Annotated in this window: 49 protein-coding genes (2 of these 49 only partly in view); 26 read left to right on the top strand and 23 right to left on the bottom strand. The window is 70.4% G+C overall.

Going from position 1 to position 57,671, the window contains the following annotated elements:
* From ABZ552_RS00805 to ABZ552_RS00780, 6 genes are all read right to left on the bottom strand, one after another.
* Nucleotides 1-574: the 5' portion of an NRDE family protein gene (locus ABZ552_RS00805; RefSeq protein WP_357435086.1), read on the bottom strand. It extends 314 nt beyond the left edge of the window; 574 of the gene's 888 nt are visible here — the first part of the coding sequence; the start codon lies at nt 572-574; its stop codon lies beyond the left edge, outside the window.
* Between the two features lie 137 nt (nt 575-711).
* A complete protein-coding gene (locus tag ABZ552_RS00800; RefSeq protein ID WP_281876158.1) occupies nt 712-1,974 on the bottom strand; it encodes a S1 family peptidase in 1,263 nt (420 codons plus the stop codon).
* 175 nt (nt 1,975-2,149) lie between these two features.
* Complete coding sequence (locus ABZ552_RS00795) at nt 2,150-3,508, bottom strand: S1 family peptidase (protein ID WP_281876157.1); 1,359 nt, start codon at nt 3,506-3,508, stop codon at nt 2,150-2,152.
* A gap of 161 nt (nt 3,509-3,669) precedes the next feature.
* A complete protein-coding gene (locus tag ABZ552_RS00790; RefSeq protein WP_281876156.1) occupies nt 3,670-4,782 on the bottom strand; it encodes a hypothetical protein in 1,113 nt (370 codons plus the stop codon).
* Nucleotides 4,783-4,828: 46 nt separating this feature from the next.
* Nucleotides 4,829-7,411 carry a LuxR C-terminal-related transcriptional regulator gene (locus tag ABZ552_RS00785; RefSeq protein ID WP_281876155.1) on the bottom strand — a complete coding sequence of 861 codons (2,583 nt, stop codon included), beginning with the start codon at nt 7,409-7,411 and terminating at the stop codon, nt 4,829-4,831.
* Nucleotides 7,404-9,185: an Hsp70 family protein gene (locus ABZ552_RS00780; protein WP_281916361.1), complete on the bottom strand. Its 1,782-nt coding sequence runs from the start codon at nt 9,183-9,185 to the stop codon at nt 7,404-7,406. Before ABZ552_RS00780 ends, ABZ552_RS00785 begins: the two co-directional genes overlap by 8 nt.
* A 297-nt stretch (nt 9,186-9,482) precedes the next feature.
* On the opposite strand from ABZ552_RS00780, the gene ABZ552_RS00775 reads away from it, so the two are divergent.
* The 4 genes from ABZ552_RS00775 (at nt 9,483) to ABZ552_RS00760 (ending at nt 17,629) form a co-directional block, all read left to right on the top strand.
* A complete protein-coding gene (locus tag ABZ552_RS00775; protein WP_357435083.1) occupies nt 9,483-13,403 on the top strand; it encodes an IniB N-terminal domain-containing protein in 3,921 nt (1,306 codons plus the stop codon).
* Nucleotides 13,404-13,440: 37 nt separating this feature from the next.
* Entirely contained in the window at nt 13,441-15,303 is a 1,863-nt protein-coding gene (locus ABZ552_RS00770) for a dynamin family protein (RefSeq protein WP_281876152.1), read from the top strand.
* A gap of 44 nt (nt 15,304-15,347) precedes the next feature.
* On the top strand, nt 15,348-16,868 hold the full coding sequence (locus tag ABZ552_RS00765; RefSeq protein WP_281919438.1) for a dynamin family protein: 1,521 nt from the start codon (nt 15,348-15,350) through the stop codon (nt 16,866-16,868).
* A gap of 116 nt (nt 16,869-16,984) precedes the next feature.
* Entirely contained in the window at nt 16,985-17,629 is a 645-nt protein-coding gene (locus tag ABZ552_RS00760; protein ID WP_281876151.1) for an endonuclease, read from the top strand.
* A gap of 7 nt (nt 17,630-17,636) precedes the next feature.
* On the opposite strand, the gene ABZ552_RS00755 is transcribed toward ABZ552_RS00760, so the two are convergent.
* On the bottom strand, nt 17,637-18,800 hold the full coding sequence (locus ABZ552_RS00755) for a zinc-binding dehydrogenase (protein ID WP_357435081.1): 1,164 nt from the start codon (nt 18,798-18,800) through the stop codon (nt 17,637-17,639).
* 380 nt (nt 18,801-19,180) lie between these two features.
* On the opposite strand from ABZ552_RS00755, the gene dnaK reads away from it, so the two are divergent.
* From dnaK to ABZ552_RS00730, 5 genes are all read left to right on the top strand, one after another.
* Entirely contained in the window at nt 19,181-21,031 is a 1,851-nt protein-coding gene (gene dnaK / locus ABZ552_RS00750) for a molecular chaperone DnaK (protein WP_281876147.1), read from the top strand.
* Complete coding sequence (grpE, locus tag ABZ552_RS00745) at nt 21,028-21,687, top strand: nucleotide exchange factor GrpE (protein ID WP_159846058.1); 660 nt, start codon at nt 21,028-21,030, stop codon at nt 21,685-21,687. The genes dnaK and grpE overlap by 4 nt, the downstream gene beginning before the upstream one ends.
* A gap of 24 nt (nt 21,688-21,711) precedes the next feature.
* Nucleotides 21,712-22,872, top strand: coding sequence for a molecular chaperone DnaJ (gene dnaJ / locus ABZ552_RS00740; RefSeq protein WP_281876145.1), 1,161 nt, complete (start codon nt 21,712-21,714; stop codon nt 22,870-22,872).
* Complete coding sequence (locus ABZ552_RS00735) at nt 22,872-23,288, top strand: helix-turn-helix transcriptional regulator (protein WP_281876144.1); 417 nt, start codon at nt 22,872-22,874, stop codon at nt 23,286-23,288. Before dnaJ ends, ABZ552_RS00735 begins: the two co-directional genes overlap by 1 nt.
* Nucleotides 23,289-23,815: 527 nt before the next feature.
* Nucleotides 23,816-24,985 carry an FAD-binding oxidoreductase gene (locus tag ABZ552_RS00730; RefSeq protein ID WP_357435077.1) on the top strand — a complete coding sequence of 390 codons (1,170 nt, stop codon included), beginning with the start codon at nt 23,816-23,818 and terminating at the stop codon, nt 24,983-24,985.
* Nucleotides 24,986-25,129: 144 nt separating this feature from the next.
* Here ABZ552_RS00730 and ABZ552_RS00725 read toward each other — a convergent pair whose 3' ends face one another.
* From ABZ552_RS00725 to ABZ552_RS00710, 4 genes are all read right to left on the bottom strand, one after another.
* Nucleotides 25,130-25,891, bottom strand: a complete 762-nt coding sequence (locus ABZ552_RS00725; protein WP_357435522.1) for an FAD-binding oxidoreductase — start codon at nt 25,889-25,891, stop codon at nt 25,130-25,132.
* Between the two features lie 29 nt (nt 25,892-25,920).
* A complete protein-coding gene (locus tag ABZ552_RS00720) occupies nt 25,921-27,078 on the bottom strand; it encodes an FAD-binding oxidoreductase (protein ID WP_281876141.1) in 1,158 nt (385 codons plus the stop codon).
* Nucleotides 27,079-27,374: 296 nt separating this feature from the next.
* Complete coding sequence (locus ABZ552_RS00715) at nt 27,375-28,262, bottom strand: LLM class flavin-dependent oxidoreductase (protein WP_357435075.1); 888 nt, start codon at nt 28,260-28,262, stop codon at nt 27,375-27,377.
* A gap of 35 nt (nt 28,263-28,297) precedes the next feature.
* Nucleotides 28,298-29,233, bottom strand: a complete 936-nt coding sequence (locus tag ABZ552_RS00710; RefSeq protein ID WP_281876139.1) for an NADP-dependent oxidoreductase — start codon at nt 29,231-29,233, stop codon at nt 28,298-28,300.
* 327 nt (nt 29,234-29,560) lie between these two features.
* On the opposite strand from ABZ552_RS00710, the gene clpB reads away from it, so the two are divergent.
* The 7 genes from clpB (at nt 29,561) to ABZ552_RS00675 (ending at nt 37,601) form a co-directional block, all read left to right on the top strand.
* Nucleotides 29,561-32,116 (top strand): ATP-dependent chaperone ClpB, encoded by a 2,556-nt coding sequence (gene clpB / locus ABZ552_RS00705; protein WP_357435073.1) that lies wholly within the window; start codon nt 29,561-29,563, stop codon nt 32,114-32,116.
* 351 nt (nt 32,117-32,467) lie between these two features.
* Complete coding sequence (locus tag ABZ552_RS00700) at nt 32,468-33,271, top strand: DUF5666 domain-containing protein (RefSeq protein WP_281876137.1); 804 nt, start codon at nt 32,468-32,470, stop codon at nt 33,269-33,271.
* Between the two features lie 137 nt (nt 33,272-33,408).
* A complete protein-coding gene (locus tag ABZ552_RS00695; protein ID WP_281916366.1) occupies nt 33,409-34,368 on the top strand; it encodes a hypothetical protein in 960 nt (319 codons plus the stop codon).
* A gap of 55 nt (nt 34,369-34,423) precedes the next feature.
* Nucleotides 34,424-35,233 carry an SDR family oxidoreductase gene (locus tag ABZ552_RS00690; RefSeq protein ID WP_281876135.1) on the top strand — a complete coding sequence of 270 codons (810 nt, stop codon included), beginning with the start codon at nt 34,424-34,426 and terminating at the stop codon, nt 35,231-35,233.
* 1 nt (nt 35,234) lies between these two features.
* Nucleotides 35,235-35,783 carry an orotate phosphoribosyltransferase gene (pyrE, locus tag ABZ552_RS00685; protein WP_040870748.1) on the top strand — a complete coding sequence of 183 codons (549 nt, stop codon included), beginning with the start codon at nt 35,235-35,237 and terminating at the stop codon, nt 35,781-35,783.
* Between the two features lie 50 nt (nt 35,784-35,833).
* The gene (locus tag ABZ552_RS00680) at nt 35,834-36,892 is read left to right on the top strand and encodes a beta-ketoacyl-ACP synthase 3 (protein ID WP_281876134.1); all 1,059 of its coding nucleotides are present in this window, start codon (nt 35,834-35,836) and stop codon (nt 36,890-36,892) included.
* A gap of 1 nt (nt 36,893) precedes the next feature.
* On the top strand, nt 36,894-37,601 hold the full coding sequence (locus ABZ552_RS00675) for a lysoplasmalogenase (protein WP_281876133.1): 708 nt from the start codon (nt 36,894-36,896) through the stop codon (nt 37,599-37,601).
* Here ABZ552_RS00675 and ABZ552_RS00670 read toward each other — a convergent pair.
* The 4 genes from ABZ552_RS00670 to ABZ552_RS00655 all read right to left on the bottom strand — a co-directional run bounded on the left by ABZ552_RS00670 (nt 37,585) and on the right by ABZ552_RS00655 (nt 40,745).
* Entirely contained in the window at nt 37,585-38,031 is a 447-nt protein-coding gene (locus ABZ552_RS00670; protein WP_281876132.1) for a hypothetical protein, read from the bottom strand. The two genes, ABZ552_RS00675 and ABZ552_RS00670, sit on opposite strands and share 17 nt — an antisense overlap.
* Before the next feature lie 61 nt (nt 38,032-38,092).
* Nucleotides 38,093-38,662 (bottom strand): Uma2 family endonuclease, encoded by a 570-nt coding sequence (locus tag ABZ552_RS00665; protein ID WP_281876131.1) that lies wholly within the window; start codon nt 38,660-38,662, stop codon nt 38,093-38,095.
* 62 nt (nt 38,663-38,724) lie between these two features.
* Complete coding sequence (locus ABZ552_RS00660) at nt 38,725-39,378, bottom strand: response regulator transcription factor (RefSeq protein ID WP_281876130.1); 654 nt, start codon at nt 39,376-39,378, stop codon at nt 38,725-38,727.
* Nucleotides 39,375-40,745, bottom strand: a complete 1,371-nt coding sequence (locus ABZ552_RS00655; RefSeq protein ID WP_357435069.1) for a sensor domain-containing protein — start codon at nt 40,743-40,745, stop codon at nt 39,375-39,377. Before ABZ552_RS00655 ends, ABZ552_RS00660 begins: the two co-directional genes overlap by 4 nt.
* Nucleotides 40,746-40,837: 92 nt before the next feature.
* Between ABZ552_RS00655 and ABZ552_RS00650 the strand changes: the two genes are divergently transcribed.
* From ABZ552_RS00650 to ABZ552_RS00640, 3 genes are all read left to right on the top strand, one after another.
* Nucleotides 40,838-41,173 carry a DUF4190 domain-containing protein gene (locus ABZ552_RS00650; RefSeq protein WP_159849448.1) on the top strand — a complete coding sequence of 112 codons (336 nt, stop codon included), beginning with the start codon at nt 40,838-40,840 and terminating at the stop codon, nt 41,171-41,173.
* Nucleotides 41,174-41,216: 43 nt separating this feature from the next.
* The gene (locus ABZ552_RS00645) at nt 41,217-41,903 is read left to right on the top strand and encodes a TrmH family RNA methyltransferase (protein WP_281916370.1); all 687 of its coding nucleotides are present in this window, start codon (nt 41,217-41,219) and stop codon (nt 41,901-41,903) included.
* Nucleotides 41,904-42,174: 271 nt separating this feature from the next.
* Nucleotides 42,175-43,260 (top strand): glycoside hydrolase family 76 protein, encoded by a 1,086-nt coding sequence (locus ABZ552_RS00640; protein WP_281881190.1) that lies wholly within the window; start codon nt 42,175-42,177, stop codon nt 43,258-43,260.
* A gap of 3 nt (nt 43,261-43,263) precedes the next feature.
* Here ABZ552_RS00640 and ABZ552_RS00635 read toward each other — a convergent pair whose 3' ends face one another.
* Nucleotides 43,264-43,962, bottom strand: a complete 699-nt coding sequence (locus ABZ552_RS00635; RefSeq protein ID WP_281876125.1) for a DedA family protein — start codon at nt 43,960-43,962, stop codon at nt 43,264-43,266.
* A 5-nt stretch (nt 43,963-43,967) separates the two neighbouring features.
* Nucleotides 43,968-44,624 (bottom strand): VTT domain-containing protein, encoded by a 657-nt coding sequence (locus ABZ552_RS00630; protein ID WP_281881189.1) that lies wholly within the window; start codon nt 44,622-44,624, stop codon nt 43,968-43,970.
* A gap of 300 nt (nt 44,625-44,924) precedes the next feature.
* Between ABZ552_RS00630 and fbaA the strand changes: the two genes are divergently transcribed.
* Nucleotides 44,925-45,959 carry a class II fructose-bisphosphate aldolase gene (gene fbaA, locus ABZ552_RS00625; protein WP_281876123.1) on the top strand — a complete coding sequence of 345 codons (1,035 nt, stop codon included), beginning with the start codon at nt 44,925-44,927 and terminating at the stop codon, nt 45,957-45,959.
* A 31-nt stretch (nt 45,960-45,990) separates the two neighbouring features.
* The gene (locus ABZ552_RS00620; RefSeq protein ID WP_357435066.1) at nt 45,991-47,109 is read left to right on the top strand and encodes a BTAD domain-containing putative transcriptional regulator; all 1,119 of its coding nucleotides are present in this window, start codon (nt 45,991-45,993) and stop codon (nt 47,107-47,109) included.
* On the opposite strand, the gene ABZ552_RS00615 is transcribed toward ABZ552_RS00620, so the two are convergent.
* Both ABZ552_RS00615 and ABZ552_RS00610 read right to left on the bottom strand, forming a co-directional pair.
* Nucleotides 47,106-47,432 (bottom strand): excalibur calcium-binding domain-containing protein, encoded by a 327-nt coding sequence (locus ABZ552_RS00615; RefSeq protein ID WP_357435064.1) that lies wholly within the window; start codon nt 47,430-47,432, stop codon nt 47,106-47,108. The genes ABZ552_RS00620 and ABZ552_RS00615 overlap by 4 nt on opposite strands.
* A 43-nt stretch (nt 47,433-47,475) precedes the next feature.
* A complete protein-coding gene (locus ABZ552_RS00610) occupies nt 47,476-47,727 on the bottom strand; it encodes an excalibur calcium-binding domain-containing protein (RefSeq protein WP_350356355.1) in 252 nt (83 codons plus the stop codon).
* Here ABZ552_RS00610 and ABZ552_RS00605 point away from each other — a divergent pair.
* Nucleotides 47,653-49,119 (top strand): DUF4185 domain-containing protein, encoded by a 1,467-nt coding sequence (locus tag ABZ552_RS00605; protein ID WP_281876120.1) that lies wholly within the window; start codon nt 47,653-47,655, stop codon nt 49,117-49,119. The two genes, ABZ552_RS00610 and ABZ552_RS00605, sit on opposite strands and share 75 nt — an antisense overlap.
* A 10-nt stretch (nt 49,120-49,129) precedes the next feature.
* On the opposite strand, the gene ABZ552_RS00600 is transcribed toward ABZ552_RS00605, so the two are convergent.
* Both ABZ552_RS00600 and ABZ552_RS00595 read right to left on the bottom strand, forming a co-directional pair.
* On the bottom strand, nt 49,130-50,194 hold the full coding sequence (locus ABZ552_RS00600; RefSeq protein ID WP_357435062.1) for a fused (3R)-hydroxyacyl-ACP dehydratase subunits HadA/HadB: 1,065 nt from the start codon (nt 50,192-50,194) through the stop codon (nt 49,130-49,132).
* Nucleotides 50,195-50,292: 98 nt separating this feature from the next.
* Nucleotides 50,293-51,537: a hypothetical protein gene (locus tag ABZ552_RS00595; RefSeq protein ID WP_281876118.1), complete on the bottom strand. Its 1,245-nt coding sequence runs from the start codon at nt 51,535-51,537 to the stop codon at nt 50,293-50,295.
* Between the two features lies 1 nt (nt 51,538).
* Here ABZ552_RS00595 and ABZ552_RS00590 point away from each other — a divergent pair, with 1 nt between their 5' ends.
* The 3 genes from ABZ552_RS00590 (at nt 51,539) to ABZ552_RS00580 (ending at nt 54,626) form a co-directional block, all read left to right on the top strand.
* Complete coding sequence (locus tag ABZ552_RS00590; RefSeq protein WP_357435059.1) at nt 51,539-52,813, top strand: hypothetical protein; 1,275 nt, start codon at nt 51,539-51,541, stop codon at nt 52,811-52,813.
* Nucleotides 52,814-52,973: 160 nt separating this feature from the next.
* Nucleotides 52,974-53,417: a DUF3151 domain-containing protein gene (locus ABZ552_RS00585; protein WP_281876115.1), complete on the top strand. Its 444-nt coding sequence runs from the start codon at nt 52,974-52,976 to the stop codon at nt 53,415-53,417.
* Between the two features lie 72 nt (nt 53,418-53,489).
* Nucleotides 53,490-54,626 (top strand): FUSC family protein, encoded by a 1,137-nt coding sequence (locus ABZ552_RS00580; protein ID WP_281876114.1) that lies wholly within the window; start codon nt 53,490-53,492, stop codon nt 54,624-54,626.
* A gap of 315 nt (nt 54,627-54,941) precedes the next feature.
* Here the strand turns inward: ABZ552_RS00580 and ABZ552_RS00575 are convergent, their stop codons facing one another.
* Both ABZ552_RS00575 and ABZ552_RS00570 read right to left on the bottom strand, forming a co-directional pair.
* Nucleotides 54,942-55,718, bottom strand: a complete 777-nt coding sequence (locus tag ABZ552_RS00575) for a site-2 protease family protein (protein ID WP_281876113.1) — start codon at nt 55,716-55,718, stop codon at nt 54,942-54,944.
* On the bottom strand, nt 55,715-56,374 hold the full coding sequence (locus ABZ552_RS00570; protein WP_281876112.1) for a hypothetical protein: 660 nt from the start codon (nt 56,372-56,374) through the stop codon (nt 55,715-55,717). The genes ABZ552_RS00575 and ABZ552_RS00570 overlap by 4 nt, the downstream gene beginning before the upstream one ends.
* A gap of 281 nt (nt 56,375-56,655) precedes the next feature.
* Between ABZ552_RS00570 and ABZ552_RS00565 the strand changes: the two genes are divergently transcribed.
* Nucleotides 56,656-57,671, top strand: partial view of an adenylosuccinate synthase gene (locus ABZ552_RS00565; RefSeq protein ID WP_159849425.1) — the 5' portion only. It continues 274 nt past the right edge of the window; only the first 1,016 of its 1,290 coding nucleotides appear in the window; it begins with the start codon at nt 56,656-56,658; its stop codon lies off the right edge, out of view.

Here is a 57,671-nt window from a genome sequence, read left to right as displayed (position 1 = left end):
TGGGCCAGACGGGCTGTGACGCCGTCAGATCCGGTTCGACCGGGTTCGGACCCGCGGAGGCGACGAACGTGCCGTTGGAGAGCCCGTGGAAGCCCGGAGCGAGTTCGCGCGGTTCGGCGGCGCTGCGATTGGAATGCCACCACAGCGTGCGCAGGTCGGAGACCACCAGGTTGTAGCCGTTGTAGTCGTCCGGAGCGGCGGCGACGTCGAGGACGTACTTCTCCGGCCCGGGGAATTCGCCCGCCGCACCGCGGTCGGAGGCGCCGCGCAGGAAGTCCATCAGCAGCGCGCCCCGGGACCGGGCGTCGAGGCGTAGATCGGCGGGATTGCGCACGTTCGTGACGGCGGCGAAGCGATTGTCGCCGTGGGGCTGGGCGCTGAGCCCCAGCCAGGTCCCGGGAGGCTCACCGTGGGCCCGGCCCGGGGCTCCGGTGTCGCGTCCGGCGAGCAGGCCGGGCGCCTCGGGCCACCAGCGCATGGACTCGGTCGGCCGAGTGTAGAACTCGTCTCGGTTGGCGGCCACGATCAACCGGTATTCCGGGTGCGCGCGCCAGCCGATCAACACCAAACACATGCGGTCCAGGATGCCGGACCGCCGCCGTACCCCATGCGTGGTTTCCGGCGCGGGGGGCCGCGTAAGGGCAGTGGAAAGCCCCTGAGACGGCGAAAGGCCGACAGCTCGACGCTGTCGGCCTTTCGTGGTTCCTGCTGTCAGTTGGTGCGCACGCGCAGCCCCGGGTTGTCGGAGAGCACCACGTGCACCGGCTGCGCGAACAGCTGCGGCACGTTACCGGTGAGGGCCCCGATGAGATTCGGGATCTCGCAGATCGGGTAGTCCGCCACCGACGACGCGCTGGAGATGCCGAGCGCCAGGCGGCCGGTCACGATCGGACCACCGCTGTCGCCGGGCAGCGCGCAGATGTTGGCCGAGAAGCTCTGGGTGAGTTCCCGGTCGCCGACCTGCACGGTCTGGTCGACGGCGTTGACCACACCGCAGCTGAAGCCGGTGCGCGCACCGGACTTGCAGACCGGGGCGCCGACGACCGGGGTCGCCACGCCATCGACCGGGATCGGAGCCGCGCCGGGCGCGCGGACGCCGTTGTTCGCGAAACGGTCCTTGGCCTGGTCGTTGACCCGGATGATCGAGTAGTCCTGCTCGCCGAGCACCGACTTCTGGAAGACACCGAGCTGCGCGCCGAGGCGGTCGCCGTTCATCTCGTACACGCCCGCGGCGTTGCCGCTGCCCGCGGAGGGGATGTCGGGGTTGCAGTGGCCCGCGGTGATGTTCACCGTGTTGCCGTTGCGGTCGGTGCCGTTGAAGCCGAGCGAGCAGCGCAGCGAACTGCGTCCGGCGACCGAGGCGTAGCCGTCGCCGCCCGCGAGCGCGCCGCGCGCGTCTCCGGCGATCTCACCGGCCTGGATGGGGCCCTGCTCGCCCGCTACCGGCGGGGCCATCACGATGACGCGCGCCGGGTCGATGAAGTTCGGCATCGGCAGGCCCGCCTGGTCGACGCGCACCGCGATCGTGTTGTTCACGGTGTCCACCACCGCGCCGCGCACCAGGGACCGCACCGCCTCCGGCTGGCCCTCCAGCCAGCGCTCGAACGCGCTCTTCTCGCCACGCAGGGCCGCTTCGCTCTTGGCGACGTTGCGGACCTCGAAACCGGCCGATTCGGCGGCCTTCTTCGCCTCGTCGGCGCCAGGACCCTGCGCCAGCGCCACGACTGCCTTGCCCGCGTCGTCCAGCCAGGAGCCGGCGAACACGGCCGGGTACTGCCGCTGGGCGGTGGTGGCGAACGCGGCCACCTGCTGCGCCACCTCCGCGCGGTGCAGGTACTCGTCGGGCGAGATCTTCAGATCGCGAGTCACCGCGGCGACCAGTTCGGCCGGCAGGCCGGGACCCTGGTCGGGCTGGGCCGTCGCTACTGCCGCCGTGGGCCCGAACAGCAGTATCGCCGCCGAGGCGGCGATCACTGTCTTTCGGATTACGGTCTGTCGCGCAGTCGAGCGGGGAGGTCCTATACGTGGCAGGAGCATGAGCAGACTATATGGGGTTTGGCGCGGTATGCCTACTCATCTCGTGGTTCTCGATTCCCTCATAGCCACTCGACCGGGGATATGTGGATTGCCACAGATTTCGGGCTCGCGCTCAGCTCGCGTTCGGCCGCGTGCGCACGGCGATTCCGCTGCCGATTCCGCCGCCGGAGGAGGCGTCGATGTCGGCCAGGATGGCCCGGATCGGGATGCCGAGCGAAGCGGTGCCGCCGTACTGCGCGAGGGCGATGTTGGCCTCGTTGCAGTTCGGCGCGTCCGCGGCGTTGGAACCGCTGGTGATGCCCAGCGCCAGGGTGCCGGACACGATCGCGCCGCCGCTGTCGCCGCCCAGGGTGCAGGCCGAGCTGGCGAACCCGCGCACGGTCTTGCTCTCGCCATCGGCCGTGTAGAGCTGCGTCTCCACCCGATCGGCCACGACGAAGCCGCAGGTGAAGGTGGAGGACTGGCCGGATTTGCAGACCGGGGCGCCGGTGATCGGGTCGGCGGTGCCGGTGATGGCGAGCGTGGTGCCGTTGGCGCCGCGCACCGAGGGCTGGTCCATGCCCGCCCGCACCGCGCGCTCGTTCAGCTTGATCACCGAGTAGTCCAGCGCGGACTGTCCGCCCAGCGAGGCGCGCACGAACGTGCCGAGTTCCGGGCTGGCCGGGATGTCGCGGACGTTCGGCAGGTAGACACCGGCTTCCTGGTTGCCCTTGCCCAGGTTCGGATCGCAATGGCCCGCACTGATATTCAGCGCGTTGCCGGACGCGTCGATGCTGTTGAACCCGAACGAGCACACGTCCACCGCGCGCAGCGACGAGTCGGCGAGCGAACCGGGAGCGCTGATGTAGGTGTCACCGCCCATCGGCCTGCGCTCGACCGGGCCGCCGTTGTTCGGCGACAGGATGACCTTGATGTTCGCCAGCAGGGTGGGCAGGTTGAGCATGTGACCCGCGGGCGTGTTGGCGACGCTGAGCACCAGCTGGCTGTTCAGGAAGTCGATGGCCACGGAGTTGATCGCCTGCGAGATCTCCCGCGGCAGTCCGGTGATCCACTGGTTGAGCTGCACCAGCGAGCTCTCCAGGCTGTCCGCGGACACCGGGGCCAGCCGGGTCTGATAGCCGTCGGCCGCGACGATCTTGGCGGCGTCCAGAGACGTCACCGCCATGACGGGCTTGCCGTCGGCGCCGATCCAGGCGCCCGCGAAGGAATCCGGTCGCTCCGAACGGAAATCGCGCGCGTAGTCGCGCAGCTGCTGGGCGCGCGCGGCACGGTCCAGGTACTCCGTCGGGGTCATCTTCAGATCACGCGCGATGGCCTGCACGAGTTCCGGGGGGAGATTGTCCGCGGCGAGCTGCGCCGGGGCTTCGGGAACCGCCGAGGCGGTGGTCGTGCCGAACAAGGGAGCCAGGAGAACGGTCGATGCGATGGCGACAGCTTTGACCGCGGCGCGACGCGCCACCAACTTGCGCATGAAGTCCCTTCGTCGGCACGCACGTGCCAGCTAAATCCGTGGCCACGGGCAGAATCCGTTGGCGCACAGCCTTCGTCCAGCAACCGACCGGTGTGGAAATTCATCCGACAACACGGTCAGCGCAACACTCTAAGCCACAAACCCGGATAGGACGCTACTAATCACCGACTACCCGGTATTCCCATGCCGGGGATGGTGGGGATCTGCGGTAGCTGCTGCCCGAACGGGTTGGTCGTGGGCGTGGGGGTCCGCGTGGTCGAGGTACGAGTGGTGGTGGTCGGCGTCGTCGTCGGCGGCTCGGTGGTGGTGGGCGGCGTCGTGGTCGTCGGCTCCGGCGTCGTCGTCTCGGTGATCACCACCGGTGGCTCGGGCGGCTCGGTGGTGGCGGGCGTCGTCGAGGTGACGAGCGGCGGGGGCGGGGCGGGACTGACCGACGTCGGCTCGGACTTGGCGTCGGGCAACGGCGGCACCGGTGTCTCGGCGCCGTCGCGGAACAGCAAGGCCACCACGATGCCGCCGAGCACCAGCCCGATCGCCGCGGCGCCGGCGATCAGCAGCGGGATGCGTTTCGATTCCTTCGCGGGAACGGGTGCCTGCGCGGGTTTCTCGGCTTCCGGCTCGGCTTCGGCCACCAAGGTCGGCTCGGAGATCGGGATGGCGGCGGAATACGCCTGCGGTAGCGCGTCGGCGGCGGGCACGGCCGGGATGACGACGGTGTCCACCGTCGAGTTCTCCGCGGTGGACGGGTCCGGCGGGGTGGCCCCGGCCGGGGTGGCGAGCACGGCGGCCAGCGCCCCTCGGGCCGCGTCGTGGGCGAAGGACCTACCGTCGGCTCCGGTCTCGGCGCTGGGCAGCTCGCCCTCGCTGACCAGCTGCACCGAGCGCAGACCCAGGTAGTCCAAGGCGTCCCGAAGCGAACGCACATACTCGGCGGGCCAGTGCGCCGGATGCGTCGCATAGAACTCGGCCGGGCCGCTGAGATGTTCGGCGGCCAGGTTGATCAGGCAGAACAGGGCGGTCGCGACGAGGTCCTCGGCGCGATACGCCTCCCCGTCGTCGACCGGGATTCCCGCCGGGTCGCCCACCGCGGACACGAAGCCGCTGATCGAGTGGGCGTCGCCTGGGGGCGGGGGACCGCCCAGCTCGGCATCACCGTCGTCGGACATGTGCAGCACCGACGCACGGACGATGTACCGCGGCTCCTCGTCACCGTCGGTGACGATGACCGCCGTGCACTCGTCGTCGGCGACGCGCAGGCCAACCCCAGTGGCCATCTCACCTACCTCGCTTCGGCGTTCCCGCTGACGGAACCGCACCCGGTCACACCAGAAGCGAACCGTGTCCCATGGCGCGGAGCATCGACAATAACTCCGAACGGGAACGGGCACCGACCCGGCGTCGGATGCGCGCGACGTGGTGCTCGACCGTCTTCGCCGAAATGTACAGGCGCGCACCGATCTCGCGGTAGGTGAGCCCGAGCAGAACCAGCTCGGCCACTTCGCGCTCCCGTTCGCTGAGGATCGCGGCCTGCGGCGGCGTGGGCGGCGGCGGAGCGTCGCCGTTGTGCGCGGCCGGTGCGGGGGGCCGAGCCTGCGCCTCCTGGGGACGTGCGTCGGCGCGGACCGTGCGGGCCAGTTTCAGCAGTGCGGTGGCCGTCGCGGAGTCGGCCGCCGCGAGCGCCGCCTCACTGGCCAGCCGGGCGCCGTCCCAGGTCATGCCGATCTCGGTGAGCGCCGCGACGGCCGCGTGCACCGGTGCGGTGGCCACCTGGCCGCGCAGCACCAGCACCCAGGTGCGGCCCGCGTCGGCGAGCACCGCGGCGTGCCGGTCGCCCGCCTCGGCCGCGGTTTTCAACGCGTGCGCGTGCGGCAACAGGTCCTCGGGGCTCTCGTGTGCGATCGCGGCCTGCACGCCGTACCAGTGGAAGGCGTTGGACCAGGCGGGCGGATCGTTCAAGCGGCGCAGCAGCGCGAGTGCGGCGTCCACCAAGGGCGCGATCCGGCGTTCGTCACGCATCCGGATGGCCGCCAACCACAGCTCGCCGATCGGCAGCAGCGCCAGCAGGTCGGCCTGCACGTCGTCGAACAGCGGATACGCGGCCTGCCACGCGCGGGCGAGCGCGGTGTGGTCGCCGCTGCGCCGCGCGAGACCGACCGCGACGCCGTGCGCCAGCAGCCGGTCGCGCACATCGAGTCGGTCGTGGTCGAGCGCGGCCACCGTGGCCGCGGCGGCGCGCTCGTCGCCGCCGAGCATCGCCGTCCAGGCCGCGAGCACGTCGAGCTGATGGCAGCGCAGCCCGCTGGCGGTGGCGCGCCGCAACGCGTCCTGGGCGCGGCGGGGCTCGCCGGTGCCGAGCGAGAGCAGAGTGGCGATCGAGGCCGCCGTGCAGGGCAGGAAGCGGTCCACGCCCGCGTCCGCGTGGGCGGCCTGGACCAGCGCCGACACCGCCGCCGCGGTGTTGTTGCCCGGTTCGATGGTGTCCGCGAGCGCGGTCGCGATCAGCCGGGCATGCGCGCCCGCTTCGGTGGGCGGCCACTTCGTGGCCGAGGAAGACATCTCCCTGGCGCCCGGCACGTCACCGGCCAGGCACAACACCGTCGCGCCGACCGCCCAATCGGGGCCGACCCGATGTCCGCCCAGCCAGGTGTACAGCTGCGCGGCGCGGCCGACCAGGCCCCGGCGGGTGAGGACCGCCGCGCAGATCCGCACAGCCGTCGCGAGCTCCGTGCCGGTGCTGCCCGACCGCGCCAGCATAGGCTCGGCCAGCCGCATGGCCGTGTCGCCGTCGCCGGTCCGCGCGGCCGCCTCGGCCCAGCGCAGCGCGATCAGATCGAGTTCCGCCCCCGCGGCCGCCGCGGCGGCGTAGTAGCGGACCGCCTCGCGGCCCGCCTGGCCCGCGGCGTCGACGAGGAAGTCGGCCAGACGCGGATCGCGGACGCCGGATTCGGCCAGTTGCAGCGCGGTGCGGTCGCGCAGCAGCCCCGCCTCCAGGCGGGCGCCGAGCAAACGGCGTTCGACCGCGAGAAACCTGCGGTCGCCCAGCAGCGTGCGCAGGGGGGCGACGGCGGGTTCCAGCAGCAGGTCGGCATCGGTCACCAGGGCGCTGGCCCTGGCGCGGTCGATGAGATCCTGCGCGACGGACTGCTCCACGCCGAGTACTTCGGTGAGTTCGCTGGAATCCAGGCCCGTGCCCGTGGTGGCGACCACCAAGGTCTCCAGCAGGTCGGGTTCGAGGTTGTCCAGCAACCCGCGAGCCCACGCGGCGACGGCCGTGTCGACGGCGGTGATGCCCGCGTCCAGACGCGCCGAGCAGGCGGCCGTGAGCGCCGCCACCACGCCGCCGCGGATCCCCGCGGTCTGCAGGTGGATGTGCTGAGCGACCTGGCGCGGCACCATCATGCCCAGCTCCCGGGCGAACGGCGCCATGTCGGCGACGCCGAGCGGGCGCAGCTCCACGATGCGCCCGCGCCGGGCGATCGCGTCGGCGAGCATCCGCAGCCGCGGATCGTGCGGGCGCGGCTGGGTGGCGATCACCATCGTGCGATGGCCGGATTCCACTGCCGCGCAGAGGTATTCGAGATCGATGTGACCGAGCGTGTGGGCGTTGTCGATGATCAGGGCCGGGCGGGCGGTGTCGGTGGTGACGCCCGCCGTGCCGCCGCCCTGCGCTCTGGTCACCGGGTGCGAGCCGTTGCGCGCGTGGGCGTGCTGGAGCGTGGCCAAGTCGTCCTGCAGCGGGACGCCGCGGGCGCGCAGACGAGCGCGGATCTCGGCGAGCAGCGTCGATTTGCCGGTCTGTGAGCGGCCGCGGATCAGGTAGACCACCGGCTGGTCGTCGGCGGAATCCAGATCGCGGAAGATGTCGCGAGCGCAGGGCAGCGTGTCGAAGGCGGTATCAGCCACCGGAGCCTCCCAGGATTTCTCCGGGAGCGCGCAGCACCGTGCCGAGGGTATCGCCCAGTACGCCCGTCGGCAGACTCGGCGCGGTCGGCGACGTCGGCCGGGGCTGCTGCTGGGTGGGGGCGGGCGGGTTGGCCGGCGCCGGCGCGGGAGCGGGGGCCGGGGCAGGCTGCGGAGATTGCGGCTGAGGCGCGGGCTGCTGCGCCGGGGGGTCCGCGGGCGCCGGAGCGGGTTGATCGGGGTTCTGTTCGCTGTTCACCACGGCCACGGTGGTGTTCTGGGCGGCGGACGAAGGCGTACCGGCTCGCGGCGCCTCCGTTTTCGGCCGGCCGGTGGCGGACGCGGAATCCGTGGCGGCGACACCGGACGGTGCGGCCGGGTCGCCTGCCTGCGTCCCCGTCGTCCCGGCGACCTGCACGGCGCCGGTGCTGGACTGGTCGGTCGAGGCGGGCGGGTTCGAACCGGACTGGATGCCGGTGCCGATGGCGAGCGTGCCGGTGGCCAGCACGCCGATGGCGGCCGCGACACCCGCCACCACCGCGAGGCGCTGCCTGCCGGTCAGTGCCCGCCTGCGCGGAGCGGGCTCCTCGGGCAACGCCGCGAGTCCCGCCGAGGGTAGCGCCCGAGGCTGCGGGACGGTCTCGTCCTCGGCCACCGGATCGACCACCAAGGGGAGCTGGTCGGTCTCGGCGGCGAGCAGATCGGCGGCCAGCAGCGCCGCCCCGCGTGCCGTGGTGTGCTCGGGGTCGGGAGCCGCCACCACGGGCAATCCGAACTCGGAGGAGATGAGTTCGGCGACCAGGGGAATGGCGCCGCCACCTCCGGTGAGCAGGACGCGGCCGACGTCGCCGATGTCCAGCCCGGCCCGGTGCACCGCGTCGTGGATAAGGTTCATCGCACTCGACAGCGGTCCGCGCAGCAGGTCTTCCAGCTCGCCGCGCACCAGCCGCACCGTGCTGCCGTGCGGATCCGCGGGGTCCACCCGGACCGGAACGACCGTCGCGGTATTTATGGAAAGCTCTTCTTTCGCTTTTCTGCAGCGTTCTCGCAAAGCCGATAATTCGCGTTCCACCACCGGATCGAACGGATCGAAATCCGCGGCGAGCACCGCATTTGCCAGGACATAGCGCATGGTCAGCAGATCGAATTCCGCGCCGGCCACGTCGGTGCTGCGCAGCGGCGCGCCGAGCAGGCTGGCGTGCTCGCCGGTGCGGACCACCGAGACGGTCGACCCGGACGCGCCGAGATCGAGGACGATCACCGCCCCGTCGTCGGTCCGGCCGTGCGCGGCGTCGAGCCAGCGGATCGCCGCGGTCGGCTCCGGAACCAGCGTCACCTCGCCGAGTCCGGCCCGCTCCAAGGCGTCGCGCTGGATATCGACGGTGTGCCGCGACCACCAGGCCGGATGGCAGGCGACCATCGCCTGGACGCCGCTTCGCCCCGTCTCGGCTGCGATCTCGTCGACCAGGCATCCGATCGCGGTGGCCACCAGGTCGGGCGCCGAATACGAGGAACCGTCCTCGGCGAGCATGCCGACCGGATCGCCGACCCTGGCGAGGAAGCCCTCCAGCAGCACGTCGCTGGAATGGCGGCCGGTGGAGCGAGCGCCCGCGCCGAGCGTGGGCGCCATGTCCGGCGAGAGCCGTAGCACGCTCGGATGCGAGCGTAGAAATCCGCCGCCGGAGGGGCCGAGGCCGTCGTCGCCCTCTTCCGTTGCCGCCACGGCGACCGAATTCGACGCCCCGACAGTGATGCCGAGCGCCAGGCGCTGTGTCATTCGAGAACCCCGTTCGAGATAACTGTCTGGTCCGGTGTCGCTGCTGTGTCCGAGCTGGTGCGCTGGGCGGTGTAGTTGCCGACGCAACCGTTCTGTCGGTTGCTGGCCATCAGCCGTTACCTCGTTAGGGGATCGTTTAGGGAAATTCCCCTAATTCCGCTCCCACCCCTATCGGGTGCCCTCGGACGGTCGTAGGGGTTCGCCCCGTTTCGGCGTAACGCCGTGCGCTCCTAGCGTGATTTGCATTCCAACGACTGCGGATCAGCGAGGTCCGCCGGGACTCAGGAGAAGATTCTCATGACACCCAACGCGATTCTGGAGTTCATCCTCGATCTGCTGCGGAACCACGAGGCCGCGGTCGCTTACTGCGCCAACCCGACCCAGGCGCTGGCCGCTGCGGGCCTGAGCGCGGTGACGCCGGAGGACATCGCCCTCTGCGCCCCGATGGTCGCGGAGTCGGCGCTGGTGACCGGCGGCTCCCAGTTGCAGTCCATCGTCGCGGCGGGCGCGCAGACCGGCGCTGCCGCCGTGGTCGGCGCGGCGGGCACCGTGGGCGCGGCGGCGGTGGCGGACGCCGGCGTCGACTTGGGCGCGGATCTGGGCGTCGACCTGGGCGCGGGCGGCGGGGTCGACCTGGGCGCTGGTGGCGGGGTCGACCTGGGTGTCGGTACTGGCGTCGACCTGGGCGCGGGCCTGAACACCGCGATCGAAACCGGGCTGGAGATCGGCGCAGGTCTTGGCGCTGGGCTGGCCACCGGCCTCGACACCGTGGTGAACGCGGGCGCCGACCTGTCCGCCGCCGTGGGCGGCCTGCTCGGCGCTGGCGCCCAGGTGATCAGCGGCATCGGCGCGGGCCTCGATCTCGATGCCGAAGGCGTGGGGGACATCGCCGCCGGACTCGAGACCGGCCTCTCCACGGGTATCGGCGCGGGCGCGGGTATCGGCGCGGGCTTGGAAGGCGCGGTGGACGCGGCGGCCGGCCTGGGTGCCGGGCTGGAAGGCGCGGTGAATGGGACGGCGGACCTGGGCGCCGGGGTCGGCGCGGGACTGCAGGGCGCGGTCGACGCCGCGACCGGACTGGCCACGGGACTCGACGCGGCGTTGGGTGCCGGTGCGCAGGCGGGCGCTGGTCTCGGCGCGGGCCTCGGGGGCGCGGTGGACGCGACGACCGGCCTCGGCGCGGGCCTCGGGGGCGCGGTGGACGCGACGACCGGCCTCGGCGCGGGCCTGGAAACCGCCATCGGCGGCGCGGCGGACATCACCACGGGCCTCGGCGCGGGTTTGGAAGGGGCCGTGCAGGGTGCCACGGACATCTCCGCGGGATTGAACGCAGGTCTGGGCGCGGCGACGGATGTCACCGCGGGCTTGGGCGGCGGGGTCGGCGCGGGGCTGGAAGGCGCTGTTGATGCGACGACCGGGTTGGGCGCGGGGCTCGGTGCGGGTCTCGAGGGCGCTGTTGATGCGACGACCGGATTGGGCGCGGGTCTGGAGGGCGCCGTTGGTGGCGCGGCGGATGCCACCGCTGGCCTCGGTGCCGGGCTCGGTGGAGCCGCAGGTGCGACGACCGATCTGGGTGCGGGTCTTGATGCGGGTCTCGATGGGGCAGTGGATGCGGCGGCCGGTCTCGGCGCGGGTCTGGAGGGTGCGGTGGATGCCACCACGGGCCTGGGCGCTGGTCTGGACGGTGCTGTTGATGCGACGATCGGTTTGACGACCGGGCTCGGCGCAGGACTGGGTGGTGCTGTGGATGCCTCGGCCGGTCTGGGTGCCGGTTTCGAGAGTGCGATCGGCGGGGCAGCGGAGCTCGGCACCGGTGCGGGTCTGGAGGGTGCGGTGGATGCCACCACGGGCCTGGGCGCTGGTCTGGACGGTGCTGTCGATGCGACCACCGGTTTGGGCGCCAACCTGGGAGGTGCTGTGGAGGGCGCTTCGGGTGCGGCGACCGATTTGGGCGCGGGGCTCGGTGCCGGTGTGGGTGCGGGTCTAGGCGGCGCTGTCGATGCGACGACCGGTTTGGGTGCGAACCTGGGAGGTGCTGTGGAGGGCGCTTCGGGTGCGGCGGCCGATTTGGGCGCGGGGCTCGGTGCCGGTGTCGGCGCTGGCCTCGAGGGTGCTGTTGATGCGTCGACCGGGCTGGGGGCCGGTCTGGAGGGCGCCATTGGTGGGGCGGCGGATGTCGGGACCGGCCTTGGTGCAGGACTCGGTCGTGCCGCGGGTGCGGCGACCGATCTGAGCGCCGGTTTCGAGAGTGCGATCGGCGGGGCGGCGGATCTCGGCACCGGTGCGGGTCTGGACGGTGCGGTCGACGCCACTGCGGGCCTGGGTGCCGGTCTAGGCGGCGCTGTCGATGCGACTACCGGCTTGGGCGCGAACCTGGGAGGCGCTGTGGAGGGCGCTTCGGGTGCGGCGACCGATCTGACGGCTGGTGTCGGTGCGGGTGTTGGCGGCGGCCTGCAGGGCGCTGTCGATGCGGTCGGCGGTTCGAACGCGGGGCTCGACGTGGCGCTCGGCGCGGGCGGCGCGGCTGGTGCCGGGCTCGGCGCGGGCCTGGAAGGCGCGGTGGACGCCGCGAGTGGTTCGACTGCCGGTATCGGCGCTGGTCTCGGGGGCGCTGTCGATGCGACCACCGGTTTGGGCGCGAACCTCGGAGGCGCTGTGGACGGCGCCGCGGGTGCCGCGACGGACTTGACCGCGGGTGTGGGCGCTGGTCTGGAAGGCGCTGCGGGTGCGGGTCTCGGCGCGGGTGCGCAGGCTGGTCTCGGCGCAGGATTCGAAAGCGCGGTGGACGCGACGACCGGACTGGGTGCGGGTCTCGGCGGTGCGGCGGGTGCGGCGGCCGATCTCGGGGCTGGTGCCGGCGCGGGTCTGGAGGGCGCGCTGAACGGAGCCGGTGAGATGACCACCGGACTGGGTGGGCAGGCGGGCGCAGGCCTCGGCGCGGGAGTGTCCACCGGACTGCACGGAGCGGGCGACGCGGGCGCGCAGATCGGCTCCGGTCTGGAGACCGGGCTGGGCGGAGCGCTCGACGCCACGGGCCAGGCGACGACCGGCCTCACCGGCGGAATCGACACCGCCGCACAAGGTTCCGGCAACCTGGCCGCCGGGCTCGGAGGCAACTTCTCTTCGGCCGTCGGCGGAGCCGGCAACCTCGGAACGCAAGCGACGGCGGGCCTGGAGACCGGGCTCGCCACGGGTCTCGGCGCGGCCGTGAGCACCGGAGCGGAACTCGGCGGCGGTCTGGACAGCTCGCTGAACACCGGCGGGCAGGCCGGCGCGGGTCTGGAGTCCGGGCTCGGCGGCGCATTCGAGGCCGGGGTCCAGGGCGCGACCGGCTTGGAGACCGGCTTGTCCACCGGTCTCGGCGGTGGTCTGGACGGTGCGGCACAAGCCGGAGCCGGGCTCACCGGCGCACTCGACGCGGGTACGCAGGCTGGCGCGGGTCTGTCGGGCGGGCTCGACGCGGGTGCGCAGGCGGGCGCCGGATTTGCCTCCGGATTGTCGTCCGGACTCGATGCCGCGGCTCAGGCGGGCGCCGGTCTCGGTGCGGGTCTGTCGGGCGGGCTCAACGCCGGTGCGCAGTCGGGCGCCGGACTCGGCTCCGGCCTTTCCACCGGAATCGACAGCGCGGGCCATGCCGGTGCGGGTCTGGAGTCCGGTCTGTCGACGGGTCTTGGTGCTGCGGGCAGCGCGGGGGCGGGTTTGGAGTCGGGTCTGTCGACGGGTCTTGGTGCTGCGGGCAGCGCGGGGGCGGGTTTGGAGTCGGGTCTGTCGACGGGTCTCGGTGCTGCGGGCAGCGCGGGCGCGGGCCTGTCGAGCGGCCTGGAAGGCGCGTCGAGCGCGGGAGCGCACCTCGGTTCCAGCCTGGACAGCGGCATCGGCTCGCACGCGACCTCCGGCCTGTCCTCGGGTCTCGACGCGACCACCGGCCTCGGTGGCGCGGCGCAGTCGACCGTCGGCGGCGCGGCGGACGCGGGCGCCGGACTGGCGGGCTCGGCGAGCGGGGCGGCGCACGGCGCGGTGGACACCGGCGCGGGCCTCGGCGGAAGCGTCGGCTCCACCGCGCACACCTGGTCCTCGCTGGACGTGTCGAGCGCCTTCGGCTCGGGCCTGGACAGCAGCGGCCAGACCGATGCGGGCCTGTTCGGCGAGAGCCACGCGAGCACGGAGTTCAGCGGTTCCGCGGGCGCCGATCTGGGTGGCGATACATTCCTGCACTGACAGTTGCCCGGTAATACGGAAAGAGGTCCATACCGCGATGGGGACGCCCGCGCCGAACGCCACTCCACCGGCGGTACCGCTGCTCTCGGTACTCGGTGAAACCATCGCGGCGGCCCGTGCCGCGGGCCGCAACGATCTGGTCGGCCGCCTGGAAGTGGCGGCCGACCGGGTCCGCGACCCGCGCCGGCGCATCGTCGTCGCCGGACAGCTGGACCAGGGCAAGAGCAGTTTCGTCAACGCGCTGCTGAACCTGGACATCTGCCCGGTCGGCGACGACGCCACCACCACGGTGCCGATGCTGCTCGCACACGGTCCGGAGCCGCGCGCCGAGCTGGTGCTCGCAGCGCACGGTGACTCCAGCGGCGCGGAGAGCAGGGTGGCCGTGCCGGTCGCGGAGATCGGTGCGATCGACCAGCGCTCCCCGCTCGCGCAGGGGAAGCGGATCGTGCGCCTGGAGGTGCAGATACCCAACGCCCTGCTGGCCGACGGCATCGTGCTGATCGACACTCCCGGTGTCGGCGGGCACGGCAACGCCCACGCGGCGGGCGTGCTCGGACTGGTGCCCGCCGCGGACGCGGTATTCGTGCTGTCGGACGCGTCGACCGAGCTCACCGAGCCCGAGCTGGCGTTCCTGCGGCAGGTGCGGGAACTGTGCCCGACGGTCGCGCTGCTGCTCACCAAAACCGACCTGTACCCGCACTGGCGGCAGGTGCACGAGGCCGACCTGGGCCATCTCGCGCGCGCCCGCCTCGACGTGCCGATGATCCCGGTGTCGTCGCTGCTGCGCACCCACGCGATGCGGTTGCAGGACAAGCAATTGGGTGTGGAATCCGGCTTCGGCGTGCTCTACACCTTCCTGCGCGACCAGGTCGTGGCGCGCGATCAGCAGGCCACCCGCACCGCCGTGGCCCGCGATATCCGCTCGGCAGCCGAGCATCTCGCGCTCGCCCTGGGCAGTGAGCTGGTCGCGGTCCGCGATCCCGCCCAGGGCGCGGCGGCGGTGCGGGAACTGCAATCCGCCCGTTCCGCGGCCGAGGAACTGCACCGCAGGACCGCCGCCTGGCAGCAGACGCTCGCCGACGGCATCACCGACCTGGCCGGGGACGTGGACCACGATCTTCGCGACCGCCTGCGCACTATCGCGCGCACCACCGAGGAATGGATCGACGAGCACGATCCGGGCCGCCACTGGGATCGCATCGCCGAACACCTCACCGGCACCGTCGACACCGCGCTCGGCGATAATCTGCTGTGGACCCACTCCCGGGCGATTCAGCTCGCCGAGCGCGTCGCCGAGCATTTCTCCGAGCTCGGCGCCGTCGACCTGCCGGACGTGCGTCCCGGCGCGAGAGCCGACACCGGCCGCGCCATCTCCGGCACGCTCGCCGACCTGGAACCCGATATCGGTTTCGGCAGCAAGCTGCTCGTCGGCATGCGCGGCTCCTACGGCGGCGTGCTCATGGTGGGGCTGGCCAGCACCTTCGCCGGGCTCGCGCTGCTCAATCCGATCTCGATCGGCGCGGGATTGATCGTGGGCGGCAAGGCCTTCCGCGACGACAAGCAGGCCCGGCTGGCCAAGCGGCGCAACGAGGCGAAGGCGGCGGTGCGCCGGTTCGTCGACGACGTGGCGTTCCAGGCGGGCAAGGAGTCGAAGGACCGGCTGCACCGCATCCACCGCGCGCTGCGCGACCACTACGCGGGCGTCGCCGAACGCAGCCTGCGCTCCATCGACGAGTCGCTGCGGGCCGCGCAGGAAGCGGCGTCCATGGTCGCCACCCGCCGCGCCGAACGTGGGGCGCAACTCGAACAGCAGCTGCGTGTGGTCGCCGAACTGCGCCGCTACGCCGATGCCATGCAGACCGCACTACCGATGGGACCCGCCGGTACGGTAGCCCCGTGAGACGTGATGGTGGCCCGGTACGTGATGGTGGCCCGGTACCGGGAATCGTCGCCGAGGCGCATCGGCTGGTCGGCGCGGCGCAGGCGGCGCTGTCGGGCGAGCCGCGCCCGCGTGCCCTGCTGGCCGACTGCGCCCGCCGCTTGGATCAGCCGCTGCGGGTCGCGCTCGCCGGTTCGATCAAGGCGGGCAAATCCACCCTGCTGAACTCCCTTGTCGGACAGGACATCGCACCCACCGACGCGACCGAGTGCACCAGGGTGGTCACCTGGTACCGCTACGGTTCGACACCCAGCGTGACCGCCTACGCCCCCGACGGCGCCCGTGCGCACGTCGTGGTCCGGCGTGGCAGCGGGACCCATGGGCTGTCATTCGACCTGGACGGGCTCAACTGGAACGCCCCGGCGGCGCGGGAGGTCGACCATCTCGAGGTCGAATGGCCCGCCGCGGCACTCGCGCACACCACCATCATCGACACGCCGGGCACGTCTTCGCTGTCGCGCGAGGTGTCGCGGCGCACCGCGCGCCTGCTGACGCCGGGAGCGGACGACGAGCGGGCCGAGCAGGGGATCGCCATCCCGGGCGCCGACGCGGTCGTCTATCTGCTGCGCCGGTTGGACGCTACCGACGTGCAGTTCCTCGAGCGCGTGGGCGCCGGAACCGCGACCAACGGCGGGCCGGGAGCGCCCGGTCCGCTCGGCATCGTCGGCGTGGTGTCGCGGGCCGACGAGATCGGGGCGGGCCGGATCGATGCGCTGCACTCGGCGCGCGATGTCGCCACCCGCTTCGCCGGGGAATTGGAACGGACGGGTCTGTGCCAGGCCGTGATCCCGGTCGCCGGGCTGCTCGCGTTCGCTGCGGCGACGCTGCGTCAGCAGGAGTTCGCCGCGTTCGAGACGCTGGCGCGGGTCCCGGTCGACGAGCTGAGCGCCGCTTTGCTCTCGGCCGACCGTTTCGCGCGCGCGGACGTGCCGCTGCCGGTGCCGCCGAAACTGCGAGCGCAGCTCGCCGAGCGGTTCGGGCTGTTCGGCATCCGGATGGCCGTCACGCTGATCCGGCTCGGGGTGCGCGATTCAGCCACGCTGGCCGCCGAATTGACCAGCCGCAGCGGCGTGGACGAACTGCGGTCGGTGCTCGACGTCCAGTTCGGGCAGCGCGCCGACCAGCTCAAAGCGCATTCCGCGCTGACCGCCCTGGCCCGGGTGCTGACCGCCTACCGCGGCACCCCGGCCGACCGCCTGCTGCCCAGGGTGCGCACCTTGCTCGCGGACGTGCACGGTTTCGCCGAGCTACGCCTGCTCGGCCGCCTGCGCACCGACGAATTGGCGCTGCCCGCCGACGATCTCGCCGAGCTGCACCGGCTCATCGGCGGCTCTGGCATCGCACCCCACCTGCGTCTGGGTCTTCCATTCGACGCGCCGCTGCCCGCGCAGCGCGCGCAAGCGGTGGCCGCGGTCCGGAAGTGGCGCGCCCGGGCGCGCCACCCCCTCGCCGACCAGTTCACCGCGACGGCCTGCCTGACCGCCGCCCGCAGCGCCGAAGGCACCTTGAGCGTGCTGCCGGAATGATCGGCCGCTGAGCCTCCGAGGTCCCGTGACCTGCGGTGACTGTCGCACTCCGCCGCCACGGGCGGTGTAGTCGAGGTGCGCCCGGGTATGCGCCCTGGTAGCGAGAGGAGGTAACGATGAGCCAAAAGGACGTCGTACACGAATTGCTCGTCCGCGCCGGCACGGGATACGCCGAGGAAGCGGGCATCACGCTCGACGACAAACCGGCCGCGCTTTTCCAGTTGCTCATGCTTTCCCAGCTGCTCAGCGCCCGGATCTCCGCCGATATCGCCATCGGGGCCACACGAGAGCTGATCGGCAGCGGCTACCGGACGCCGCACCGGGTCGCGGACGCGGAGTGGCAGGAACTGGTCGACGCGCTGGGGCGGGGGAACTACCGCCGCTACGACGAGAGCACCGCGACGCGGCTGGGCCACAACGCCTCGCGCGTGCTCGACCGCTACCACGGTGACCTTCGGGAACTGGCGAAGAAGGCGGACAACGACCCGCAGCGCGCCGCGGAACTGCTGCAAGAGTTCGACGGCATCGGCCCGACCGGGGCCCACATCTTCCTGCGCGAGATCCAGGACATCTGGACCTGGGTCCGGCCGCACTTCGACGAACGGGCCTTGCGCGGCGCCAAGCGGGTGCAGTTGCCGGAAGACCCCGACCGGCTGGCGAGCCTGGCCCCGGATCACCACACCGCGGAGCTCGCCGCGGCCCTGGTGCGGGTGACGCTGGACGAGAAGATCGCCGACGACGTCCTCGCCGCCGCGCCCTGAGCGGTCCTCAATTCAGGGCGGCGCCGGAGCCGCGCGGGTCGATGAGGATCTTCGCGTGCCGCTCCGGGTTGCCGAGTGCGGCGAAGGCGTCCGCCACGCCGTCCAGTCCGACGGTCCCGGTGATCAGCGGGCTCGGATCGACTTCGCCCTCGGCGAGCATGTGCAAGGTGTCGCGGAACTCGCCGGGGTCGTAGCCGAACGCGAACCGCAGCTCGATCTCCTTGTTGATCGCCACCGCCGGGTGGAAGCGGTCGGTCTCCATGCACACCCCGACCACGACCACGCGCGACAGCGGCGGTGCGGCCGTGATGATCTGGTCGATGACGCCGGGCACGCCGACGCATTCGAAGATCACCGGCCCGGCTGGACCCGCGTTCACCGTGTGAGCCAGCCGGAAGACATACCACCAGGGCAGGTTCGGTATCCGCCGCAGGCGTTCCATGGTGTCGAACCCGAGCCCGAGTATGTCGGTGACGCCGTCGATCCGGCCCTTCTTCGGGGCGGCCGTCCAGGGCGACTCCGTGGCGGGGTCGACCACGACGTCCGCGCCGCAGGCGGTGGCGAGTTCGCGCCTGCGCGGCGAGAAATCGCTGCCGATCACGGTGCGCACGCCCGCCGCCTTGAGCATGCTGATCACCGCCAGGCCGATCGGCCCGCAGCCGATGACGAACGCGGTCTGTCCCTTGCCGACCCGGCCCTTGCGCACCGCGTGCCAGGCCACTGCCATGGGCTCGGTCAACGCGGCGTGTTCGGGGGACAGGCCGTTGGGCACCGGCATGGTCATCGATTCCTGCACCACCACCTGCTCGGCATAGGCGCCGGGCGCCGCGGTGGACAGCCCGACCAGATGCGGTTGGCGGCCGTGCCGGACGATCGGGAGCGCCACCACCGGCGTGCCCGTCTTCCACCTTCTGCGGCAGTCCGGCCCGTACTCGACGACCGTGCCGCTGAATTCGTGGCCGAGCACCACGCTCTGGTCCGAGCGCATGAAGTGCTCGTAGCCCGTGGCGACGGCGAGGTCGGCCAGTTCGTCGGCGTGGGTGCGGGCATGCAGGTCCGATCCGCAGATGCCGCAGCGCGACACATCGATCAGCAGTTGACCCGCGCCTGGCCGGGGCGTGGGCAGCTCCGCGACCTCGAATTCGGCGGCGGTGACGACGGCGGCCCTCATGGCGACTCCTCGGATCGACGGCGCACGGGCGGGTGCCCCGCGGTCACCCTACTGCGCGAGCACGCCCGTCGCGGCTTCCTCGGCCGCCTGGTTGTGCGGGCTGCGCTGTGCGGCGGATCACACGGTTGTGCCGCCCGCCGGGAATTAATCGCGCGAGTCGGCCGTTGAGCTTTTCGACAAGATTGAGTGCGATCGACTCAAGTTTCGGTTGACTCCGAGACTCCTGCGGGGCAGGATTGAGCCGACCACGCTCAGTGTTGCTGGGGCTGTGCTCCGTGAGGTGCTAGGGGCGAGGTCTCGCGGCGTCCGTCATCGGGCGTCGCAGGGCGGTTTTCGCCCGGCACCGACACACATTGGTACGTCACTTAGGAGGAACCACAATGGCTCGTGCGGTCGGAATCGACCTCGGGACCACGAACTCGGTCGTCGCCGTTCTCGAAGGCGGCGAGCCGGTCGTCGTCGCCAACTCGGAAGGATCGCGCACCACCCCGTCGATCGTCGCGTTCGCGAAGAACGGCGAGGTACTGGTCGGCCAGCCGGCCAAGAACCAGGCCGTCACCAACGTCGACCGCACCATTCGCTCCGTCAAGCGGCACATCGGCACGGACTGGACCGTCGAGATCGATGGCAAGAAGTACACGCCGCAGGAGATCAGCGCACGCACGCTGATGAAGTTGAAGCGCGACGCGGAGTCCTACCTCGGTGAGGAGATCACCGACGCGGTCATCACCGTGCCCGCCTACTTCGAGGACGCCCAGCGGCAGGCCACGAAGGAAGCAGGCCAGATCGCGGGCCTGAACGTCCTGCGCATCGTCAACGAGCCCACCGCGGCGGCGCTGGCCTACGGCCTGGACAAGGGCGACAAGGAGCAGACCATCCTGGTCTTCGACCTCGGTGGCGGCACCTTCGACGTCTCGCTGCTGGAGATCGGCGAGGGCGTCGTCGAGGTCCGCGCCACCTCCGGCGACAACCACCTCGGTGGCGACGACTGGGACGAGCGGGTCGTGCAGTGGCTGGTCGACAAGTTCAAGGCCAGCTCGGGCATCGACCTGACCAAGGACAAGATGGCCATGCAGCGGCTGCGTGAGGCCGCCGAGAAGGCCAAGATCGAGCTGAGCTCCTCGCAGAGCACCTCGATCAACCTGCCCTACATCACCGTCGACGCGGACAAGAACCCGCTGTTCCTCGACGAGCAGCTGACCCGCGCTGAATTCCAGAAGATCACCTCGGACCTGCTCGACCGCACCCGCGCGCCGTTCCAGTCCGTGATCAAGGACGCGGGCATCAAGGTGTCCGACATCGACCACGTGGTGCTCGTCGGCGGTTCCACCCGGATGCCCGCCGTCTCCGATCTGGTCAAGGAACTGACCGGCGGCAAGGAGCCCAACAAGGGCGTGAACCCGGACGAGGTCGTCGCCGTCGGCGCCGCCCTGCAGGCCGGTGTGCTCAAGGGTGAGGTCAAGGACGTCCTGCTGCTCGACGTGACCCCGCTGTCGCTGGGCATCGAGACCAAGGGCGGGGTGATGACCAAGCTCATCGAGCGCAACACCACCATCCCGACCAAGCGCTCGGAGACCTTCACCACGGCCGACGACAACCAGCCGTCGGTGCAGATCCAGGTGTTCCAGGGTGAGCGCGAGATCGCCTCGCACAACAAGCTGCTCGGTTCCTTCGAGCTGACCGGCATCCCGCCGGCCCCGCGTGGCGTGCCGCAGATCGAGGTCACCTTCGACATCGACGCCAACGGCATCGTGCACGTCACCGCGAAGGACAAGGGCACCGGCAAGGAGAACACGATCAAGATCCAGGACGGCTCCGGTCTGTCCAAGGAAGAGATCGATCGGATGATCAAGGACGCCGAGGCGCACGCGGCCGAGGACAAGGCCCGCCGCGAGGAGGCCGAGACCCGCAACCAGGCCGAGTCGCTGGTGCACCAGACCGAGAAGTTCATCAAGGAGAACGAGGAGAAGGTCCCCGCGGACGTCAAGACCAAGGTCGAGGCGGCCATCGCCGAGGCGAACGAGGCTCTGAAGGGCACCGACATCGCCGCGGTCAAGGCGGCGGTCGAGAAGCTGGCGACCGAGTCGCAGGCCCTCGGCCAGGCCATCTACGAGGCCTCCGCCGCGGACGCCGCGGCGCAGGGCAACGGCGCGTCGAGCAGCGCGCAGGACGATGACCAGGTCGTGGACGCCGAGGTCGTGGACGAGCCGGTCGACACGGAGAAGAAGTGAGCGAGGGCAACGCTGAGAAGGAGCCGGTCACCTTCGTCGACAACCGGAAGATAGATCCGGAGACCGGTGAGATCAGGCAGCCGGCCGCGGACAACGGCGCCGCGGCCGCGCAGGCCCCGGAGCCGGGCGACGGTGCGGACTTCGGTAACGGCGACGCGCTCGCCGACACCATCAGCGGCGAGCTCGCCGAGCGCACCGCCGACCTGCAGCGACTGACCGCGGAGTACGCCAACTATCGGCGCCGGGTCGAGCGCGACCGCAAGGCCGCGATCGATTCCGCCAAGGCGTCGGTGGTCACCGAATTGCTCGGCGTGCTCGACGATCTCGACCGGGCGCGGGCGCACGGCGACCTGGAGTCCGGTCCGCTGAAGTCGGTGGCCGACAAGCTGTCGGCCGCGCTGCTCAAGCAGGGCCTCGAGGAGTTCGGTTCGGAGGGCGAGCCTTTCGACCCGACCCTGCACGAGGCCGTGCAGCACGAGGGCTCCGGCCACGATCCGGTGATCGGCATTGTGATGCGCAAAGGCTATCGCTTCGGCGATAGGGTGCTTCGGCACGCGCTCGTCGGGGTAACCGACGGCGTGGCCGATCTGACGGAGAACGAGAACCAGCCGACCGAAGAGGCATCGGATGTTGATGCCGGCGCGAACGAACAATAAGGACGCGAGAGGAGGAGATGCTCGGTGAGCCAACGGGAGTGGATCGAAAAGGACTTCTACAAGGAACTGGGTGTTTCCTCCAGCGCCTCGCAGGACGAGATCAAGAAGGCCTACCGCAAGCTCGCGCGCGACTTGCACCCGGATGCCAACCCCGGTGACACCAAAGCCGAGGAGAAGTTCAAGGCCGTCAGCGAGGCGCACGCCGTGCTGTCGGATCCGGCCAAGCGCAAGGAGTACGACGACACCCGCAAGCTCTTCGCGGGTGGCGGCTACAGCCGCGGTGGGTTCGGGTCCGGCGCGGGGGGCGGCTTCTCGCAGGAGTTCAATCTCGGGGACATCTTCGGCGGTGCGAGCACCGGCGACGGTGGCCTCGGCGACCTGCTCGGCGGTCTGTTCAACCGGGGTGGCGGCGCGCGGACGTCGAGCCGCCCCCGGCGCGGCGCCGACGTGGAGACCGAGACCACTCTCGGTTTCCGGGAGGCGGCCCAGGGCGTCACGGTTCCGCTGCGAATGACCAGTCCGTCGCCGTGCACCACGTGTCACGGCAGCGGCGCCAAGCCGGGCACGAGTCCGCGAGTCTGCCCGATCTGCAACGGGACCGGCATCGTCAGCCGTAACCAGGGCGCGTTCGGCTTCAGCGAGCCGTGCGACGAGTGCCGGGGCAGCGGATCGATCATCGACGACCCGTGCCTGGACTGCCAGGGCAGCGGTATCCAGAACCGCACGCGCACCATCACGGTGCGTATTCCCCCGGGAGTCGGTGACGGGCAACGGATCCGGCTGGCCGGACAGGGCGAGGCGGGACTGCGCGGGGCGCCCTCGGGCGACCTCTATGTCACCGTCCACGTCAGCCAGGACAAGGTCTTCGGCCGCAACGGCGACGACCTGACCCTGGTGCTGCCGGTCAGTTACAGTGAACTGGTTCTCGGCACCACGGTTTCGGTGCCCACGCTGGACGGCCGGGTCGGCGTCAAGGTGCCTCCGGGCACCGCGGACGGCCGCACCCTGCGGGTACGCGGCCGCGGCGTGCCCAAGCGCGGCGGCGGCGCGGGCGACCTGCTGGTGACGGTGAAAGTCGCGGTGCCGCAGAAGCTCGACGGCGACGCCGTCGAGGCACTCAAGCGCTACCAGGAGGCCGAGCGGGCGAGTGGCTTCGATCCACGTGCGGGATGGGCAGGTGCGTGATGTCCTCGGAACCGAAGAACGCGTCCGGCGGGTCGCGGGCCGAGTTCTTCATGATCTCGGTGGCGGCCCAGCTGGCCGGCATGCACGCGCAGACGCTGCGCACGTATGACCGTCTGGGACTGGTCACGCCGCAACGGACTTCGGGTGGCGGGCGGCGCTATTCGGCCCGGGACGTCGAGCTGCTGCGCGAGGTGCAGCGGCTGTCCCAGGACGAAGGCGTCAACCTGGCGGGCATCAAGCGCATCATCGAACTGACCAATCAGGTGGAGGAGCTGCGCCAGCAGGTCGCGGAACTGTCGGCCGAGCTGGAGCGGGCCCGGGCCGGATACCGTCCCGATCTCGCCCCGCAGCGCAGTACCGCGTTGGTCGTCTGGCAGCCGCGGCACCGCCGCGAGGACGGCCAGCGCAGGCGATAACCGGCACGACGACGGCCCCGGCCTCGGTCGCACAGCGCGACCCGAGGCCGGGGCCGTCGTCGTTGAGACACCGCCGATGATTTGCTGAAAATAAGCCATATTATGCTCTGTACAAGTGCTGCGGCGGAGTTCATTTCGTTGTCGAATCAACTGGCGCTTTTCACCATAGATTTGTTTACGGATCGAGATCGGTTTGCCCGGTTCGTACTCCGTGTGCTGTTCTGCGTGTTGCCCTGAAGTCGCTAGAACAGACCAATCGGGACGTATTTAACCAAGAGGCACTTACCTTTTCGGTGTGCGGACGACTGATTTAGCGGCAGATCTACGGTCTTTCAGTCGGTTTCTCTGGCGTGTCTCCCTGGATATCCTCGTTTCGAGGAAATTGCACGCGTGATGTTCCTTCGAAAGATTCCGTTGCTGGCAAACCTCGCCTACACTCCTTGCCATCGGCTGCTGTCGAGTGGCCCCGCAGCACCTCACTCGCCGGCATGGTTCGTGAACGAGTGCGAAATGGGGTTGTGAGACCAATGGATTCACGCACTGTCGCTTTGATCAGAACTACGTTCAAGGCGGTTGCTGCGGAGGATGGGGGGCCGGAGAAACTGGCCAGATCGTTCTATGCGATCTTGTTCACCGACTACCCGCACGTCCGCGATTTCTTTCCCGCCGCGATGGACTCGCAGCGCGATCGCCTGGTCAAGGCGATCTCCTATGCGCTGGACCGGTTGGAGGAGCCCGACAAGCTGCTGCCCTTCCTCGCCCAGCTCGGTAGGGACCACCGCAAGTACGGCGTGCAGCCCGCGCACTACATCGCTGTCGCCACCGCGCTGAAGACCGCCGTGAAGGTGTTCGCGGGCACCGAGATGTGGACCGACGAGGTCGACCGCGCCTGGGACGAGGGCCTGAAGATCATCGCCGACACCATGATCGGCGCGGCGGAGAAGGAGACCACGCCGTCGGCGTGGACCGGCACGGTGATCGAACGCCGGGAGGTCCTGCGCAACCTGGTCATCGTCCGGCTGCAATTGGATCAGCCGATGCGGTACGCCGCGGGTCAGTATCTGAGTGTGCAGATCCCGTCGCGGCCGCGCATGTGGCGCTATCTCTCGCCCGCCGTGCCCGCGACTGCCAACGGCGAGATCGAGTTCCACGTCCGGAGCGTGCTGGGCGGCTGGGTCAGCTCGGCCATCGTCGGCCAGACCGTCGTCGGCGACCAGTGGCTGCTCGGCTCACCGCTGGGCGGTCTCGGAGTCCCGCGCAACGCCAAACGCAAGATGCTGATGATCGGCTGCGGCACCGGGATCGCGCCGCTGCGCGCCCAGCTCATGTCGATGGCGATGCGGCGCACCAATCCGAAGGTGCACCTGTTCGTCGGCGGGCACCACCCGTGCGACCTCTACGACCTGGAGACGCTGAGCAAGCTCGCGATGGCCAACCGCTGGCTCACCGTCACACCGGTGAGCGAGCACGAGGAAAACCCGTGGTGGTACGCCGAACCCGACGAACCGCGCACCACCTGGCCCGGCCTGGAACCGCGCGTGACCGGCCAGATCGGCAAGGTCGTCGCGAGCTTCGGCGCCTGGTCCGACCGCGACGTCCAGATCGCCGGGTCGCCCTCGATGGTGCAGACCACCAAGTTCCGCCTCATGGCAGCGGGGACGCTGGCGAAGAACATCCGCCACGACCCGTTGTATTGAGGTTGTGTTGGTTTCCCAGCGCCCGCGAACGGCGGATGCTCGGTCTCGCTTCGCTCGAAGCCCGTGATCGAGCTGGTGTGGTTGCGTCGGTTGCGATCACCGAACTCACGGAGGGCCGTTCGGATGAGCGATCGGTTGGATCGGTTACAGCCCCTCGAACTGAATCCGTTCCGGTGGGGTTCCGGTTTCGAGGAGGCGGTCGACGGTGGTCTGGACCATGGCCGGGGAGCCGCAGACCAGCACTTGGTGTTCGAGGAACGCGCCGTGCGAGCCGAGGACGTCGGCGAGCGTGCCGTAGAGGAGATCGTCGGGTGCGAAACCGATGTCGACGCGGGACTGTTCGTACCACTCGTCGACCCAGTTCGGGTCCTGCGGGCTCTCCACCACCGGAATCACGGTGAGCCAAGGCAATTCGGCGGCCAGCAGAAACAGCATGTCGGACGCGTAGAGGTCGCGCGGGTAGCGGCCGCCGACGAAGAGGTAGGTGGGCGGCGGCGAAGGCTTGCGCGCCAGCTCGAGGATCTGCGCGCGCATCGGCGCCAAACCCGTGCCGCCGGCGATCATCACCACCTCGCCGCCGTCCGGGTCGACCCAGAACCCGCCGGCCGGAGCGCCGATCCGCCACTCGTCGCCCGGCTGGGTGTCGGCGACGATCGCGCCGCTGCACCAGCCGCCCGGCACCGTGCGCACGTGGAACTCCAGCTTCCCGTCCAGCGAGGGCGGCAGCGCCGGGGAGAACCTGCGGCGCACCCCAGGGTGCTGGGGCACCCGCACCTCGACCGACTGTCCGGCGGCGAACGGCACGAACTCGCCGATCAGGCGGATCACCGCGAGGTCGTGCCGCAGCCGATGGTGACCGACGACGGTCGAGGTCCATTCCGGCGCCTGATTACCGTTACCGAGCATGCTCGGATCCCCCAACGGGGCCTCCTTCGTTACACAGGGTCGCAGCTGATGTTCTGCTCCGGCGTGCCGACCGCGAGCAGCGCTCGCCGGGTGTCGGCGATCATCCGGGCCGAACCGGCGATCTGGATCTGCCGGTCCGCCCACGCGCCGAAGCTCGCGACCACGGCGCCAAGGTTACCGATCAGGCGCCGGTGCATGCCGTACGGTGCGTCCTGCGGCGGATGCGGGTACCACCAGGGGTTGGTCTTCTGCTCGCACACCGGGACGATCGTCAGCCACGGGTTGCTCTGCGAGAGTTGCCACATGTTCTCCACGTCGTACAGGTCGCAGGGATAGCGACCGCCGATGAAGAAGTGCACACGTGGGTTGATGCCCCGCTGGCCCATCTCGATCAGTTGCGCGCGCAGCGGGGCGATGCCGGTGCCCGAGCCGATCATGAGCACGTCGCGGCCGCTGTCCCGGTCGACGTGCAGTCCGCCGAGCGGGCCCGCGATCCGCCATCGGTCGCCCACCCTGGTCTCGTTGACGATCGCCGGGCTGACCCAGCCGCCGCGGATCTTGCGCACGTGGAACTCGATCTCGCCGTACGGGTTGGAGGGGATCGCCGGGGAGAAATAACGCCACATCTTGGGCCGCTGCGGAATCGTCACCGGCACGTACTGCCCCGCCTGGTAGGGCACCGGCCCGTCGGACTGTAGGCGCACGATGGCCAGGTCCTCCAGCACACGGCGATGGCCGACCACGGTGGCCTCCCATACCGGCTGCGACTTGTCGGAGTTGGCGCCGATGGCCATGGAGGCGGAGATCAGGATGGTGATGTCGCGCCAGCCCTCTTCCAGGCCCCGATTCCAGCCCGCGCCGTTGTAGACCCGGAACGCCGCGAGCAGCGCGCGGCCCGCCATGTCGTAGTGCGCCGCCTCGACGCCGTACTTGCGATGGTCGCGGGCGAGTTGCTCCAGGAATTTCTGTGCCCGGTCCCAGTCCTCCAGGTGGTCGAGCACGTACTGGATGGCCGTGGCGATCCGTTTGGCCTGCATCTCCATGGCGGGCGGGAACAATTCGCGCAGCCGTGGGTTCTCGGCGAACAAATGTCCGTAGAACGCACTGACCAACCGCTCGGGTCCGTTCGGCGACTCGATCACCGAACGAAAATTGGCGCGGACCAGCGCAGCCGAACGCGCATCCACGACGTGGAGCTTCCTTTCCCTCAGTTCTGCCCGGGGACATACCCGTTACCGGTGGTCTCCCGCCGACAAGTATCCCCGAAAATGCCGTGGTCGTGTGGGTATAGGCGTACCTCGCCTTCCCTCCGGCCGTGGGCGGGCCGGAGACGGACTACGTCCGACGGCGCCGTGCGACCCGCGCAAACGGTAATCGGTGGGCAAACGGCGGATGCCGCTGCCCCGCACGAACCCGCGCCGGGGGCGAGCTGTGCCGGAATCCCGCGGTCCGTCCTGGACGCGCGGAGGCCGTTCCCAGCCGGTCAGGTCCCGGCGCCGGTGCGGACCGCGGGCACGACCTGCTCGGTATAACGACGGATCTGCTCCACCGGTTCCCCCTCGGTCGGCCAGAAGACGAAACCATCGATCCGCTGGTCACGGTGCAGGGCGAGCAGATCGTCGACCCAGCGCTCGGCGGGGCCCTCCAGGAAGCCGCGGTCGGCCCCGTCCGCGGTGATGGTCCCCGACACGTTCAACACCCGCCGCACCGTCAGCGGGTCCCGGTCCGCCGCGACGGCCGCGTCATCGATCCGCCTGCCGGCTTCGGCGAGGAACTCCGGCGGGGCCCACGCGGCCGACGGCACCCAGCCGTCGGCGACGCGACCGGTGAGTTCGAGCATGCGCGGCCCCCGCGCGCCGAGCCAGATGCCCGGGTCGTGCTGCGGACGGGGACCGGGATGCGCACCCGCCAGGGCGTAGAAGGCGCCCGGCACCCGGACCGACCGCGCGTCGCTCCACAGGGCGCGGATGACCGCGATCGCCTCGGCCAGGGCGTGTACCGCCTCGCCGCCGGTTCGCCGTGGTCCGCCCATGCCGGCGACGGCGTCCCAGAACGCGCCCGCGCCGAGGCCGAGCTGGATCCGGCCGTCGCTGATGATGTCGAGCGAGGCCACCGCCTTCGCGAGCAGCGCTGGATGGCGCAGCGGCAGGTTCGCGACGTCGGGGAAGAAGGTGATCCGCTCGGTCCGTGTGGCGAGCGCGGTGATCAGCGTCCAGGTGTCCAGGAAGCGGCGCTGGTAGGGGTGGTCCTGGATGCCGATCAGGTCGAGTCCGGACACGTCCGCGTAGACGCTCAGCTCGGCGAGCCTGCGGAAGTCGTCGGCCTCGGGGATCAGGAACAAGCCGAACTGGGGTGGTCGGGTGCTCAGCACGCACCTCCGGGGTGGTGTCGCGGGGGCGGGACGGCTCAGATGGCGAGCACGGTCTTGCCGCGCGCGCCGGGCGCTCCGATGACCGCGGGTCCCTCCGCGAGCGGGACGGTGGCATCGATCGGCACGACCACGTCACCCGCCGCGACGCGCTGGATCAGCCGGGCCAGTTCCGCCGCGCTGCCCTTGGATTCGATGTTGCCGCCCGCGAGCGACCGTGCGCGCAACGCGTCCTCGTCGGCGGCGAAGATGGTGGAGTACACCGTGCCGCCGTCGCGGACCAGCGTGGTCAGCTCCGCCAGCGCCTCGGGCGGGCTCACCAGGTCGAACAGCACGTCGATCCCGTCCGGATGCGCGGCGGCGACCTGGTCGCGCACCGGGCCCGCGGTGTAGTCCACCGTCTCGGCCGCGCCCAGCCGGGTCATCTGATCGGCGGAGCCGCCGCGCGCCGTCGCGATGACGTGCGCGCCCGCGATATTGGCCAGTTGCACCAAAAAGGAGCCGACGCCGCCGGTCGCGCCGACGATCAGTACCGTTTGGCCGGGCTGGATGTGCGTGGCGTCCACGAGGTCCTGCGCGGTCACCCCGGCGGTGGGCAGCGCGGCGGCCGCGACGGTCGGCACGCCCGGCGGGATCGGCACGAGCGTGCCGCCCTCCGGCAACACCGCGTACTCGGCGAAGCTGCCGTGGCCAACCGGTGGGGTGAGGAACTTGCCGACCACCCGGTCGCCGACGGCGAAGCGGCTGACGCCCGCGCCGATCGTGGCGACCGTCCCCGCACCGTCCACGCCGAGGATCATCGGAAAGTCGTGCGGCAGTTTGCCGTCCAGGATCCCGTCGGCCAGCTTCGCGTCGAAGGGATTCACTCCGGCCGCCTGGAGCTGGACCCGCACGGCTCCCGGGCCGGGCTCGGGCATCGGCATCTCGGCCAGTTCCGGCGTCGCTCCGAACTTCCGTACCACGATCGCGCGCATCCATACGCTCCTTGATTCGGGGTGAAGAGCTCACGGCCGAGGTCATCGTAGGCACCCGAACCCCCTCGACGTGCGGAATCATCGCATCGGCGGTGTCGCGCGGCGTCGCATTCGCCGGTGTCGCGGCGTAGCGTTCGACACGATCCGGCGGTATCGGACCGGCGCGGTGAAGAATTTCAAACTTGAGCGGAACAGACTCAACCTTTCGGACGTTGGACGGTAAGGAACGGCGCCGAGCCGAAGCGGGAGCGGGCGCGTCGGAGCGTGAGCTCCGGCCGGATGACCGCGCTCGGCCGCCGTGTGCATCGACTAGTAGGAAGGTGACCCGTGGACTCGTTCAATCCCACCACCAAGACCCAGGCGGCGCTGACCGCTGCCTTGCAGGCGGCCTCCGCCGCGGGCAACCCGGAGATTCGTCCGGCGCACTTGCTGGTGGCGTTGCTGGACCAGACCGACGGCATCGCCGCGCCCTTGCTGAAAGCAGTCGGAACGGATCCGGCGACCGTGCGAGGCGAGGCACAGGACATCGTGGACCGGCTGCCCCGCGCGACCGGCGCCACCACCACCCCGAACCTGGGCCGCGAGGCGCTCGCCGCGATCACCGCGGCGCAGCGCCTGGCCACCGAGCTCGGTGACGAGTACGTCTCCACCGAGCACGTCATGGTCGGTCTCGCCGAAGGCGACTCCGACGTGACGATGCTGCTGCGCAAGTACGGCGCCACCGCCGACGCGCTCCGCTCGGCGTTCACCGCGGTGCGCGGCAGCGCCCGTGTGACCAGCCCCGATCCGGAGGGCAGCTACCAGGCGCTGGAGAAGTACTCCACCGATCTGACGGCCTCGGCTCGCGCGGGCAAGCTCGACCCGGTGATCGGCCGGGACACCGAGATCCGCCGGGTGGTGCAGGTGCTGAGTCGGCGCACCAAGAACAACCCGGTGCTGATCGGCGAGCCCGGCGTCGGCAAGACGGCGATCGTCGAGGGCCTGGCCCAGCGCATCGTGGCGGGCGACGTCCCGGAGTCGCTGCGCGGCAAGTCCGTCGTCGCGCTGGACCTCGGCGCGATGGTCGCGGGCGCGAAGTACCGCGGCGAGTTCGAGGAGCGGCTCAAGGCCGTGCTCGAGGACATCAAGAACAGCGCGGGTCAGATCATCACGTTCATCGACGAGCTGCACACCATCGTCGGCGCGGGCGCCACCGGCGAATCGGCGATGGACGCGGGCAACATGATCAAGCCGATGCTGGCTCGCGGCGAGCTGCGCCTGGTCGGCGCGACCACGTTGGAGGAATACCGCCAGCACATCGAGAAGGACGCCGCCCTGGAACGGCGCTTCCAGCAGGTGCTGGTCGGCGAGCCGTCGGTGGAGGACACCATCGGCATCCTGCGTGGCATCAAAGAGCGCTACGAGGTGCACCACGGCGTGCGCATCACCGACTCCGCGCTGGTCGCCGCGGCCACGCTGTCGGACCGCTACATCACTTCCCGGTTCCTGCCGGACAAGGCGATCGACCTGGTCGACGAGTCGGCCTCGCGGTTGCGCATGGAGATCGACTCCCGCCCCGTGGAGATCGACGAGGTGGAACGCGCGGTGCGCAGGCTGGAGATCGAGGAGGTCGCCCTCGCCAAGGAGACCGACGAGGCCTCCAAGCAGCGGCTGGAGAAACTGCGCTCCGAACTCGCCGACGACCGGGAGAAACTCAACCAGCTGACCACCCGCTGGCAGAACGAGAAGAACGCGATCGATCAGGTGCGCACGCTCAAAGAGCAGCTGGAAGCGCTGCGCGGCGAGTCGGAGCGCGCCGAGCGCGACGGCGATCTGGGCAAGGCCGCCGAACTGCGCTACGGCCGGATCCCGGCGCTGGAGAAGCAGCTCGCCGAGGCCGAAAAAATTTCGGCCACAGCGGGAGACGGCGAGGTGATGCTCAAGGAGGAGGTCGGCCCGGACGACATCGCCGAGGTGGTGTCCTCCTGGACCGGTATTCCGGTGGGCCGGATGCTGGAAGGGGAGACGCAGAAGCTGCTGCGCATGGAGGACGAGCTGGGCCGCCGCGTGGTCGGCCAGAACGAGGCGGTGCAGGCGGTGTCCGACGCGGTGCGCCGGGCGCGCGCGGGTGTCGCCGACCCGAATCGCCCGACCGGCTCGTTCATGTTCATCGGCCCCACGGGCGTCGGCAAGACCGAGCTGGCGAAGGCGTTGGCCGACTTCCTGTTCGACGACGAGCGCGCCATGGTCCGCATCGACATGAGCGAGTACAGCGAGAAGCACTCGGTCGCCCGGCTGGTCGGCGCCCCGCCCGGCTACGTCGGTTACGACCAGGGCGGTCAGCTCACCGAGGCGGTGCGGCGCAGGCCCTACACGGTGGTGCTGTTCGACGAGATCGAGAAGGCGCACCCGGACGTGTTCGACATCCTGCTGCAAGTGCTCGACGAAGGCAGGCTCACCGATGGCCAGGGCCGCACGGTGGACTTCCGCAACACCATCCTCATCCTGACCTCCAACCTGGGCGCGGGCGGTGATCGCGAGTTCGTCATGAACGCCGTGCGCTCGGCCTTCAAGCCGGAGTTCCTCAACCGCCTCGACGACGTGGTCATGTTCCACTCGCTCGACGAGGAACAGCTCGAGCACATCGTCGACATCCAGCTCGAGCAGCTGCAGAAGCGGCTGGCGCAGCGCAGGCTGAAGCTGGAGGTCAGCGATTCGGCCCGGTTCTGGCTGGCGGTGCGCGGCTACGACCCCGCCTACGGCGCGCGCCCGTTGCGCAGGCTTATCCAGCAGGCCATCGGCGATTCCCTCGCCAAGGAACTGCTCGCGGGCGAGATCACCGACGGCGACAACGTCAAGGTGAGTGTCAGCCCCGACGGGGACGGCCTGATCATCGGCAGGTGAGCGAGCGGCCCCGCTCCGGGCAGCGCTCGGGGCGAGGCCGGCTACTCGCCGGGCCCGTCGAGGGGATCGGCGAACGCGCCCTACAGCCCCCGGGGGTCGTCGGCGCGGCGGGCTGAGGCCGGGGGCGGTCTCGGCGATGTCGCGAATGGGATACTGCCCACTTCGCGGCACGGCAGGGCGAGGGCCGCCAGTGCCTCTCGCGCACAGCACATTTCGTCCACGGGGGGCGAGCGTGCTGGATGTGGGATCGATTGCGAGCGTGCGCCTCCCGGCAGGCTTCCGCACGGGCGAAGGCACACCCGCCCATGAGGTGCGGGTGCGAGCGAGCGGACAAAGCCTACGCTGGAAGGCATGACCAACCCGAACGATCCCTGGGGACAGCGGCCGGAGGATGCGCCGACCGAGCACCTGGGTCCGCCGGGCAAATCCGGGTACGGCGGCCCAGCGCACACCACGGAGTACTCCGAGGCATACGGCGCGGGCGCTCCGTCGGAGTATCCGCCGACGGAGCAATACGGGTCTTGGGGGCCGCCGCCGGGGGCGAACGCGACGCGCGAATTCCCGGCCTACGACTCCCAGTGGTCTGCTTATCCGGACAGCGGCGCTGATCGGTGGCAAGGCACTGCCGGGCCGCCCGGTGGCGCGATGCCCCCCGGCGGCGGACCGCCACCGCAGCCGCCGCGGCGCAACACCGGTCTCTGGATCGCCCTCGGCCTCGGCGTCATCGTGCTGATCGGTGCGATCGGGGTGGTCGCGGGTGTGCTGCTGGGCGGCAGCGACTCCGGTTCGGCCGACACCGCGGCGGCCTCGACCGCGCGCGTCACGACACGGCCCGCGCCCGTGCCCAGGTCCACGCAGCCGAGTCCGCCGAGCGGGTTGCCCAGCGTGCCCGGCCTCGGCGACGTCGACGGGCTCGGCGCGACCATGGGCACCATCACCGCCAACGACGGAGGCACCTTGACGGTGAGTTCGGTGATGGGCAATACCATCACGGTGCGCACCGACGCGAATACCCAGGTGATCGCCTTGTCCGGCACCAAAGTGTCGGATCTGGCCGCCGGTGAGCTGGTCCTGATCCAGGGCGACAAGGCGCCGGACGGATCGATCCAGGCGAAGGTCATCATCGGTACCTCGCTGCCCGGCGGCGGCCGATGAGCCGCCCGGTCCGTCGTCGGAGCGAAGTACCGCGCAATCGCCCGGTGAGCGGGATCGATGACCGCTCCCGTTTCGCTCGGCTCGGCGCGGGGGTAATGACGGACCATGTCCGTCCGGGACCATTAGGCTAGGCGTCGATGACGGCAATGTGGTTCGGGTTGGCGGCGATCGCGCTCGTGGGCGCGATCGTGCTGCTGTATTTCGATCGGCTCCAGCGGCAGCGGACCGGTCACGCGCGACAGGTCTGGGCGAAGTCGCAGGGCTATACCTACGTGTCCGTGGAACCCGCGCTGGCGTCGACCTGGCGGCGAGGCGCGCTGGCGAAGCTGGGCTATCTCTCCGCGGTCGACGTGGTCTCCGGCATCCGTAAGGGCGAGAAGTTCGTGCTGTTCGACCTGGAGGATTCCGCGACGCTGGTCGCGGTGCGCCGCCAGATCGGCTCGGACATCGACGTGGACATGCGGTTGAAGACCGCCAGCCCGCCCAAGGACCACGATCTGGAACTGCTCGGCGCCATCGGCGACCGCGTGGTGTTCGCGACCAATCCCGAAATCGCCAGGCACGCCGTCGATCAGCGCATGGTCGCCTTCATCGAGAATCTTCCCGACACCGTGCAGATGCTCTGGAGCGAGGGCAACTGGACGCTGGGCATGCTGCTGGTCGGCACCACCCCGAAGGACTGGGAAAGCGCGATCGACGCCGTGCTGCGCCTGTCCGGGCTGCTGCACGTGCTGCCGCCGGTCAGCGAGCCGCGTTTCGACGGCGAGCCGGGTCGTCCCCGCCCTCGGGAGCGGCAGCGGGGCGAGGACGTTCGAGATATCGAGGACGACGCCGACGACCGGCCGCACGCCGAGGACGACGAGCGGTCCGGCGAGGACGCCCACGCCGACGAGCCGGGCTCGGAACCGGCGCGCCGCCCCTCGCTCGCCGTCGTGCCGGACGCGCGCGCCCGCGGGCGTGCGGACGCCGAGGCGCGGCCGCGCGAGGAGCGCGACGAGGGTCGCGCCGATCGCGAGTCGCGGCAGCGGCCCGCCGACCCGCCAGGCGGGCCCTTCCATCCCGGATTCCGCCCCTACCAGGGACCCGTGCCGAAGTGATCGGCCGCGCGCCCACCGCAGTCGGAACCGCGCGACTGCGACCGATCGCGCCGTCATGACCGAGCATCCGCATCCGAGGCTGCCCGGCACCGCCCGCCCGGTGGCCTTGGTCACCGGCCCGACCTCGGGCATCGGCCGCGGCTACGCGACGCGGCTGGCCTCGCTCGGCTACGACCTGGTGCTGGCCGCCCGGACCGAGCAGCGTCTGGTGGCCCTCGCGACGGACCTGGAGCACCGCTTCGGTACCCGCTCGCAGATACTCGTCGCCGATCTGGCCCGCGCCGAGGACCGCGAGCAGGTCGCGGCGCGGCTGGCCGACGGAGTCGAATTCCTGGTCAACAACGCCGGTTTCGCGCACTCCGGCGAGTTCTGGACGGTGCCGCCCGAGCAGTTGCAGGCGCAACTGGACGTCAACGTCACCTCGGTGGTGCGGCTCACCAGGGCCGCGCTGCCGCCGATGATCGCGGCGGCGAACGGCTGCGTCGTCAACGTGGCCAGCGTGGCCGGCCTGATCCCCGGACGCGGGTCGACGTATTCGGCGTCCAAGGCCTACGTCGTATCCTTCACGGAAGGGTTGGCAGGGGGACTGGCCGGAACCGGAGTCCGGGTCCAAGCCTTGTGCCCGGGATTCGTCCGCACGGAATTCCACCGGCGAGCCGGCATCGAGATGCCCTCGCTGCCCGAAGCGTTGTGGCTGAGCGTCGACCAAGTAGTCGCCGGCTCACTGCGCGATCTGGAGAAGGGCCGGGTGCTCAGCGTGCCCGGAATGCAGTACAAAGCGCTCACCACCCTCGCCGGAGCGATCCCGCGAACCCTGGGGGCCCGGCTCAATCGCGGGCTGTTCAACGCACGCGGAAGGACTTGACATGATCGACGTGATTACCAACGACAGGGACCGGTTGGCCGCGCTGGTCCGCGAGCTCGCGGTCGTGCACGGCCGGGTGACTTTGTCCTCGGGCAAGGAGGCCGACTACTACGTCGACCTGCGCCGCGCGACGCTGCACCACGGCGCGGGCCCGCTGATCGGCAAGCTGCTGCGCGAACTCGTCGCGGACTGGGATTTCGACGCCGTCGGCGGTCTCACCATGGGCGCCGACCCGGTCGCGCTGGCCGTGATGCACGCTCCCGGCCGCCCGATCGACGCGTTCGTGGTGCGCAAGGCGGCGAAGTCGCACGGCATGCAGCGCCAGATCGAGGGCCCGGACATCGTGGGTAAGCGGGTGCTGGTGGTCGAGGACACCACCACGACCGGCAATTCACCGTTGACCGCGGTGCGGGCACTGCGCGCGGCGGGCGCTACCGTGGTCGGCGTCGCCACCGTCGTCGACCGGGAAACCGGCGCTGACCAGGTGATCGCCGCGGAAGGTCTGGAGTACCGGTCGATCCTCGGCTTGAAGGATCTCGCCCTGGGATAGCCTGGGCGATGGTCTAAGTCTTCGAAGGTGAAGGGTCGTGTGAGTCACCAGTGGTGAGCATTGCAGTCAACAGGAGTCGCGAAAACGTTGCGATGCTCGGAATCGGCGCTTACCGACCCAAGCGCCTGGTCAGCAACGCCGAGGTCTGCGAAGTCCTCGATTCCACCGACGAGTGGATCTACGAACGCACCGGCGTCCGCAACCGGCGCTGGATCAGCGGTGACGAGACGCTCCGGTCGATCGCGGCGGCGGCGGGCGAGCGCGCGATCGTCAACAGCGGCGTCGACCGGTCGAAGATCGGCGCCGTGATCCTGGCCACCTCCAGCTGGCTGACCCTCACCCCGCACGGCGCGCCGCAGGTGGCCTACGACATCGGCATGAACGGCGTCCCCGCGTTCGACCTGACCTCCGGCTGCGGCGGCTTCGGATACGGCCTCGGCGTGGCCGCGGACATGATCCGGTCCGGCTCCGCCGAATATGTGCTGCTCATCGGCGCCGAGACGATGACCGTCGGGCTCGACCCCACCGACCGCGGCACCGCGATGATCTTCGGTGACGGCGCGGGTGCGGTGGTGGTCGGTCCGAGCGACGAGAACGGCATCTCGCCCACCGTGTGGGGCAGCGACGGTGAGAACGCCGCCGCGATCATGCAGGACATCGACTTCCTGGAGTACATGCACCGGGCCCAGTCCATGCAGGGGCTCGACCCGGCCGTCGATCCGGTCGGCCGGATGTCGCTGCGGATGGAAGGCCCCCGGGTCTTCCGCTGGGCCGCGGTGACGCTGCCGCGCGCGCTGTCCACCGCGCTCGAGGTGTCGGGCGTGGCCAAGGAGGACATCGAGGTCTTCGTCCCGCACCAGGCCAACGCCCGGATCAACGAGCTGATGAAGAAGAATCTCGGACTGGCCGACGAGGTCCCGATGGCCAACGACATCGAGAACACCGGCAACACCTCGGCCGCGTCCATTCCGCTGGCGATCGAGGAGATGCTGGTCACCGGCAAGGCGAAGGGCGGCCAGACGGCTTTGCTGCTCGGCTTCGGCGCGGGCCTGAGCTACGCGGGCCAGGTCGTCACGCTGCCCCCCGCCCCGGCCGAGCCGAGTTTCTAGCATGCGCCCGTTCCGAGCCGGGTTCCTCGCCGCGGCGGCGGTCACCGTCTACGGCGCCGTCACCGGACGGGAGAAGGCGCAGTGGCTCGCCAAGCCGCTGTTGATGCCGCTGCTCGCGGCCGACGTGGCGACCGAAGGCAAGCAGCTGCCGTCCACCGAGCGCACCGTGCTGATCGGGTCGCTCGGCGCGGCCACTGTCGGCGACATCCTGCTCATCGATCCGGACGACGACCGCAGGCTCATCGCGGGCGCGTCGTCGTTCGCGGTGATGCAGGCGGGATACGCCACGCTGTGGTGGCGGATGGGCGGCAGGCCCGCCGCAGGGGTGGCGGTACCGCGGGTGATCGCGTGGCTGGGCGCGGCAGGATTGCTGCGCAGGAAGGCGCCGACGGTGGCCGCACCGCTGACGGCCTACGGCGTCACCTTGGGTGCCGCCGCCGTGCTGGCGTCCGACCCGGCGCTGGCGCCGAGCGCGAAAAATATTGCGGGACTGAATATTCCGAGTGTCGATCCGCGCAGCCGCCTCGGCCTCGGGGCGCTGCTGTTCACCGTGTCGGACGGGCTGATCGTGCTGCGGCGGTTGTTCGCGCGCGGTCGGCGGGCCCGCCGGGTGACCGAAGGCGTGATCCTGGCGACCTACGCGGCCGCGCAGTACCTGCTCGCCGATCCGAACGCGCACGTTCAGCCGCTGATCACAGCACCAGAATGATGCGGTCCCGGTTCGCCGGGTCGACGCGGATCGAAAGGATCTCGCCGACCGCGAGCCGGGGTTTGTCGGCCGGGGTGGCGTCGAAAACCACTGTGCCCCGGTAACTCTCGGATCCGGGGACGGTCAGTTCGAGATCGAGTTCGGTCAGTTCGGTGTGATGGTCGGTGCGTTGCAGCGGGTGCACGCCCTCGACCGTCGCCCACCCCTCCAAGCCGTGCCGCCACAACTGGCGATCCGCCTTGGACGGCCGCGCGGCCAGCATCATCCCGATGCCGAGGCACGAGCCGAACAACCCGACCAACGCCACGATCTGATACGGCACGGTCCCCGGCGGCGTCCGCTGCACCACCCACCCCAGCCACAGCGCCAGCAGGATCAGATACCCGGCGGTCACCCCGAGCACCGTGCGCAGAATCCGCTCGTGATCCATACCAGCCTCCACCCCGAGTGCCAGACCTCCAGGATAGGCCCGAACCACTCGGTGGTAGGGGCTATCGGGCCGCTCGGCTGCTGGTCAGCGCGTCAGGATCGACGGTGATAGTGGTTTCGGCCAGTTCCAGGTTCACCGCACCGGACGTCTTCGCGGACAACTCGTAGCCGCCGTCGATCAACGTATAGGCGGTCAGGCTGAGCGGCTCGAGGTCGACGAGCCAGTAGTGCCCGATACCGGCCGCGGCGTACTCGAAGAACTTGGTCCGTCGATCGGTCCGGCGCGTGCCATCGGCGAGTATCTCGACCACGAGCAGCAAGTCGCGGGCGTTCCAGCGCGGTAGGTTCGCGTCGATATCCGCGCTCGGGCCCACGAGAACGTCCGGCACACGCACGGTCGGTGGCCGACCGTCGTCGACCACCACTTCCGACTGCATGAGCACGCTGTAGCCGGAGGGAAGCTGTGGCTCGATCTGCATGGAGAGGCGCAAGGCCGCCCGCTGGTGCCGCGACGGCGGCCGCGGCGACGCGATGAGAACACCTTCTGCCAATTCGTAGAAGCGACTGTTGTCCTCGGGTAGCGCGTTCCACTCCGCGAGCGTCAGAAGGTGATCCGGCCACCCGATGGTCACAGCGCCCCTCCGTGTCGATCCACTGGGGAGTCTTGCACACGGCGTGCGGGGCGGGCGCGAATTCAGCCCCTGAGTCGTAATACCGCCAGCACACGGCGGTGGTGAGTGTCCGAGGGCGGCAGGTCGAGCTTGATGAAGATGTTGCCGATGTGCTTCTCCACCGCGCGTTCGGTCACGGTCAGGGTGGCGGCGATGGCGCTGTTGGACAGGCCTTGGGCCATCAGTTCGAGCACCTCGCGTTCGCGCGGGGTGAGGCGGGCCAGCGAATCCTGCTGACGCGAGGCGCCCATCAGTTGGCTCACCACCTCCGGGTCGAGCGCGGTGCCGCCGGTGGCCACGCGGTGCAGCGCGTCCACGAAGTCCCCGACATCGGCGACCCGGTCCTTGAGCAGGTAACCGACGCCGCTCGCGCCCCCGGCCAGCAACTCGGTGGCGTAGCGCGTCTCGACCCACTGGGAGAACACCAGCACGCCGGTCATCGGATACTTGCGGCGCAATTCGATGGCGGCGAGCAGTCCTTCGTCGGTGTAGCTCGGGGGCATCCGCACGTCCACCACGGCGACATCCGGGTTGTGCGTGCCGACCACGTCGGCGAGGGTGGTCGCGTCGCCGACCATGGCGACCACTTCGTGGCCGCGTTCGGCGAGCAGCCCGGCCAGCCCGTCGCGCAGGATGGCGCTGTCCTCGGCGATCACGATGCGCAGACCGTCGCTCATCGCGACCCCGCCAAGGGCAGCGCGATGGTCACCACGGTCGGTCCGCCGGCCGGGCTCCGCACGGTCAGCGTCCCGTCCACGGTGCGGGCCCGCGCCGCCAGCCCGGACAATCCGCTGCCCGCGCCGATCGCGCCGTCCACCGGCGCCACCACGCCGCCGATCCCGTTGTCGCGCACCGTCACCGCGATGGTCCGTCCGTCGCCCGGCAGGACGGAGACCCACGCGCTGGTGGCCCGCGCGTGCCGCACCACGTTGGTCAGCAGCTCGGCCACCGAGAAGTACGCGATCGCCTCGACGGCCGGGCTCGGTCGCTCCGGCAGGTGCACCCGCAGCTCCACCGGCACCGAGCAGCGCGCCGTCAGCGTCTCCAGCGCCGGTTCGAGCCCCAATTCCAGTGCGGGCGGATGGATTCCGCGCACCAGTTCGCGCAGTTCGGTCAGCGCCTCCTTCGAGCTCGCGCGCGCGTCGGCGATGAGGTCGCTGGGGTCACCGCCCGCGGCGAGCCGGTCCTCGGCCCGGCCCAGCGCCATCGCGATGGTGACCAGCCTGGCCTGGGTGCCGTCGTGCAGATCGCGTTCCAGTCTGCGCAAGGTCGCCGCGGAGTCCTCGACCGCGGTCCGCCTGCTCTCCCGCAGTTCGGTCACCCGGCGGTCGCGATCGGTCGCACCGAGCAGGGCGATGGTGAGCAGCCCGTGCACCCAGCAGACGGCGCGCAGCAGCCAGGGCAACGCCAGGCAGCCGAGCAGACCCAGCAGCGCGAATCCGAGCACCTTCGGCCAGCTGTCGAGGTAGAAATCGCCGAACTGGACCATCGATGTGTGCTCGACGCCGTCCGCGTCGACGTTGGTCGGGTGGACCAGCGCCCACGGGATCGGGGAGAGTGCGGTGAACATGGTCATCGCCACCGCGACGAGCACGAAGTACCCCACCGCGACCCCGAGCACCGCCTGGGCGAGCAGGAACACCACCGCACGCCAGCTCGCCCGATCGGTGAACGCGCTCTTGAGGTAGCCGATCAGCCCGGGCGCGGGCACGAACGGCGGAGGCGGTGCGACGGCGACGCCGAGCAGGTCCTTGGCCAGCGCGCGGTAGATCCGGCCCCACACCCGTCCGCCGAGCAGCACCAGGGCCAGTAGCGGCAGGCCGATGACGGTGATCGCGATATACAGCCCGCCGCCGAAGCCGAAGAACAGATAGGTGACGGCCAGACAGCCGATCACGAAAACGGTCAGGACGTAGACGAGTTCCTTCCAGAACCGGGCGCGCACCGGCGCGAGCAGCACCGTGCGCAGCAGGTGTTCCTCCGATTCGGGTGCGTCAGGCGGCAAATCGAGCACCAGGGCCGGTTCGGCGTGTGTCTTCGTCATGGGATCCATGGTGGTCGCGCTCGATTCGAGGTTCGATGGAGCTGTCCGCCGAAAATGTGGTGTAGTCCGCCACACCCACTACGATCCTGCTGATGAGCTACCCGCCGCAGCAGCCGCCGTACGGCTATCCAGCCTATGGGGCCTACGGACCGCCGGACCACCCGCAATCCACCACGATCCTGATCCTGGGCATCCTGAGCCTCGTGCTGTGCCAGTTCATCGGACCCTTCGCCTGGGTGATGGGCAAGCGGGCGCTCAACGAGATCGACGCGTCCGGCGGAACCATCGGCGGCCGGGGCAACGTCAACGCGGGCTACATCTGCGGCATCATCGCCACCGCCCTGATGGTCCTGAGTCTGGTGTTCCTGCTGTTGTTCCTGGTGCTCGGGCTGGTCGGTGCGTTCGCGGGGAGTTCGTCCAGCTACTGAGCCACCCGTCGCGGGCACGGCGGCCGGAATTAGCATCGTCGGCGTGAGTCACCCAGTGCCGGACGCGGCGGAGCAGGACCTACCCGGGCCGACGGAGTGGGGCGAGCACCCGAACGGCGTCGGTCCGTGGGCCGGCGAGCACGCCGGGCCGCCGCCGGACGATCCGCGCCTGGACCCGGAACTGCTGGCCCAGGGCGACCGCCGCAATGTGGTGGACGCCTACCGGTACTGGAGCCGCGAGGCCATCGTCGCCGACATCGACCGGCGCAGGCACCCGTTCCACGTCGCGATCGAGAACTTCGGGCACGACGCGAACATCGGCACCGTGGTGCGCACGGCGAACGCTTTCGCCGCCGCGGCCGTGCACATCGTCGGGCGCAGGCGGTGGAATCGCCGCGGCGCCATGGTGACCGATCGTTACCAGCACATCCGGCACCATGCCGACATCGGCGAACTGCTGGCATTCAGCGAGCGCGCCGGGCTCACCGTGGTCGCCGTCGACAACGTGCCGGGCTCGATCCCGCTGGAGACGGTCACCCTGCCGCGCGCCTGCCTGCTGCTGTTCGGCCAGGAGGGGCCGGGCGTCACCGAGCACGCCAAGCAGGCCGCCGTGATGACGGTGTCGATCGCGCAGTTCGGCTCCACCCGCAGCATCAACGCGGGCGTGGCCGCGGGGATCGCCATGCACGCCTGGATCCGGCAACACGCCGATCTCACGCAGGCGTGGTGATCACCGGACCAGCTCTCCGCCCTGTGAGCTGGAGATCTTCCGGCCCGGTGGCGCACCGGCACGATTGCACATCGCTTTCGTAACAAATCGGGCGCATAAATCCGTTCTGGCCTGGCACCATTGACTCATGACCTCGCGGAGCGACGACATCGAGGTGCCGAGCGTGGAGCACGCCGAAAACGGCTCCGCGGCACCGCGTCCGCCGACCGGCCGGGCGCAGGCGGGCCGGGACGCCGTCGCGCGCCCGACGCTGTGGTCGGAACGGGCCGACATGGCCGAATCGGCGGTCGTCTCGCGGCACCTCCGCGCGCTGTGGGCGTTGCCGGGGACCGAACTCGGCGTGGTCGGCTGGCCCGCCACCAGGCGCGAGCGGGTCTTCGGCGCATGGCACTACTGGTGGCAGGCGCATCTCATCGAGTGCGCGACCGACGCCGCGAACCGGGCGCCGACGCCGGTGCGGCGCAGGCGGATCGCGGCGCTGGCGCGCTCGCACCGCATCCGCAACATCACCGGCTGGACCAATCGCTACTACGACGACATGGCGTGGCTGGCCATCGCGCTGGAACGCGCGGAGCGCACCCAGGGCGCCGATGTGCGCAGCGCGCTGGCCGCGCTGGAGAAGCAACTGCACGACGGCTGGCAGCCGCAGGTCGGCGGCGGCTTGCCGTGGCGCGTCGGCTCGGACTATTTCAACGCCCCCGCGAACGGTCCCGCCGCGATCGCGCTGCTACGCCTCGGGCGCGTCCAGCGCGCCGAGGAGATGGCCGACTGGTTGGACGCGACGCTGCGCGATCCGGAGACCGGGCTGATCCTGGACGGCATCCACCTGCCCTCCGGTGAGATCGAGCGTCCGGTGTTCACCTACTGCCAGGGTGTGGCGCTCGGCTTGGAGGCCGAGCTGGCCGTGCAGACCGGCGATCCGAAGCACACCGAGCGCGTGCACCGGCTGCTCGCGGCGATCGAGGAGCACATGACCACCGACGGCGTCGTCGCCGGCGGCGGTGGCGGCGATGGAGGACTGTTCAACGGCATCCTGGCCCGGTATCTGGCGCTGGTCGCGGTGATGCTGCCCGGCGAGGACCCCGAACAGGTCGCCGACCGCCGCGCGGCCGCCGCGATCGTCACCGCGTCCGCCACGGCGGCGTGGGGGAACCGGCTGCAGGTCGAGGGCGAGCCGCTGTTCGGGCACGACTGGAGCAAGCCGGCGCAGCTGCCCGGCGGCAGCGCGGGAGCCGGTTACTTCACTTCCGGCGGCTCGGTGACCTCGTCGAAGGTGCCGGGACGCGACCTGTCGGTGCAGTTGTCCGGCTGGCTGCTCATGGAGGCGGCCTACCAGGTCAGCGCCGCGGGGTTGTGAGGATCAGCCCTCCGGCTCGAGCACCGCGCCGGGAGTCGTCTCCAGCGCGAAGTCCTCGGCGGGCTGGGACATTTCCTGCCGGTAGTGCCGCACACCGAGCGCCGTCCCGACGATCAGGCCCACCACGAGCGTGCCGATCACGATCGGCATCAGCCATTCCACGCGCTGCAGGAAGTTGCCCGCGTAGTACCCGATGAGCAACAGCACCGGCGCCCACACGATCGCGCCGATGGTGCTGGCGACGGTGAACTTGCGATGCTCCATGCCCGCGGCGCCCGCGACCGTGGGGCACAGGGTGCGCACCCACGGGATCCACCGGGCGATCAGCACCGCGACGAATCCGTGCCGGTGCAGCAGCTCGGCGACGCGCTGCAAATTGCGGACGTTGATGTATCTACCGTTCTTCCGGGCGACCAGGTGCCGCCCGGTCCGGCGTCCGATGACGTAGCCTGCCTGGTTGCCCGCGATGGCCGCGACCATCGCGCCCAGCGACAGCGCCCACACGTGCGCCTCGCCGGAGGCGTGCGACGCCATCACGATGCCCGCGGTGATGAGCATCGAGTCGCCGGGCAGGAACAGCCCGAGGATCACCGCGCACTCGAGGAAGACGAAGGTCAGCACCACCGTCCAGACGAGCGCCGGGCCCGCCGACAGCAGCGGATCGAAACTGCCCACGGCTAGGGGCGAGGATTCCGTCGTCACCGGCTTCAGCGGGTGGGCTCGCTGGTCGAGGCGGTCAGCTCGCCCTCGACCGCATCGTCCTCTGGCGCTTTCCGGTTCAGCAGCTTCTTCGCCACCGCGGTGATGCCGGGCAGGATCGACACGAAGACGATGAGCAGGAAGATCGCCTCGACGTGGTCCCGGATGAACGCGACGTTGCCCAGGAAGTAGCCGAGCACCGTGACGCCGCCGCCCCACAGGAGGGCGCCGACGATGTCGAACGCGACGAACTTGCGGTAGTCCATCCTCGAGACACCGGCCAGTACCGGCATGAAGGTGCGCACGATCGGCACGAATCGGGCCAGGACGATCGTCTTCGGCCCGTGCTTCTCGAAGAATTCGTGGGTCTGCGTGACGTAATGCTTCTTGAAGAACCGGGTGTCCTCTTTGTGGAACAGCGCGGGCCCGATCGCCCGTCCGATCCAATAGGCACACTGGTCGCCGGCGAACGCGACGAGGACGGTAGCGGGCACCAGCACCCAGATCGACACCGGCGGATTCGGCTGCGCGGCGAGCAGTCCGCCGGTGAACAGCAGCGAGTCGCCGGGCAGGATCGGGAACAACAGGCCGGTCTCGATGAAGACGATGACCAGGATGGCCGGCAGCACCGCGTTCTTCAGCCACGTCTCCGTGAGCAGGTGCATCGGATCGAGCAACTCGGTCAGCGCGAGGTTGCTCGTCACCGATTCTGTCGCTGCCTGCAGAATCACGTGGCCTCCTGTCCCGATACGGCTGGCCTGCATCGCTTGCCACCGCGTCGGAAGCTGCCAGCGCAAATTACCGGCCCCACAGTACCGGCTCCACCGGAGAATGCTCGTGCTGTGCGCAAAATTACCGGTGGGTCAACTCCGCGCACTCCCTCCCTGCATACCAGGCGAAACACCGCTGCCTTAGGGTGAAGGCTGACAAAATAGGTCTTTGCCGCACAACACGGAGGTCTTACTGTGCCCATCGCGACTCCGGAGGTCTACGCCGAGATGCTCGGTCGGGCCAAAGCCAATTCCTTCGCCTTCCCGGCCATCAACTGCACGTCGTCGGAGACGATCAACGCGGCCATCAAGGGCTTCGCGGACGCGGGCAGCGACGGCATCATCCAGTTCTCGACCGGCGGCGCGGAGTTCGGCTCCGGCCAGGGCGTGAAGGACATGGTCACCGGCGCGGTGGCGCTGGCCGAGTTCGCGCACGTGGTCGCGGCCAAGTACGACGTGACCATCGCGCTGCACACCGATCACTGCCCGAAGGACAAGCTGGACACCTTCGTGCGGCCGCTGCTGGCGATCTCCCAGGAGCGGGTCAACGCCGGCCAGAACCCGCTGTTCCAGTCGCACATGTGGGACGGCTCCGCGATTCCGATCGACGAGAACCTCGAGATCGCCAAGGAACTGCTGAAGGCCACGCACGCCGCGAACATCATTCTCGAGGTCGAGATCGGTGTCGTCGGTGGTGAGGAGGACGGTGTCGAGGCCGAGATCAACGAGAAGCTCTACACCTCGCCGGAGGACTTCGAGAAGACCATCGACGCGCTCGGCGCGGGCGAGAACGGCAAGTACCTGCTCGCGGCGACCTTCGGCAACGTGCACGGCGTGTACAAGCCGGGCAACGTCGTGCTCAAGCCCGAGGTGCTCGCCGAGGGCCAGCGCGTCGCGGCGGCCAAGCTCGGTCTCGGCGCCGACGCGCAGCCGTTCGACTTCGTCTTCCACGGCGGTTCCGGCTCGCTGAAGTCCGAGATCGAGGACTCGCTGCGCTTCGGCGTGGTGAAGATGAACGTCGACACCGACACCCAGTACGCGTTCACGCGGCCGGTCGCCGGGCACATGTTCGCCAACTACGACGGCGTGCTGAAGATCGACGGCGAAGTCGGCAACAAGAAGACCTACGACCCGCGCAGCTACCTGAAGAAGGCGGAGGCGTCGATGGCGGCGCGCGTGGTCGAGGCGTGCAACGACCTGCACTCCGCCGGACGCTCGATCAGCGCCTGACCCTGATACACCCGTCAGGGGCCGAGTGCACATGAGTCTGGATGTGCGCGTGCTCGGGCCCGTGCGACTGCTCGTCGGTGGTGAACCGGTGGCGGTCGGCGGGCCCAAGCCGCGAGCTCTGCTCGCCGCGCTCACGGTGAATCGGCGGCGTGCGGTGTCCTCGGCCGCGCTCGCCGATCTGGTGTGGAACGAGGATCCACCCGACTCCTATGCCGCCAGCCTGCAGGTTTTCGTCTCGAATATTCGTAAGGCGCTGCGGAATTCCGGAGTGGACCCGGCGACGGTGCTGCGCACCGAATCGTCGGGCTATCGGTTGGAGATCGACGAGACCGCCTGCGATCTGGGTCGTTTCGAGGCAGCGCGGGAGGCGGGCGCCCGCGCGGCCGCGGCGGGCGATCACGCCGGGGCGGCGCAGCTGTTCGGCTCCGCGCTGCGCGAATGGAGCGGCCGAGCGCTGGCCGACCTGGCCGGTCTGCAGTTCGCCGACGGCTTCGCCACCGCGATGGACGAGGAGCGGCTGTTGGCCGCCTCGGCTCGGATCGACGCCGAGATCGCCTGTGGTCGGGCGTCTTCGGTGATCGGCGAGCTGGTCGCGATGACCAACGAGCACCCGCTGCGCGAACCGCTGTGGGGTCAGCTGATCACCGCCTTGTACCTGTCCGGACGTCAGGCGGACGCGCTGGAGGCGTGCCGGAAGGTGCGCGGGGTGCTCGCCGACGAACTCGGCATCGACCCGGGACCGGCACTGATCGACTTGGAGCAGCGCGTGCTGCGGCAGGAGCCGCTGAGCACGGTCGAACTCCGGCAGGTCGAACGGCTGGCCGCGGCGATGACCGAGACGGTCACCGAGGTGCCGCGCGCGGTGCGCAGCGGACAACTGCGGATGCCGGACGGTCGCGTGGTGGCGATCGCCCAGGGCGGCCTGCGCATCGGCCGGATGACCGACAACGACTTGGTCCTGGAGGACCCGCGGGCCAGCCGCTACCACGCGCACATCATGCCGAGCCGCGCCGGTCTGCTGATCAAGGATCTGCATTCGGCCAACGGCGTCTACGTCAACGACGAGGCGATCGACAGCGGCGCGCTGCTGGCCGACGGCGATCAGATCCGGATCGGCGGGACGATCCTGGTCTTCCAGGCGCTGCGCTAGTCGCAGGCGATTCCGTTGCCGTCGCGGTCCAGCTGCGCGTTGAAGCCGGGCTGCCCGCGGTACAGCGGCCCGGCGCCCTCCGCCCGCACCTGATCGCAATCGGTGTAGATCCTGGGCGATCGTTCGGTGGGTTCCTCGGGTCGCTCGGCGTCGCCCTTCGGGCCGGATCGATTGTGCGGGATCGGATGGTCTTCGTGCGGTCCGGCGATCGCGACGGCCGGAGCGGGCAGGGCGGACGCCGCCTGCGGTAGGAGCGCGCTCGCTCCGGCCGCCAGCAACGCCGCCCCGATCGCGGGCGCGGCGCGGAGAACTGACTTGGTCACGCCTTCCATCCTGCTCCGGGATCCGCCGGTGCGCCGGTGCGATTCACTCGCAGGCGACGCCGTCATTGTCCCGGTCCAGATGCGGGGCGTAACCCGGCTGCCCGCGCAACAGCGTTTGGCGTGTCGGTCTGACGGTCTCCGAAAGTCGAACGCGGTAGGGTCGTTCCGCTGGTTCGTGTCCGCAAGGTTCGTGTCCGCGATGGATTCCGAGGGGTTTGCTATGGCGATGCGAATGTCGGCCGCCGTCGGTGCGTTGGTGATCGGCGCGGGAATGCTCGTCTACGCCGACGGGCACGCCGCGGCCGCGCCTGAAACCGCCGCGACTGTCCCGGGAGTGGGGCCGTGCGCGACCGACCCGGTGGCGACCCACGAGCCGCTGGTGCCGAAAACGCTGGAGGTGCCGATTCCCTATCCGGTGGTCACCGTGCTCCCGGCGAACGCGCCCGAACCCACCCCGACGCGCACGCGGATGGAGCTACCGCCGGACCCCTGCGTCAACCCCTGCCCGGATCTCACCGATCTGCCCGGCGCGCCACCGAGTCTCGCCACTCAGCTCGGAATCCCGGAAATCCTGCTGAATCCCAAGCCGTTCCACTTCGCGATACCCGGCCCCGGCCCGGACCCCGGCCAGGTGCCGCCGCCGCCCGCACCGGTGCGGCCACCGGTCGAACCCGCGGCGCAGTCACCGGCCCGGCCCGCGCCGCGGCTGGGCCCCGCCCGCGAGGTGGCGAAGCTGACCGGCGCGAACTCGGTGAACCGCACCGACAAACGGTGGCAGGTGGACGGCACCGACCTCGGCATCATGTGGGAGAGCGCACCGGGCGAGATCGCGACCGCGTTCGGTGACACCGTGGGGCGCGGCTTCCATCCGCCCGGTGGCATGGGGCTGGATTGGCGAAGCAACGTGCTGGCCTTCAGCACCGATCGCGATCTCGCCGACGGCGTGACCTTCGACCGGATGGTCACCGACGACCGTTGCCACGCCGCCGAGGTGCTCTCCAGCCGCAAGCTGGACAACGTCGAGGTCACCACCATTCCCACCTCGGGTTTCGCGCTCGGCGAGCGGCAGTATCTGAGCTACATGTCCATTCGGACCTGGAACAGCCTGCCCGGCACGTTCTTCACCAACTACGGCGGCATCGCCTACTCCGACGACCACGGCCAGACCTGGACGAAAGATCCGCACGCGCGCTGGGACAACATCTTCGGTCTGGCGAATTTCCAAGTCAGCGCGATGGTTCCGCACGGCGGCTACGTCTACATGTTCGGTACGCCCAACACCCGGCTCGGCGCGGTCGGTCTGGCCCGCGTGCCGGAGGACCAGCTGCTCAACACCACCGCCTACCAGTACTGGCGCGACGGCGTGTGGACTCCCGTCGGAGGATTCGGCTCCGCCACACCGATCGTGGACGGTCCCGCCGGTGAACTGTCCGTCCGCTACGACGTCGCCCGTGGCGTCTGGCAGATGAGCTATCTGGACACGACGAAGGCCGCCATCGTCGTCCGGGAATCGGACACACCGCAGGGGGTGTGGTCGGAGAGCACGCCGACGGTGTCGGCGTTGAGCTATCCGGAGCTGTACGGCGGGTTCATCCACCCGTGGTCGTCCGGGACGGACTTCTACTTCACCCTCTCGACCTGGAGCGACTACAACGTCTACCTGATGCACTCGGTGATCGGGGAGTGACCCGCGGACGCTAGCGCAGCCGGACCTCGGCCACCGCGCGGCCGAACAACTTCCGCCCTTCGGAGGTGCCGCCGAGCAGGATGGTCGCGGTGCGCGCGCTCGGGTTCAGCGACTTGACCCGCCCGGAGAATTCGACCGTGCTCGCCGTGTCGGCGGCGACCGGGACGAAGCCGGAGAACCGCACGCTGAACTTCTGGATGGCGGTCGGATCGCCCAGCCACGCGGTGAGGTAGCCACCGGCCAAGCCCATGGTCAGCATGCCGTGCGCGACCACCGTGGGCAGCCCGGCCAGCTGCGCGGCGTGGTCGCTGAAGTGGATCGGGTTGGCGTCCCCGGACACGCCCGCGTAGTTCGCCAAGTCGCCACGGGTCAGCCGGAAGGCGCCGTCGGGAAGCCGATCGCCGGGAGTGAGGTCGTCGAACGCGGGCGCGGTGTGCACGGTCGCCATCTCATGGGCGTCCGGCTCGACCAGCGGGCTGACGCCGAGTGGCACCAGCGCCTCGTGGTGCGCCAGGTCGGCGGCCGACGCGGGTTCCAGCGGGCGCCCGTGCATCATGATGTTGTCCACCACGTCGCTCAGGGAGGCGTCGGCCTCGGCGCCGCGGCGCGCGACGATCGTGGTCGACCCGACGATGGCGACCTCGCCGTGCTGGTTGCTCAGCGAGAAGCGCACCACGATGAAGTCGTTGTCCCCGAACTGGCGGATCGACTCGATGACGATCTCGCTGCGTATCCGGTCACCGGCCAGGATCGGCCGGTAGATCTCGAAGACCTGATCGGTTTGCAGGAATTGGGACAGGTCGTACTGGATGAGCACCGAGTCCAGCAGCGCCCTGGTCGCGGTCATCCCGATCACCGAGGCGAAGGTCGGCGGCGCGATGATCCCGGGATACCCGAGCGCGCGTGCGTCGGCCTCGCGCTGGTGTGCCGCGTGGTGGTTCTGGACCGCGCGGGCGAACTCCCGCACTTTCTCCCTGCCGACTTCGTAATGGTCCCGCACCCGGAATCGCTGTCCGGCCTGCGTCGCCGGAACGACATCGATATCCGGCCGCGCCATCGTCTGCTCCCTGCTCATGATCCGGGCCATGCTACTGCCGATCCGGACCATTGACCAGGTATGTGTGACGGGCGCGACCGGCATCGATGTTCATCGGCTATCGCGCGGCTGGGAGGTTACTGGGTGCTGCCGGGCGGGTCGCAGACCTTCCATCCGTCGTCGGTGCGCTGCAGGTCGAAGGTGCGTGCGGACCGCTTCGCCGGATCGGCGTCGGTGTAGACCGTGGCCTGCGCGATGGCGGTGTCCTCGGTGATGCGGATGGCGTCGATGCTGTCCACCACCGGGATGGTCTTGCGCTCCACCGACTGCTTGTGCACACCGGCGAACTGGTCGCTCGGGATGCCCTGGTAGAAGTCGTGCAGCGGACCGCACGTGGTGGACCGCAGGGCGTCCAGGTCGCCGGCCTTCAGCGCGTCGGTGTAGCTGGTGATGGCGCTGCGCACCTGCGCTTCGGGGGAGTCGTCGCCGGACATCGTGACGAGCGCCACGACCACCGCGACCAGTGCGAGCACCAGCGCGCCCGCCGCGCCCAGCACGAGCAGCCGTCGATCGGGTCGAGCCGGGCCGGTGGCGGACGCCCCGACGCCCGGTTGCGGGGCCGGAGGGATCCGCTGCGGCGGGGCGACGGGCCGGGTCTGCGGCGCGCGCGGACCTGCCATCGACTGCGCGGGCACGGTCTGCTGGACGTCCGCGGGCGACGGCGCGGTCGCCACCTGGCGCGGCCTGCCTTGGGGACGCGGCGGTGACGGGCGGGTCTCCTCGACTCCCGGTCCGTGTTGCGGCGGCGCGGAGGGGCCGTGCGGGCCGGGCTGCTTCGGACCGGTCGCCGGACGGGGCGTGCTCGGCGGCTTGGTGATCGGAACCTGCCCCGCCGCGGGCGGGACCACACGATCGGTCCCCGGCCTGCCGCCGTCGGCGGGGCGCTGGACGGGGAGCGCGATGGTCTTGGCGTCGTCCCGGCTGACGATCGGCATCGCCATCGTCACGTCTTCCGAACCGGGCGGATTCTGCTGATCGCCGGATTCGCCGGTCTTCTCCGGCGCGGGAGCCGCCGGTCCGGCCGGGGGCTGAGGCTTGCGGATCACGACGGTCGCGGATTCACCGACCGGCGGGACAGCCGCGTTCCGCGACTCCGAGCCGGTGGGCTCCCCGGGTGCGGTGGCGTCACCTGACGCGCCCGGCGCCGCCTTCTTCGCGGCCGCCGGGCCCGCTTTGGTGCCGGACTCCGGCGCCGCCTTGCCCTGCCCGGGCGGAGTCGATTGCGGCGTAGCGTCTTTCGGAGCGGACCCGCTGGCAGGGGCCCCGCCCGGCGCGGATCCGCGCCCCGCACCGGACGGCATCTGATCCCGTTTGATCACCACGGTGCGCGCTTCGCCCGGCTGGTTCGGTGCGGAACCGGGCTTCGATGCGCCGGTCTCCGGCTGCGTCGGCGCGGATTTGCGGCCGATCTCGGCGGTCTCCGCGTCGGCGTTCGGGGCCCGGTTCGGTTCGGACGCGCCCGCGCCGGAACGCGACGCTTCGCCTGTCTTACCCGCCGGAGGGTTCGCCCGGCCGGGACCTGCCGGTCCGGAAGGCCCCGTGCCCTTGGCGCCGGGCGCGCTCGTCGCGGCTGAACCGGCGGGCGGCGGCGTGGTGTTGCTGCCTTCGGATCGCGCGGCTTGGCGCTGGGCGGAAGCGGGAGCGTGCGGACTACCGGTGCCACCGGGCGCCGAGCTGGGTGCGTCGCCCGCGGGCTTCGGCGCAGAACTCGGCGACGGAGCCTTCGCGCCGGGGCCGGAGGAGGGCGTGCCCCTGACGTTCGTGCTATCGGGCGCGACCGAACCAGCGGCGGTCCCGGCGGCCGGATGGTTGGCGGCAGGAGGCCCGCCTGCGGGGCTCCTGCGGTTGTCCGGGGTCGCGGGGTTCGCGCCGGGCTGCGTGGAGGTCGCGCTCTTCGCGGTGCCTGCCGGAGGGTTCGCGGGAGCAGGCCGGGGCGCGGGGCTCGTGCGGTTGTCCGAGGTTGCCGGGTTCGCGCCGGGCCGCGGCGAGGGTTGCGTGGAGTTCGTGCTCTTCGCGGTGCCTGCCGGAGGGTTCGCGGGGGCAGGCCCGCCTGCGGGGCTTGTGCGGTTGTCCGGGGTCGCGGGCTTCCCGCCGGACTGTGGCGCGGGCTGCGCGGAGCCGGCGCTCTTGGCGGTGCCTGTTGCCGGTGCGGAGGCGGGTGAGTTCGTCGTGCTCCCGGGGCCGTTCGCCGGTTTCGCACCCGCCGTATTCGCCGGTGCGCCGGTGTCTTCGGACGAGGCCGGACCGTTGCCCGAGTTGGCGGGCGCTGGTTTCGCACCTTCGGCTCGCGGAGCGGCGGGGGCCGGACCGCGTGTGCCCGCCTCCGCCCTCGGGCTCGCCGCCGACGCGTCCGCACCCGAGGCGGAATCGCCGGTACCCGAGGGCGCGGCATTCGGCCGCTGCGCTTTGGCGATGCGTTCGGTGGGCGCGGCAGACGCCGCCGGGCCGTCCTTGCCGGGGGCCGGGATGCGTTCCGTGGCAGCGCCGGGGCGTGCGTCGGCCCGGGCGGCGTCGGCCGGTTCGGCGCTGTCGGGCGCCGGATTCTTCTCGTCGTTCGGGTCGGACACGCACACCCCTCGTCAAAGCGGAACTGTTTGAACTCGACGGCCAGCCTAATGGTCGCCGCCCGGCGAAGTCCGGCATCAGTCCACGTCCATCGGAATGGACGCCGAGCCGCTCGTGCGACGGACGGCGGAGGGACGGAGCACGAGCGAAGCCGCCTGTCGGGCAAACCGTCGTGCGGTGCAGAATGAACCGCATGACCTCGTTCGGTGACCTGCTCGGCCCGCAGCCGGTACTGCTGCCCGAAATCTCCGACGCCGAGGACGCGCTCCTCGGCAACGTCGATCCGGTGCGGGTCGCGGCGGAGCACCCCGCCGCCTCGATCGCCTGGGCGTACCTCGCCGAGGCGGCGCTGACCCGCGGCGAAGCCCAGGACGAGGCGATCAACCACGACGTCCTCGCCGCGTACGCGTTCGCGCGCACCGGCTACCACCGCGGCCTCGACCTGCTGCGTCGCAACGGCTGGAAGGGCTTCGGTCCCGTGCCGTGGAGCCACGAGCCCAATCGCGGCTTCCTGCGCAGCGTCGGCGCGCTGGCCCGCGCCGCCAAGGCGATCGGCGAGACCGACGAGTACGCCCGCTGCCTCGACCTGCTGGAAGACTGCGACCCCCGGGCGGCCGCGGAGCTCGGCCTCGACTGAGTCGTAGTGATCGGTGCACCGCGTAGCGATTCGATGAGCGACGGCGTCCGGGTGAGGGGTGCGTTCGACCCGATGTCCCGGATCAGCGTGACCCGCGCGAACAGCATGGCGAGGTTGCGCACCTCGTGGGCGCGGCTGCGCCGCTCAGCGCTGCCGATCATCCAGTGTTCGGTCGGCGCCGCGCTGGCCTGGTTCCTCGCGCATCACGTCATCGGTCACGCGCTGCCGTTCTTCGCGCCGACGGCCGCCGTCGTGTCGATGGGCATCTCCTTCGGCGCGCGGCTGCGTCGCTCGGTGGAACTGGTGGTCGGGGTCGCGGTGGGCATCGGCATCGGCGATCTGTTCATCTCCCGCGCGGGCACCGGCGTGTGGCAGATCGCGCTGGTGGTCGCGGTCGCCATGGCCGCGGCGGTGTTCCTGGACGGCGGTTCGGTCATCACCGTGCAGGCGGCCGGTTCCGCCGTGCTGGTCGCGACGTTGCTGCCGCCCTCGGCGGGCGGCGGGCTCTCCCGCATGATCGACGCCTTGGTGGGTGGCCTGGTCGGCGTGGTCGTGGTCGCCGCGATTCCGCTCCATCCGGTGCGCAGGGCGCGGTCGCTGGCCGCGGACATTCTCGGCGTGATGGGGAAGTCGATCACCGAGTGCGCCGACGGACTGCTCGAGCAGGATCCGGAGAAGCTGCACCACGCGCTCACCGCGATGCGCGCCACGCAGCCGCAGATCGACTCCTTGCGCGCCACGCTGGAGGGTGGCCGCGAGATCAGCCGGATCTCGCCGCTGTACTGGAACTCCCGTCCCCGCCTCGAACGCATCAGGGCGACGGCCGACCCACTGGACAACGCCATCCGCAACACCCGAGTCCTGTTGCGGCGCTCGCTGACTCTGGTGCGCGACGACGAGATCCTCGATCCCGGTTTGATCGACGAGGTGGAGCGGCTGGGCCAAGCCGTGGACGTGGTGCGCCGGATGATGCTGGCCGACCCGGGCGAGCAGCCCGACCAGGCCGAGGCGGCGCGCGTACTGCGCTCGGTCGCCAAGGGCGCGCGCCCGGAACTGGTAGCCGGCGCGGGGCTTTCGGCGCACGTCGTCTTCGCGCAGGTGCGTTCGACGCTGGTAGACCTGATGCAGGTGTGTGGGGTGCAACGTATCTCGGCGATTGCCCTGCTGCCGCCGACGGTCAAGAACCCCTACGTGCAGCCCCAGGTCTGAACCCGAACTACTCAGCGGTAATCGGACATTCGTGCCGGGCACGTGGTCCGCGCCCGGCGCGGTGCGCGGAAAGTTCGATCTTCGGGTAGTCCGCTACTCGCGTTCCGCGCGGTCTCCCGCCATAGCTTTGCCATGTGACCGCGAGTCGCGGGGTATCGCGGTCGACCGCTTCGCACGTGGACGAAAAGGACCCTCGGCCAAGGGGTGTGATGGCCGAGGGGGAGGGCGGATCGGAAGCGGGCGAAGAAGCGGGGCCGTCCGGCGAACCCGGCCGGGCGGCCCCGCGCCATCCATGTCATCGGCCGCAGCCGCGGGTCAGGTCCAGAATCGAGTCAGATAGCCGCCGTAGCGCGACCAGCTCGACGGCACGCCGGACAGTTCGAACAGCGCGTACACCGCGTCGAAGAACACTTCGTTGATGGCGGGAGTGAACAGCAGCGCGAACAGGATCAGCATGCCGAACGGCTTGAACTGATCCAGCGAGCGTCTGGTCTGGTAGCTCAGGGACGGCTCGACGATGCCGTAGCCGTCCAGTCCCGGCAGCGGGATCAGGTTCAGCAGCGCCGCGGTGATCTGCAGGAAGGCAAGGAAACTCACGCCGAACCAGAAGGCGGGATGAGCGCTGGAGCTGCCCAGGACACGAACGGTCACCAGAAGCAGCACCGCGCACAGCGCGTTCACGGCGGGCCCGGCGCCGCTGATGATCCGCTGCGTACGTGGCGCGACATTGTGCGTGTGCACGTAGACCGCCCCGCCCGGTAGGCCGATGCCGCCGAGCGCGATGAACACCATCGGCAACACGATCGACAGCAGGGGGTGGCTGTACTTCAGCGGGTTGAGCGTCAGGTAACCGCGCAACTCGACCTCGCGATCGCCCGCGCGCCACGCCGTGTAGGCGTGCGCGAACTCGTGCAGGCACAGCGACACCACCCAGCCCGCCACCACGAAGACGAACACCCCGGCCTTGGCCCTGGCCGAGTCCAGCGGTGCGTCCCAGGCCAGCGCGCCGCCCACCGCGGTCAGGGCGATCACGAGCAGGAACACCGGGCTCGGCCGCACCGCGCGCGACCTGCGATGGATCGGAACGCTCATCGCACGAGCAGCCACGGTTCGTGATGGCGGTAGAAGCTCGAGCGCGGCACCGGCCGATCGGCCTGGACGCCGTCCCGGGTGACGATCGCGCCGGGTGTGCCGAGCTGCGCCGCTCGTCCCTCCAGCCAGCGCCGCTTGCGGAAGCCTTTGCGCACGCTCGCCCGCACGCCGGGCGGTTCCAGGCACGGCGAGACGAGCATGGCCGTCACCTGCCCGGAGAACAGCAGGGTGTCGTCGACGTACGCCTCGCCATCCAGCTTCTCGCCGCCGACGCCGGTGATCACCGCGCGCCCCGCGAGCACCTTGCCGGTGTCGTCGCGCACCAGCGGCGTCTCCACGGCGCGGCCCTCGATCGCGCGCTTGGCGGCGGCGTTGCCGGTGCCGGTCTGGTAGGCGCGCGACGCGTAGGTCCGCTCGACCGGCACGTAGCCGATCTCCACGTGCAGGCGTTCGGTGCGCATCAGATGGGTGAGCACCGCGGCCAGCGCCACGTCCACACCCAGCACGATCAGCCGGGGCAGGCTGTCGGCGGCCAGCACGGGAAGCAACTCGTCGATCACGGCGGGATCGGGGACGGCGGCCGTCTGGGTGGTCGGCAGTGCCGCTAGCGCGATGGGTACGGGTGCGCCGTCGCAGCGGAGAACATGGGTACTCAAGCTGCCGTACACCCTCCTCGGTTCGAGCCGACACCGTCGGGCCCCTCGCCATCGCGGCCGAACCCCGCTGCGGCTCGTCCGTGCACACCGGGCTGCCGCTCGGCGTGCCGTGCAACCATAGCCCTGCCCGGCCGCGACCACATGGTTGTCGAGCCTACGACGAGATCCGCCGCGATGCCGCTCCGGACGGGTCGGCTAGACTGTGCTTCCGGCCACCGCCTCAGTACGGCAGGTAGCTGCAACACACCAGTGTTGCCTGTCGAACCGTAGGAGACACGACCATGCCGGCAATCGTCCTGATCGGCGCCCAGTGGGGCGACGAGGGGAAGGGCAAAGCAACCGATCTGCTCGGCGGTCGGGTGAACTGGGTGGTCCGTTACCAAGGTGGCAACAACGCGGGTCACACCGTCGTGTTGCCCAACGGTGACAATTTCGCGTTGCACCTGATCCCCTCCGGCATCCTGACCCCCGGCGTGACGAACGTCATCGGCAACGGCGTCGTCGTGGATCCCGGCGTGCTGCTCGCCGAGCTGGCGGGGCTGGAGGAGCGCGGCGTCGACACCACCGGCCTGTTGCTCTCCGCCGACGCGCACCTGATCATGCCGTACCACGTGGCCATCGATAAGGTCACCGAGCGCTTCCTCGGCAACAAGAAGATCGGCACCACGGGCCGGGGCATCGGGCCGTGCTACCAGGACAAGGTCGCCCGCGTCGGCGTGCGCGTCGCGGACGTGCTGGACGAGAAGATCCTCACCCAGAAGGTCGAGGCGGCGCTGGAGTTCAAGAACCAGGTGCTGGTCAAGATCTACAACCGCCGCGCGCTGGACCCGCAGCAGGTGGTCGACGAGGTCCTCACCCAGGCCGACAGCTTCAAGCACCGGATCGCCGACACCCGGCTGAAGCTGAACCTGGCGCTTGAGCGCGGTGAGACGGTGCTGCTGGAGGGCTCGCAGGGCACGCTGCTGGACGTCGACCACGGCACCTATCCGTACGTCACGTCGTCGAACCCGACCTCGGGCGGCGCGGCGGTGGGCGCGGGCATCGGTCCGAACCGGATCAACACGGTGCTCGGCATCCTGAAGTGCTACACCACCCGGGTCGGCTCCGGCCCGTTCCCGACCGAGCTGTTCGACGAGTTCGGCGCCTACCTGGCCAAGACCGGCGGCGAGGTCGGCGTCACCACCGGGCGCGCCCGCCGCTGCGGCTGGTTCGACGCCGTGATCGCCCGCTACGCGACCCGGGTCAACGGCATCACCGACTACTTCCTCACCAAACTGGACGTTCTATCCAGTCTGGA

The organism is Nocardia sp. NPDC019219 (assembly GCF_040632645.1).
Taxonomy (GTDB): Bacteria; Actinomycetota; Actinomycetes; order Mycobacteriales; family Mycobacteriaceae; genus Nocardia; species Nocardia sputorum.
The sequence above is the reverse complement of the archived record's forward strand: the minus strand, read 5'-3'. Positions and strand labels throughout refer to the sequence as shown.

Bases quoted from the DNA above. Each gene is read 5' to 3' on its own strand.
- ABZ552_RS00795 (WP_281876157.1), bottom strand. From the start codon at position 3,508: ATGCGCAAGTTGGTGGCGCGTCGCGCCGCGGTCAAAGCTGTCGCCATC.
- ABZ552_RS00790 (WP_281876156.1), bottom strand. From the start codon at position 4,782: ATGGCCACTGGGGTTGGCCTGCGCGTCGCCGACGACGAGTGCACGGCG.
- ABZ552_RS00780 (WP_281916361.1), bottom strand. From the start codon at position 9,185: ATGACACAGCGCCTGGCGCTCGGCATCACTGTCGGGGCGTCGAATTCG.
- ABZ552_RS00775 (WP_357435083.1), top strand. From the start codon at position 9,483: ATGACACCCAACGCGATTCTGGAGTTCATCCTCGATCTGCTGCGGAAC.
- ABZ552_RS00770 (WP_281876152.1), top strand. From the start codon at position 13,441: ATGGGGACGCCCGCGCCGAACGCCACTCCACCGGCGGTACCGCTGCTC.
- ABZ552_RS00760 (WP_281876151.1), top strand. From the start codon at position 16,985: ATGAGCCAAAAGGACGTCGTACACGAATTGCTCGTCCGCGCCGGCACG.
- ABZ552_RS00755 (WP_357435081.1), bottom strand. From the start codon at position 18,800: ATGAGGGCCGCCGTCGTCACCGCCGCCGAATTCGAGGTCGCGGAGCTG.
- dnaK (WP_281876147.1), top strand. From the start codon at position 19,181: ATGGCTCGTGCGGTCGGAATCGACCTCGGGACCACGAACTCGGTCGTC.
- ABZ552_RS00735 (WP_281876144.1), top strand. From the start codon at position 22,872: ATGTCCTCGGAACCGAAGAACGCGTCCGGCGGGTCGCGGGCCGAGTTC.
- ABZ552_RS00730 (WP_357435077.1), top strand. From the start codon at position 23,816: ATGGATTCACGCACTGTCGCTTTGATCAGAACTACGTTCAAGGCGGTT.
- ABZ552_RS00725 (WP_357435522.1), bottom strand. From the start codon at position 25,891: ATGCTCGGTAACGGTAATCAGGCGCCGGAATGGACCTCGACCGTCGTC.
- ABZ552_RS00710 (WP_281876139.1), bottom strand. From the start codon at position 29,233: ATGCGCGCGATCGTGGTACGGAAGTTCGGAGCGACGCCGGAACTGGCC.
- ABZ552_RS00700 (WP_281876137.1), top strand. From the start codon at position 32,468: ATGACCAACCCGAACGATCCCTGGGGACAGCGGCCGGAGGATGCGCCG.
- ABZ552_RS00695 (WP_281916366.1), top strand. From the start codon at position 33,409: ATGACGGCAATGTGGTTCGGGTTGGCGGCGATCGCGCTCGTGGGCGCG.
- ABZ552_RS00690 (WP_281876135.1), top strand. From the start codon at position 34,424: ATGACCGAGCATCCGCATCCGAGGCTGCCCGGCACCGCCCGCCCGGTG.
- pyrE (WP_040870748.1), top strand. From the start codon at position 35,235: ATGATCGACGTGATTACCAACGACAGGGACCGGTTGGCCGCGCTGGTC.
- ABZ552_RS00675 (WP_281876133.1), top strand. From the start codon at position 36,894: ATGCGCCCGTTCCGAGCCGGGTTCCTCGCCGCGGCGGCGGTCACCGTC.
- ABZ552_RS00670 (WP_281876132.1), bottom strand. From the start codon at position 38,031: ATGGATCACGAGCGGATTCTGCGCACGGTGCTCGGGGTGACCGCCGGG.
- ABZ552_RS00660 (WP_281876130.1), bottom strand. From the start codon at position 39,378: ATGAGCGACGGTCTGCGCATCGTGATCGCCGAGGACAGCGCCATCCTG.
- ABZ552_RS00655 (WP_357435069.1), bottom strand. From the start codon at position 40,745: ATGACGAAGACACACGCCGAACCGGCCCTGGTGCTCGATTTGCCGCCT.
- ABZ552_RS00650 (WP_159849448.1), top strand. From the start codon at position 40,838: ATGAGCTACCCGCCGCAGCAGCCGCCGTACGGCTATCCAGCCTATGGG.
- ABZ552_RS00640 (WP_281881190.1), top strand. From the start codon at position 42,175: ATGGCCGAATCGGCGGTCGTCTCGCGGCACCTCCGCGCGCTGTGGGCG.
- ABZ552_RS00630 (WP_281881189.1), bottom strand. From the start codon at position 44,624: ATGCACCTGCTCACGGAGACGTGGCTGAAGAACGCGGTGCTGCCGGCC.
- ABZ552_RS00620 (WP_357435066.1), top strand. From the start codon at position 45,991: ATGAGTCTGGATGTGCGCGTGCTCGGGCCCGTGCGACTGCTCGTCGGT.
- ABZ552_RS00605 (WP_281876120.1), top strand. From the start codon at position 47,653: ATGGCGATGCGAATGTCGGCCGCCGTCGGTGCGTTGGTGATCGGCGCG.
- ABZ552_RS00600 (WP_357435062.1), bottom strand. From the start codon at position 50,194: ATGAGCAGGGAGCAGACGATGGCGCGGCCGGATATCGATGTCGTTCCG.
- ABZ552_RS00585 (WP_281876115.1), top strand. From the start codon at position 52,974: ATGACCTCGTTCGGTGACCTGCTCGGCCCGCAGCCGGTACTGCTGCCC.
- ABZ552_RS00580 (WP_281876114.1), top strand. From the start codon at position 53,490: ATGTCCCGGATCAGCGTGACCCGCGCGAACAGCATGGCGAGGTTGCGC.
- ABZ552_RS00575 (WP_281876113.1), bottom strand. From the start codon at position 55,718: ATGAGCGTTCCGATCCATCGCAGGTCGCGCGCGGTGCGGCCGAGCCCG.